General features: G+C 34.8%; 68 protein-coding genes, 2 pseudogenes and 1 riboswitch (1 of these 71 running past the window's edge). Of the genes and pseudogenes, 21 read left to right on the plus strand and 49 right to left on the minus strand.

The window, feature by feature from the left end:
• Positions 1-406: 406 nt before the first annotated feature.
• Entirely contained in the window at positions 407-1642 is a 1236-nt protein-coding gene (locus BAQ48_RS02500; RefSeq protein WP_000814798.1) for a dicarboxylate/amino acid:cation symporter, read from the plus strand.
• Positions 1643-1664: 22 nt separating this feature from the next.
• Here the strand turns inward: BAQ48_RS02500 and BAQ48_RS02505 are convergent, their stop codons facing one another.
• Entirely contained in the window at positions 1665-1820 is a 156-nt protein-coding gene (locus BAQ48_RS02505) for a hypothetical protein (protein ID WP_000184928.1), read from the minus strand.
• Positions 1821-1960: 140 nt separating this feature from the next.
• Complete coding sequence (locus tag BAQ48_RS02510; protein WP_071709864.1) at positions 1961-2380, minus strand: MarR family winged helix-turn-helix transcriptional regulator; 420 nt, start codon at positions 2378-2380, stop codon at positions 1961-1963.
• A gap of 162 nt (positions 2381-2542) precedes the next feature.
• On the opposite strand from BAQ48_RS02510, the gene BAQ48_RS02515 reads away from it, so the two are divergent.
• Together BAQ48_RS02515 and BAQ48_RS02520 are read left to right on the plus strand one after the other, a co-directional pair.
• On the plus strand, positions 2543-2974 hold the full coding sequence (locus tag BAQ48_RS02515) for a YrvL family regulatory protein (protein ID WP_071709865.1): 432 nt from the start codon (positions 2543-2545) through the stop codon (positions 2972-2974).
• Positions 2975-3007: 33 nt separating this feature from the next.
• A complete protein-coding gene (locus BAQ48_RS02520) occupies positions 3008-3595 on the plus strand; it encodes a thioredoxin family protein (protein WP_002017912.1) in 588 nt (195 codons plus the stop codon).
• Between the two features lie 29 nt (positions 3596-3624).
• Here BAQ48_RS02520 and uppP read toward each other — a convergent pair whose 3' ends face one another.
• Entirely contained in the window at positions 3625-4416 is a 792-nt protein-coding gene (uppP, locus tag BAQ48_RS02525; protein ID WP_071709866.1) for a bacitracin resistance undecaprenyl-diphosphatase, read from the minus strand.
• A gap of 182 nt (positions 4417-4598) precedes the next feature.
• Here uppP and BAQ48_RS02530 point away from each other — a divergent pair, with 182 nt between their 5' ends.
• The 4 genes and pseudogenes from BAQ48_RS02530 to BAQ48_RS02545 all read left to right on the plus strand — a co-directional run.
• On the plus strand, positions 4599-5957 hold the full coding sequence (locus BAQ48_RS02530; protein WP_071709867.1) for an MATE family efflux transporter: 1359 nt from the start codon (positions 4599-4601) through the stop codon (positions 5955-5957).
• 76 nt (positions 5958-6033) lie between these two features.
• Complete coding sequence (locus BAQ48_RS02535; protein ID WP_000343545.1) at positions 6034-6207, plus strand: hypothetical protein; 174 nt, start codon at positions 6034-6036, stop codon at positions 6205-6207.
• A gap of 21 nt (positions 6208-6228) precedes the next feature.
• A complete protein-coding gene (locus BAQ48_RS27795; protein WP_071709868.1) occupies positions 6229-6378 on the plus strand; it encodes a hypothetical protein in 150 nt (49 codons plus the stop codon).
• 41 nt (positions 6379-6419) lie between these two features.
• Positions 6420-6656, plus strand: a pseudogene (locus BAQ48_RS02545) (aminoglycoside phosphotransferase family protein); the annotation flags it as partial.
• On the opposite strand, the gene BAQ48_RS27800 reads toward BAQ48_RS02545, so the two are convergent.
• The 5 genes from BAQ48_RS27800 to BAQ48_RS02570 form a co-directional block, all read right to left on the minus strand.
• On the minus strand, positions 6653-6814 hold the full coding sequence (locus tag BAQ48_RS27800) for a hypothetical protein (RefSeq protein ID WP_071709869.1): 162 nt from the start codon (positions 6812-6814) through the stop codon (positions 6653-6655). The pseudogene BAQ48_RS02545 and the gene BAQ48_RS27800 sit on opposite strands and share 4 nt — an antisense overlap.
• 98 nt (positions 6815-6912) lie before the next feature.
• Entirely contained in the window at positions 6913-7686 is a 774-nt protein-coding gene (locus BAQ48_RS02555) for a hypothetical protein (protein WP_000544548.1), read from the minus strand.
• Between the two features lie 24 nt (positions 7687-7710).
• Complete coding sequence (locus BAQ48_RS02560; RefSeq protein ID WP_000041143.1) at positions 7711-8157, minus strand: flavodoxin; 447 nt, start codon at positions 8155-8157, stop codon at positions 7711-7713.
• Positions 8150-8326: a hypothetical protein gene (locus BAQ48_RS27805; protein WP_071709870.1), complete on the minus strand. Its 177-nt coding sequence runs from the start codon at positions 8324-8326 to the stop codon at positions 8150-8152. The genes BAQ48_RS02560 and BAQ48_RS27805 overlap by 8 nt, the downstream gene beginning before the upstream one ends.
• 226 nt (positions 8327-8552) lie before the next feature.
• Positions 8553-9722 (minus strand): amidohydrolase, encoded by a 1170-nt coding sequence (locus BAQ48_RS02570; RefSeq protein WP_071709871.1) that lies wholly within the window; start codon positions 9720-9722, stop codon positions 8553-8555.
• A gap of 336 nt (positions 9723-10058) precedes the next feature.
• Between BAQ48_RS02570 and BAQ48_RS02575 the strand changes: the two genes are divergently transcribed.
• The 5 genes from BAQ48_RS02575 (at position 10059) to dltD (ending at position 14375) form a co-directional block, all read left to right on the plus strand.
• On the plus strand, positions 10059-10205 hold the full coding sequence (locus BAQ48_RS02575; protein WP_000440293.1) for a teichoic acid D-Ala incorporation-associated protein DltX: 147 nt from the start codon (positions 10059-10061) through the stop codon (positions 10203-10205).
• Positions 10206-10217: 12 nt separating this feature from the next.
• On the plus strand, positions 10218-11732 hold the full coding sequence (gene dltA / locus BAQ48_RS02580; RefSeq protein ID WP_071709872.1) for a D-alanine--poly(phosphoribitol) ligase subunit DltA: 1515 nt from the start codon (positions 10218-10220) through the stop codon (positions 11730-11732).
• Entirely contained in the window at positions 11729-12895 is a 1167-nt protein-coding gene (gene dltB / locus BAQ48_RS02585; RefSeq protein ID WP_071709873.1) for a D-alanyl-lipoteichoic acid biosynthesis protein DltB, read from the plus strand. Before dltA ends, dltB begins: the two co-directional genes overlap by 4 nt.
• 68 nt (positions 12896-12963) lie before the next feature.
• Positions 12964-13203 (plus strand): D-alanine--poly(phosphoribitol) ligase subunit DltC, encoded by a 240-nt coding sequence (gene dltC, locus BAQ48_RS02590; protein WP_000807310.1) that lies wholly within the window; start codon positions 12964-12966, stop codon positions 13201-13203.
• The gene (gene dltD / locus BAQ48_RS02595; RefSeq protein WP_001030256.1) at positions 13200-14375 is read left to right on the plus strand and encodes a D-alanyl-lipoteichoic acid biosynthesis protein DltD; all 1176 of its coding nucleotides are present in this window, start codon (positions 13200-13202) and stop codon (positions 14373-14375) included. The genes dltC and dltD overlap by 4 nt, the downstream gene beginning before the upstream one ends.
• A gap of 17 nt (positions 14376-14392) precedes the next feature.
• Here dltD and BAQ48_RS02600 read toward each other — a convergent pair whose 3' ends face one another.
• Positions 14393-15487 carry an NAD(P)H-dependent flavin oxidoreductase gene (locus BAQ48_RS02600; protein ID WP_071709874.1) on the minus strand — a complete coding sequence of 365 codons (1095 nt, stop codon included), beginning with the start codon at positions 15485-15487 and terminating at the stop codon, positions 14393-14395.
• Positions 15488-15602: 115 nt separating this feature from the next.
• On the opposite strand from BAQ48_RS02600, the gene BAQ48_RS02605 reads away from it, so the two are divergent.
• Positions 15603-16523 carry a S66 peptidase family protein gene (locus BAQ48_RS02605; RefSeq protein ID WP_071709875.1) on the plus strand — a complete coding sequence of 307 codons (921 nt, stop codon included), beginning with the start codon at positions 15603-15605 and terminating at the stop codon, positions 16521-16523.
• 27 nt (positions 16524-16550) lie between these two features.
• Here BAQ48_RS02605 and BAQ48_RS02610 read toward each other — a convergent pair whose 3' ends face one another.
• From BAQ48_RS02610 to BAQ48_RS02620, 3 genes are all read right to left on the minus strand, one after another.
• Positions 16551-16949, minus strand: coding sequence for an SseB family protein (locus tag BAQ48_RS02610; protein ID WP_000809713.1), 399 nt, complete (start codon positions 16947-16949; stop codon positions 16551-16553).
• A gap of 87 nt (positions 16950-17036) precedes the next feature.
• Complete coding sequence (locus tag BAQ48_RS02615; RefSeq protein WP_071709876.1) at positions 17037-17591, minus strand: cysteine hydrolase family protein; 555 nt, start codon at positions 17589-17591, stop codon at positions 17037-17039.
• A gap of 10 nt (positions 17592-17601) precedes the next feature.
• Entirely contained in the window at positions 17602-18015 is a 414-nt protein-coding gene (locus BAQ48_RS02620) for a carboxymuconolactone decarboxylase family protein (RefSeq protein ID WP_116758454.1), read from the minus strand.
• 123 nt (positions 18016-18138) lie between these two features.
• On the opposite strand from BAQ48_RS02620, the gene BAQ48_RS02625 reads away from it, so the two are divergent.
• Both BAQ48_RS02625 and BAQ48_RS02630 read left to right on the plus strand, forming a co-directional pair.
• Complete coding sequence (locus BAQ48_RS02625; protein ID WP_001175488.1) at positions 18139-18591, plus strand: Lrp/AsnC family transcriptional regulator; 453 nt, start codon at positions 18139-18141, stop codon at positions 18589-18591.
• A gap of 100 nt (positions 18592-18691) precedes the next feature.
• Positions 18692-18874, plus strand: coding sequence for a DUF3913 family protein (locus BAQ48_RS02630; RefSeq protein ID WP_000707110.1), 183 nt, complete (start codon positions 18692-18694; stop codon positions 18872-18874).
• A 39-nt stretch (positions 18875-18913) separates the two neighbouring features.
• Here the strand turns inward: BAQ48_RS02630 and BAQ48_RS02635 are convergent, their stop codons facing one another.
• The 12 genes and pseudogenes from BAQ48_RS02635 to BAQ48_RS02695 all read right to left on the minus strand — a co-directional run bounded on the left by BAQ48_RS02635 (position 18914) and on the right by BAQ48_RS02695 (position 28830).
• A complete protein-coding gene (locus BAQ48_RS02635) occupies positions 18914-19927 on the minus strand; it encodes a CPBP family intramembrane glutamic endopeptidase (RefSeq protein ID WP_071709878.1) in 1014 nt (337 codons plus the stop codon).
• Between the two features lie 256 nt (positions 19928-20183).
• Positions 20184-20960 carry an ABC transporter permease gene (locus BAQ48_RS02640; protein WP_071709879.1) on the minus strand — a complete coding sequence of 259 codons (777 nt, stop codon included), beginning with the start codon at positions 20958-20960 and terminating at the stop codon, positions 20184-20186.
• Complete coding sequence (locus BAQ48_RS02645) at positions 20960-21862, minus strand: ABC transporter ATP-binding protein (RefSeq protein WP_071709880.1); 903 nt, start codon at positions 21860-21862, stop codon at positions 20960-20962. Before BAQ48_RS02645 ends, BAQ48_RS02640 begins: the two co-directional genes overlap by 1 nt.
• A 14-nt stretch (positions 21863-21876) precedes the next feature.
• Positions 21877-22659, minus strand: a complete 783-nt coding sequence (locus BAQ48_RS02650; protein WP_071709881.1) for an ABC transporter permease — start codon at positions 22657-22659, stop codon at positions 21877-21879.
• The gene (locus tag BAQ48_RS02655; RefSeq protein ID WP_071709882.1) at positions 22656-23354 is read right to left on the minus strand and encodes an ABC transporter ATP-binding protein; all 699 of its coding nucleotides are present in this window, start codon (positions 23352-23354) and stop codon (positions 22656-22658) included. The genes BAQ48_RS02650 and BAQ48_RS02655 overlap by 4 nt, the downstream gene beginning before the upstream one ends.
• Complete coding sequence (locus BAQ48_RS02660; protein ID WP_000687510.1) at positions 23351-23731, minus strand: GntR family transcriptional regulator; 381 nt, start codon at positions 23729-23731, stop codon at positions 23351-23353. The genes BAQ48_RS02655 and BAQ48_RS02660 overlap by 4 nt, the downstream gene beginning before the upstream one ends.
• 216 nt (positions 23732-23947) lie before the next feature.
• Complete coding sequence (gene nrdF / locus BAQ48_RS02665; protein WP_071709883.1) at positions 23948-24916, minus strand: class 1b ribonucleoside-diphosphate reductase subunit beta; 969 nt, start codon at positions 24914-24916, stop codon at positions 23948-23950.
• Between the two features lie 93 nt (positions 24917-25009).
• Positions 25010-25960, minus strand: coding sequence for a ribonucleotide reductase large subunit (locus BAQ48_RS02670; RefSeq protein ID WP_306462715.1), 951 nt, complete (start codon positions 25958-25960; stop codon positions 25010-25012).
• 382 nt (positions 25961-26342) lie between these two features.
• A pseudogene (locus tag BAQ48_RS02675) lies at positions 26343-27470 on the minus strand (ribonucleotide reductase N-terminal alpha domain-containing protein); the annotation flags it as partial.
• Positions 27457-27816 carry a class Ib ribonucleoside-diphosphate reductase assembly flavoprotein NrdI gene (nrdI, locus tag BAQ48_RS02680; protein WP_000959449.1) on the minus strand — a complete coding sequence of 120 codons (360 nt, stop codon included), beginning with the start codon at positions 27814-27816 and terminating at the stop codon, positions 27457-27459. The pseudogene BAQ48_RS02675 and the gene nrdI, both read right to left, overlap by 14 nt.
• A 476-nt stretch (positions 27817-28292) precedes the next feature.
• Positions 28293-28610, minus strand: a complete 318-nt coding sequence (locus BAQ48_RS02690) for a hypothetical protein (protein ID WP_000502195.1) — start codon at positions 28608-28610, stop codon at positions 28293-28295.
• Positions 28611-28635: 25 nt separating this feature from the next.
• Entirely contained in the window at positions 28636-28830 is a 195-nt protein-coding gene (locus tag BAQ48_RS02695; protein ID WP_000344282.1) for a hypothetical protein, read from the minus strand.
• 244 nt (positions 28831-29074) lie between these two features.
• Here BAQ48_RS02695 and BAQ48_RS02700 point away from each other — a divergent pair, with 244 nt between their 5' ends.
• Positions 29075-29653 carry a GNAT family N-acetyltransferase gene (locus tag BAQ48_RS02700; RefSeq protein ID WP_071709884.1) on the plus strand — a complete coding sequence of 193 codons (579 nt, stop codon included), beginning with the start codon at positions 29075-29077 and terminating at the stop codon, positions 29651-29653.
• 35 nt (positions 29654-29688) lie between these two features.
• On the opposite strand, the gene BAQ48_RS02705 is transcribed toward BAQ48_RS02700, so the two are convergent.
• A complete protein-coding gene (locus BAQ48_RS02705; protein WP_071709885.1) occupies positions 29689-30291 on the minus strand; it encodes a histidine phosphatase family protein in 603 nt (200 codons plus the stop codon).
• 81 nt (positions 30292-30372) lie between these two features.
• Positions 30373-30528, minus strand: coding sequence for a hypothetical protein (locus tag BAQ48_RS27810; protein WP_071709966.1), 156 nt, complete (start codon positions 30526-30528; stop codon positions 30373-30375).
• Positions 30529-30786: 258 nt separating this feature from the next.
• On the opposite strand from BAQ48_RS27810, the gene BAQ48_RS02715 reads away from it, so the two are divergent.
• Entirely contained in the window at positions 30787-30972 is a 186-nt protein-coding gene (locus BAQ48_RS02715; RefSeq protein WP_001165081.1) for a YkvS family protein, read from the plus strand.
• 48 nt (positions 30973-31020) lie between these two features.
• Here the strand turns inward: BAQ48_RS02715 and queF are convergent, their stop codons facing one another.
• The 4 genes from queF to queC are packed head-to-tail and all read right to left on the minus strand — an operon-like array spanning position 31021 to position 33399.
• On the minus strand, positions 31021-31518 hold the full coding sequence (gene queF / locus BAQ48_RS02720; protein WP_000918895.1) for a preQ(1) synthase: 498 nt from the start codon (positions 31516-31518) through the stop codon (positions 31021-31023).
• Between the two features lie 18 nt (positions 31519-31536).
• Positions 31537-32253: a 7-carboxy-7-deazaguanine synthase QueE gene (gene queE / locus BAQ48_RS02725; RefSeq protein ID WP_000036274.1), complete on the minus strand. Its 717-nt coding sequence runs from the start codon at positions 32251-32253 to the stop codon at positions 31537-31539.
• Positions 32246-32737, minus strand: a complete 492-nt coding sequence (gene queD / locus BAQ48_RS02730) for a 6-carboxytetrahydropterin synthase QueD (RefSeq protein WP_000368412.1) — start codon at positions 32735-32737, stop codon at positions 32246-32248. The genes queE and queD overlap by 8 nt, the downstream gene beginning before the upstream one ends.
• Entirely contained in the window at positions 32737-33399 is a 663-nt protein-coding gene (gene queC / locus BAQ48_RS02735; RefSeq protein ID WP_000711596.1) for a 7-cyano-7-deazaguanine synthase QueC, read from the minus strand. The genes queD and queC overlap by 1 nt, the downstream gene beginning before the upstream one ends.
• A gap of 93 nt (positions 33400-33492) precedes the next feature.
• Positions 33493-33536: riboswitch (PreQ1 riboswitch) on the minus strand.
• Positions 33537-33742: 206 nt separating this feature from the next.
• Here queC and BAQ48_RS02740 point away from each other — a divergent pair.
• Positions 33743-34951, plus strand: coding sequence for an ATP-binding protein (locus tag BAQ48_RS02740; RefSeq protein ID WP_071709886.1), 1209 nt, complete (start codon positions 33743-33745; stop codon positions 34949-34951).
• A 9-nt stretch (positions 34952-34960) separates the two neighbouring features.
• Here the strand turns inward: BAQ48_RS02740 and BAQ48_RS28160 are convergent, their stop codons facing one another.
• The 4 genes from BAQ48_RS28160 to BAQ48_RS02760 form a co-directional block, all read right to left on the minus strand.
• Positions 34961-35077 carry a DUF6254 family protein gene (locus BAQ48_RS28160; RefSeq protein WP_001085166.1) on the minus strand — a complete coding sequence of 39 codons (117 nt, stop codon included), beginning with the start codon at positions 35075-35077 and terminating at the stop codon, positions 34961-34963.
• 177 nt (positions 35078-35254) lie between these two features.
• Positions 35255-35788: a DinB family protein gene (locus tag BAQ48_RS02750; protein ID WP_000903271.1), complete on the minus strand. Its 534-nt coding sequence runs from the start codon at positions 35786-35788 to the stop codon at positions 35255-35257.
• A gap of 140 nt (positions 35789-35928) precedes the next feature.
• Positions 35929-37623 (minus strand): M3 family oligoendopeptidase, encoded by a 1695-nt coding sequence (locus BAQ48_RS02755; RefSeq protein ID WP_071709887.1) that lies wholly within the window; start codon positions 37621-37623, stop codon positions 35929-35931.
• 160 nt (positions 37624-37783) lie between these two features.
• Positions 37784-38230, minus strand: a complete 447-nt coding sequence (locus BAQ48_RS02760) for a MarR family winged helix-turn-helix transcriptional regulator (RefSeq protein ID WP_071709888.1) — start codon at positions 38228-38230, stop codon at positions 37784-37786.
• A gap of 198 nt (positions 38231-38428) precedes the next feature.
• Between BAQ48_RS02760 and BAQ48_RS02765 the strand changes: the two genes are divergently transcribed.
• Positions 38429-39925: a DUF3149 domain-containing protein gene (locus tag BAQ48_RS02765; RefSeq protein WP_071709889.1), complete on the plus strand. Its 1497-nt coding sequence runs from the start codon at positions 38429-38431 to the stop codon at positions 39923-39925.
• Between the two features lie 29 nt (positions 39926-39954).
• Here BAQ48_RS02765 and BAQ48_RS02770 read toward each other — a convergent pair whose 3' ends face one another.
• Positions 39955-40236: an aspartyl-phosphate phosphatase Spo0E family protein gene (locus BAQ48_RS02770; protein ID WP_000495528.1), complete on the minus strand. Its 282-nt coding sequence runs from the start codon at positions 40234-40236 to the stop codon at positions 39955-39957.
• Between the two features lie 481 nt (positions 40237-40717).
• Between BAQ48_RS02770 and BAQ48_RS02775 the strand changes: the two genes are divergently transcribed.
• Entirely contained in the window at positions 40718-41488 is a 771-nt protein-coding gene (locus BAQ48_RS02775) for a divergent polysaccharide deacetylase family protein (RefSeq protein ID WP_001234130.1), read from the plus strand.
• Positions 41489-41551: 63 nt separating this feature from the next.
• Here BAQ48_RS02775 and cbpA read toward each other — a convergent pair whose 3' ends face one another.
• The 11 genes from cbpA to BAQ48_RS27815 form a co-directional block, all read right to left on the minus strand.
• On the minus strand, positions 41552-42175 hold the full coding sequence (gene cbpA, locus BAQ48_RS02780) for a cyclic di-AMP binding protein CbpA (protein WP_071709890.1): 624 nt from the start codon (positions 42173-42175) through the stop codon (positions 41552-41554).
• A 126-nt stretch (positions 42176-42301) separates the two neighbouring features.
• Positions 42302-42931, minus strand: coding sequence for a class II aldolase/adducin family protein (locus BAQ48_RS02785; RefSeq protein WP_000895999.1), 630 nt, complete (start codon positions 42929-42931; stop codon positions 42302-42304).
• A gap of 237 nt (positions 42932-43168) precedes the next feature.
• Positions 43169-45442, minus strand: a complete 2274-nt coding sequence (locus BAQ48_RS02790) for an NEAT domain-containing leucine-rich repeat protein (protein WP_084064370.1) — start codon at positions 45440-45442, stop codon at positions 43169-43171.
• 409 nt (positions 45443-45851) lie between these two features.
• Entirely contained in the window at positions 45852-46634 is a 783-nt protein-coding gene (locus BAQ48_RS02800; RefSeq protein ID WP_000117664.1) for a DeoR/GlpR family DNA-binding transcription regulator, read from the minus strand.
• A gap of 40 nt (positions 46635-46674) precedes the next feature.
• On the minus strand, positions 46675-47859 hold the full coding sequence (locus BAQ48_RS02805; protein WP_071709892.1) for a saccharopine dehydrogenase family protein: 1185 nt from the start codon (positions 47857-47859) through the stop codon (positions 46675-46677).
• On the minus strand, positions 47856-48953 hold the full coding sequence (gene phnW / locus BAQ48_RS02810) for a 2-aminoethylphosphonate--pyruvate transaminase (RefSeq protein WP_071709893.1): 1098 nt from the start codon (positions 48951-48953) through the stop codon (positions 47856-47858). The genes BAQ48_RS02805 and phnW overlap by 4 nt, the downstream gene beginning before the upstream one ends.
• A 15-nt stretch (positions 48954-48968) precedes the next feature.
• Positions 48969-49763 (minus strand): phosphonoacetaldehyde hydrolase, encoded by a 795-nt coding sequence (gene phnX / locus BAQ48_RS02815; protein ID WP_071709894.1) that lies wholly within the window; start codon positions 49761-49763, stop codon positions 48969-48971.
• Positions 49764-49784: 21 nt separating this feature from the next.
• Entirely contained in the window at positions 49785-51542 is a 1758-nt protein-coding gene (locus BAQ48_RS02820; RefSeq protein WP_071709895.1) for a putative 2-aminoethylphosphonate ABC transporter permease subunit, read from the minus strand.
• On the minus strand, positions 51543-52544 hold the full coding sequence (locus tag BAQ48_RS02825) for a putative 2-aminoethylphosphonate ABC transporter ATP-binding protein (RefSeq protein WP_071709896.1): 1002 nt from the start codon (positions 52542-52544) through the stop codon (positions 51543-51545). It lies immediately after the preceding gene.
• Positions 52545-52564: 20 nt separating this feature from the next.
• Positions 52565-53641 carry a putative 2-aminoethylphosphonate ABC transporter substrate-binding protein gene (locus BAQ48_RS02830; protein ID WP_071709897.1) on the minus strand — a complete coding sequence of 359 codons (1077 nt, stop codon included), beginning with the start codon at positions 53639-53641 and terminating at the stop codon, positions 52565-52567.
• Positions 53642-53869: 228 nt separating this feature from the next.
• A complete protein-coding gene (locus BAQ48_RS27815; RefSeq protein WP_000240799.1) occupies positions 53870-54022 on the minus strand; it encodes a hypothetical protein in 153 nt (50 codons plus the stop codon).
• A 146-nt stretch (positions 54023-54168) separates the two neighbouring features.
• Here BAQ48_RS27815 and BAQ48_RS02845 point away from each other — a divergent pair, with 146 nt between their 5' ends.
• A complete protein-coding gene (locus BAQ48_RS02845) occupies positions 54169-54504 on the plus strand; it encodes a DUF3905 domain-containing protein (protein WP_002017878.1) in 336 nt (111 codons plus the stop codon).
• 40 nt (positions 54505-54544) lie between these two features.
• On the opposite strand, the gene BAQ48_RS02850 is transcribed toward BAQ48_RS02845, so the two are convergent.
• The 3 genes from BAQ48_RS02850 to phaC form a co-directional block, all read right to left on the minus strand.
• The gene (locus BAQ48_RS02850; RefSeq protein WP_001204702.1) at positions 54545-55894 is read right to left on the minus strand and encodes a TrkH family potassium uptake protein; all 1350 of its coding nucleotides are present in this window, start codon (positions 55892-55894) and stop codon (positions 54545-54547) included.
• A 23-nt stretch (positions 55895-55917) separates the two neighbouring features.
• Positions 55918-57111, minus strand: coding sequence for an NAD(P)/FAD-dependent oxidoreductase (locus tag BAQ48_RS02855; RefSeq protein ID WP_071709898.1), 1194 nt, complete (start codon positions 57109-57111; stop codon positions 55918-55920).
• Between the two features lie 95 nt (positions 57112-57206).
• Positions 57207-57671: the 3' end of a class III poly(R)-hydroxyalkanoic acid synthase subunit PhaC gene (gene phaC, locus BAQ48_RS02860; protein ID WP_000206837.1), read on the minus strand. It continues 621 nt past the right edge of the window; 465 of the gene's 1086 nt are visible here — the last part of the coding sequence; the start codon falls outside the window, past its right edge; the stop codon is at positions 57207-57209.

Below are 57671 nucleotides of genomic sequence, written 5' to 3' on the forward strand. Positions count from 1 at the left end.
CCCTTAGGCCATCATGTGATGGTCTTATTTTTTTGTTCGCTCTACCTCTTTATTTCAAACTCCCTCTCTCTTTCACTCTATGTTCACACGAGGGTCACATCTATCTTTTATAGTATATGTATCGAAGCTGTTCCTCCCTAATTTTTAAGACATTCCCCAGTGTCTTTGAATAGCTTCCATCCCTAATTAAATTGACATAAATTGTCCCCTTCCCTAGACCATCCTATGCGATGGTCTATTTTGTTTTCTAAATAAATTATTTAACTTTTTCTGCCTACTTTAGCAAAAGCAATTTATATTTAAATAGATATTTTTCATATTAAATATTCAGAAAATACTGTCAAAATAAGTCTTTTTTCGGTACAATTAATTTAGAAAGTAATTTTACAAAAATAAGGGGGATTTTATGAAGCAAACAAAAGCAATCTTAATTGCATTATTTCTCGGTCTAGTTGTCGGACTCACTTTAAATTTAGCCGCTCCATCCATTTTTGATCCATTAAATCAATATGTGTTCAATCCACTTGGTCAACTATTTATTCGCCTTATTAAAATGCTAGTTGTTCCTGTTGTATTCATTTCTATCGTACTTGGGGCTGCTGGGCTTGGAGATCCGAAGCAACTAGGAAGAATCGGTTTAAAATCAATTTCATTCTTCCTCGTAACAACAGCTGTTGCCATCTCTATCGCGGTTACCTTTGCGCTTATTATAAAGCCAGGGGCTGGCGGTAACTTTAACACGGAAGGTCTTAAGTATGAGGGAGCAAAAACAGAAACATCTTTCGTCGACACATTGCTAAATATCGTACCAGATAACCCAGCAAAAGCGATGGCAGATGGAAACATGTTACAAATCATTGCCTTTGCCGCATTGATCGGACTCGGTTTAGCTGTTTTAGGAAAACGGGTTCAAGGTATCCATTCATTACTTGAACAGGGCAACGAATTAATGATGTATCTTGTTAATCTCGTTATGAAATTAGCTCCAATTGGGACATTCGGATTGCTCGCTTCATCCGTTGGTAAAATGGGTCTTGCAGGCGTCGCTGCGATGTTCAAGTATATGATTGTCGTTATGTTGGTACTCATCATTCACGGTGTCTTCGTATACGGCGGCTTATTAAAAGTATTAGCAAAAGAAAGTATTATTCGTTTCTTTAAACATTTCGGGCCGGTAATGGCAATTGGATTTAGTACATCTAGCTCTAATGCATCTCTTCCATTTGCAATGAAAACCGCACAAGAGAAGCTTGGGGTTCCAAAAGCAATCAGCTCTTTTGTACAACCACTAGGTGCAACGATTAATATGGATGGAACTGCCATTATGCAAGGGGTAGCAACAGTATTTATCGCTCAAGTATACGGAGTTGATCTCACTTTATCTCAATTAGCTATGGTCGTATTAACTGCTGTACTAGCGAGTATCGGTACTGCTGGCGTACCAGGTGTTGGACTTGTAATGCTTACAATGGTGTTAAATCAAGTAAATCTACCAGTAGAAGGTATCGCTTTAATTATCGGTATTGATCGCATTTTAGATATGTCTAGAACAGCTGTCAATATTTCCGGTGATGCAATTTGTGCAATGATTGTTGCAAAATCAGAAGAAAAATATAATACGGATCAATCTGCAGCATCTTAAATCAAAAAAGGAGTGAATCATTTCACTCCTTTTTTGATTTACTTCCTTTTTTTGAACGATATTCTTTCCCTTTATTATCGTTACCAGTTTCAAATTCAGTACTAAATTCTTGATTAAACTGGCCTGATTTTGGTGACCCTTGATTACCGCTCCCTTTACTACCATTACGATTTGTCATATTTCTGCCTCCTTCCTTTACTAGTAGTATGATACATATTTTATTTTTTATAATCTTTCATACAAGAAAGAAGACGTTCCACATATGTGGAACGTCTTCTTTGTTATTACGTAAGCGTTTTCTTGTTTATAATTACTTACTTATATAAGTTTTTTGGAAATAGAAATCATTATATTCATTTCATCTTCTGAGAGCGTAGAAAATCTTTCTTGTAAGTATTGTTTTTTCGCACCTTCCATTTTCGCAACTAAATCTTTTCCTTGTTCTGTAATCTCCAAATATACAACTCGGCGATCTGACGTAGAACGTGAACGAGTTACAAAACCTTTATTAATTAATTTTTCTGTAACAGCTGTAATATGACTATTCGACACATTTAACTCATTCGCTACACGTGATACCATTTCTTTATTCGCGCGATTTAATATTCTAAGGACAATGAACTCATTCCACGGTATGTAACCACCAAATATTTTTCCGATATCATTACGCAACGTGCGAAACATAGCAAAAACATTTGTCGATAGTTCTTCCATTAATTGCTCTCGATTTTGAGACAACTTTGACAGCCCCTTTTATTTCATTTAGTTAAATAAAAACCTTATTAATAATTTTACATGAAATCTTACTTTTTGTCACCTTATTTTCCAATAATTCGTAGTTTTTTAATATAGATTTCATGATACAATAAAATTAAATTTCCAAAAAAAGGAGTTGAAGTAGTGAGTGAAGAAGACAAATTTTCTAATCTTAATCTAAAAGATAAGACTTTGATTATTGGTTTTGTTATTCTGTTTCTCATTATATTTTTTGCATTTATATTTTTTGTATATGTAGGAATCTTTCAAATGACAGGTATAGAATATTCATCAAAAACAGCTCTACTACTCTTTTTTTTACTTATTCTTTTATTAGATGGCATTACATATTTTATATTCGGTTTCTTTAAAGTACTCCTACTTCCCATGATGACAAGTATGCCCAATTACCTCTCAATCGCCCTGCTCTCCATCATTGAAATTACGCTAGATTGGTTTGTCATACATACCGCCGACGACTGGATAGAGAGCGTACAACTGTCCAACATAGCTGAATTATGTGTCGTACTATTCTTTTTCCTATTAAATAAATTACTAAGTGACAAGAAAGAGTAAGAATACAAGCTTTTCTATATAAAAATTGGTACAATGAAAACAAATCATACTAAAGAGGTGTTACTTATGAACTTACAACAATGGGCTGATAAAGGTATGTCCTTTGATACATATGTGAATGAAATGAAAGTAAATCAATACGAGCTACTGCACATTTACAATAACTTTTTAATTCCAAATGAATTACTTCCTGTATTAGAAGAACGCCAAAACGATGGCTGGCGTGTTATCGTATTAACAGCTGATTGGTGTGGTGACGCTCTTTTATGCGTACCTGTTATGAAACGAATTTCTGAAGTTGCAAATATTGATATGTCATTATTAATTCGCGATGAAAACTTAGAATTAATGGATCAATATTTAACAAATGGAACAGCACGCGCGATTCCAATCTTTATTTTCATTGATAAAGATGGAAACGAACAAGCCGTTTGGGGACCACGTGCTCCAAAAGTACAAGAGTTAGTAACTTCAATGCGCGCTACATTGCCTGAAAAAGAAGATCCAACATTCGAAGAGAAACAAAAAGAAATGTACGCTAATTTCCGTGCTACATTAGCTGATGATACTTCTCTTTGGGAGCATGTAATGGAAAACATGATGGAAAAAGTAGTAAAATAAAAAAACTGCCGAACTCGGCAGTTTTTTTATTACATAATGAAGAAATAGAATACCGCAGCTAAAATGAAACGGTAGTAAGCGAACGGTGTTAGTTTTACACGACCTAATAATTTTAAGAATGAAACAATTGCAAGCATCGCAACAACGAATGCTGTAATAAATCCAGTTGCAAATAATGGTATATCAGCTGTGCTTAATATATCCCAGCTTTTAATTAAATCTAAACCACTTGCAGCTACCATCATCGGTACTGCTAAAATGAACGTATATTCAGCTGCCGCTGTATGTGACACGCGAGCTAATAAACCACCACTTATTGTAGAACCAGAACGAGAAAATCCTGGCCAAAGCGCTAAACATTGGAACATTCCGATTGTAAATGCTTGCTTATATGTGATTTCATCTAATGTTCTTGCTGTACTTGGTTTCGAAAACTTCTCAGCAACAATCATTAAAATACCACCAGCCACTAAACTAATGACAACTGGGCCTGGCCCAAATAAAACTTCTTTAATTGCACTATGGAACAATACGCCAAGTATGCCGGCAGGAATCATCCCGATAATAATATGTAATAAATTTAACGATGGTCCATCAGTTACTTTCCCTATTCCAACTAATGACCATAGACGCTTCCAAAATATAACAACAACTGCTAAAATCGATCCCAATTGAATAACAACTTCGAAAACTTTCGCTCTCTCATCGTCAAATCCAATTAAATGACCTGTTAAAATCATATGTCCTGTTGATGAAACTGGTAAAAATTCTGTTAAACCTTCAACAGCACCCATGATTATTCCAATTAACCAATCAGCCACAAGTAGTGCCTCCTTAATAACGAATATGTAATTTTTTCACACCTTATCATAATACCTTATCCCTTTTCAAAGTGCATCCTTTTTTTATCGATTCTATATGTTGCACGCGCGTATTTCTTTTCTATTTTTTGATTAAATTGTATGATAGTAAGAGTTTGTTTTTTACGCTGAAAGGGGATTTTATGAAAGAAACTACTTCATTCTCACAAAAGTTAAAGCAATTTGTATTACTCTTTTTCCCGATTTTTGTAACGCAAATGTCATTATTTGCGATGAGCTTTTTTGATACGACAATGTCAGGGCATGCAAGTCCTACTGATTTAGCAGGTGTCGCTATCGGAACAAGTATATGGATTCCAGTTAGCACGGGATTAACAGGAATTTTAATGGCTACTACGCCAATTGTTGCACAACTCATTGGATCAAAGAAAAAAGAAGACGTTCCCCACGTTGTCATACAGGCAGTATATTTAGCAATTTGTGCTAGCTTCGTTGTCATTCTTATCGGTTTTTTCGCTGTTTCACCTATTTTAAACGGCATGCGCTTAGAAGAACCAGTGGAACGTATTGCAGCACAATTTTTAATTATTATCGCGATTGGAATTATTCCCTTATTCACTTACACTGTCTTACGTGGATTTATTGATGCATTAGGAAAAACTCGAACAACGATGATTATTACCTTATTATCATTGCCAATTAATGTAGTATTAAATTATGTATTAATTTTTGGTCATTTCGGGTTTCCAAAACTCGGTGGTGTTGGTGCCGCAATCGCTTCAGCAGCAACATATTGGTGCATATTAATTATTACCGTCATTATTATTCGTACGAAAGAACCTTTTGCATCTTTTAATATCTTTAAACAGTTATACCGCCCTTCTCTCACGAGTTGGAAAGCCTTCTTACAACTTGGGGTCCCAATCGGATTTGCTATCTTTTTTGAAACGAGTATTTTCGCTGCTGTAACACTTATGATGAGCAATTTTAGCACAACAACTATTGCAGCGCATCAAGCAGCTATGAATTTCGCTTCCTTGTTATATATGACTCCGCTCAGTTTAGCAATGGCAATGACTATCGCAGTTGGATTTGAAGTTGGAGCAAAACGATACGATAATGCAAAACAATATGGATTTATCGGCATTGGCTTAGCCCTTGCATTCGCCCTTTTATATTCAATTCTTCTCTATTTCTTTGATGATGAAATTGCTTCTATTTATACGACAGATGTACAAGTTCATCATTTAGCAAAAGAATTTCTTATATTTGCGATTTTATTTCAAATTTCTGATGCGATTGCAACTCCCGTACAAGGAGCTCTTCGTGGTTATAAAGATGTAAATGTCGCTCTAATTATGACATTAATTGCTTATTGGATAATAGGTTTACCTCTTGGTTACATATTAGCAACTTATACTGATTGGGCAGCGAAAGGTTATTGGATTGGTCTTATTATCGGCCTAGCATTTGGCGCTAGCTTCCTACTTATCCGTCTCTTTCAAGTACAAAGAAAATATACAACAGAAAGCAGCCGCTAACGATAAAGCGGCTGTTTTCTTTATGCATATTTTTTCTTGTAACGTATAACATAATGAAAAAGAAAGGTGGATACATATGGACGAAAAAGACAAAAAGCAATCATTTGACGAAGAATTCGCCCCTGAAATTTCACCTGGATATCGGCAAGATGTACATAAGCCACCTAAATATAAAAACACTTCGTTTTTAATGGGCATTACCATTTTCGCTGCTGTATTACTCGTACTTATCATTTTCGTTTATTTTTGATAGAAGAAGGTGGTCTATTATATGAAGAAACAAGATTCCAATCGTTCAAAAAGAACTGTTAAAACAGAAAAAAGATATGCAGGTGATTCTGTTCTTACTCAGAAACAAGTCGAGCAAGGAAATTTATACATTGCTCAAAAAGAACTTGGGCAACAAAATGAAAACCTTTAAAGTCCCTCTACTCTTCGAGGGGCTTTTTTATTGTACATACTGCTTTTGATTTTGCAGGACTATATTATGATTTCGGACATGAATTTATTACAGCTGTATATGAGCAATACCGTACACTTATTTCTCATCATGACCCATTACTCATTTACCGCATCACGACCTTTTATCAATACAGCCCTTTACTACATACTATTATTTATAACTTTGAAACAAAGAATGAGCTTGAATTCATAGCTGGTACAAAACAGCTGAAATTGGTATTACAGGGACAAGACTAAATTCTTTCCCTGTACTCTTTCTCCTCATACATCATTAACTTTTTATCCATTTCAACAATCACTTTATACAGTTGAAACGCCTGTAAAATTTGCAGTTGAATTCCAAAAGGAGCATTCTGTTCTTTTAACCATTGAAATACTTTCATTTCGTCTTTCATTGATTATTCCTCCTCTTATTAAAACCTGCTACAAATACACCGTAAATGATGAAAAGCTTTTCATGTCAATAACAAAAAAGGATGCAAATTTGCATCCTTTAGTGCACGATATTTTTCTTCTGCTTCGCTTCTTCCTTTACTTCTTCCCCTTGGCATTCACTACGAAAAGCACAACTTATACACTCAGAACGAAAATGACGCTCTGTATAGTGCTCAGGTTGTTGCAACATTTCTTTCATTCTAGATAAATCAGCCATTCCAGTTATAATATCTTCCTGTTTCGGAATGTACTCATACTTAGTTCCTTCTATTAAATTAATAACTTCAATTTTTCCTGGAAGAATACCGAAAGCTTTATAACTGAATACTGTCATTAACTTTTGACAAAGAGCAAGCATTTCCTCATCCGCATCAACAACATACTTTTTAATTACAAACGACTCAGTACGCCATTCACCAACTTCTAATGTCAATGACATGTGGACACCTAATTCTTCCATATATGTTTGAAATTTTTCATATAAAAATAACGGCGGCGTCTCGCTATCATCTCTTTCAACAAACTGTAATAAGTGATCCGTTAGCTTTGCTAACACAATATAGTACTCCGTCTTCGAAGCGAACATATTAATCCTTACTTTTTTCCAATACTTTTCTATTAATATTAAAAGTATAATTTTCGTTTGTTGGCCCGCAGGTAGTGTGTAATACTCGTTAATAATTCGATTCACAATCATTTGTGCTATTTGTTGCCATTCAAAAGAAGAAGGTTCTCTCCTTTTTATATGACGAAAATAAAATTTATGCGGACAACGCATAAAATCATACAAATGGTAATCTGTCATCGTTTTGATTGCGATTTTTTCATGCACTTGCTCTTCATCTCCCTTCTGCCATTAAGAAAGGTGTTTTACAAATTCAGCTCCAAACTGTAAACATTTTTCTACATCTTCATCTTCTGGCGTTAATTCTACTTTTAGTCCTTCTAACACAACTGCTGCCCCGCGTTCTTGTAGCTTTTCTATTAAAATGTCAACCGCCACGCCGTATTTCGGATAGGCCGAATCACATGAACCGAATACTGCCGCTTTTTTTCCAGCTAAATCAATAGCATCCATTGCGTCATAAAAATCTAAGAAATCATCCGGAAGGTCTCCGTCTCCCCAAGTGTAAGCGCCTAAAATAATCCCGTCATATTGTTCTAATATAGAAGCTTCTGGTGAATCCATAATATCAATAACTTCAATTTCATTTTCTGTTTCACGAATTGCCCCTGCAATATGATCAGCCATTTCCTCTGTATTTCCACTCATACTTGCAAAAATCATTACTAACTTACTCAACTTTATCTCTCCCTTTACTTTGTATCTCTTTTTCTGTTTGGGTTGTACTCTTCTCTTCTACATATTCCGAACGAATTACATTTCGTTGCCATTCCATATGCTGATCAACATCTTTGTTTTTATCTTTTAATCCCCTCCGCAGAAGGTGATATTTTTTTCTCATTAACATGTCGCATCCATCCTATTGATAATAATTATCAATTTCAACTACCCTTAGATTAATTGACATTGATTATCAATGTCAACAACTATTTTTAAAAAAATAGTTAAAATGTACAAGCTTGTCCGTTAGCTATTCATATACTATAAATGAGCATAGTTCTTTCTCAGCCCTCTCTGACGGAAAGAAATAAAAGCAACTGCAATAGAGTGCAGTTGCCTTTTTTTATGCTTTTCTATAATTTCAGTAATCTCATCGTTGTTTCTAAAAACAATTCCACTCCATAAATGAGTGCTGATTCATCTACATCAAATTTTGGATGATGATGCGGATAACAAGTATCTATTTTTTCATTCCCCGTCCCCAATTTAATGAAGCAACCCGGTGCTTTTCTTAAATATGCTGAGAAATCTTCTCCTCCCATAGAAGGTTCCAGCCTCACAATACGCTCATTCCCGAACAAATATATCGCACTTTCTTCTACTACTTTCGTAATAGATTCATCATTAATAACTGGATCATATCCATATCGATACGTATATGTATAATCCCCTCCATGTGCTTCTGTAATTCCTTTCACGACTTTCTCAATTCTCTCTTCTGCTTCTTTTCTTAATGTTTGATTAAAAGAGCGAACTGTTCCCATTAAAGTTGCCGCATTAGGAATAATATTATCTGCCATTCCCCCATGAAACTGCGTAACCGAAACTACCCTTTGCATAAAAGCACTTGTATTTCTGGATACAATATGTTGTAAGTTTGTAATAATTTGTGCTCCGATAGCAATAGGGTCTACCGTTTCTTCTGGCCGCGCCGCATGCCCCCCCTTGCCATAAATTTCAACTGTAAATACGTCTGGTGCTGCCATCATCGCTCCATACACAATCCCAATCTTTCCGCTTTCCAATCCAGACATAACATGTAAACCTATTACATAATCAACACCATCCATAACACCTGCCTCAACTATTTCTTGTCCGCCGCCAGGATATACTTCTTCTGCATGCTGAAAGATTAACCGAATTTCACCTGTAAACCCTTCCTTTATATTTGCTATCGTCTCTGCAACACTTAACAAAATAGCAGCATGCGCATCATGTCCACATGCATGCATCATTCCTTTATTCATAGACGTATAAGATTTCCTTGTTTCCTCTTGAATTGGTAAAGCATCTATATCAGCTCGAATTGCAACTACTTTTCCTTGTTCCGTTCCTCTTTTAATTGCTAGTACACTATACTTCGTTGGCCTCATTACTTCCAAAGTAGAAAATGAGCATAATGTATCATATATAAATTGCGAAGTTTCTTCTTCATGAAATGATAATTCCGGATATTTATGAAAATGCCGTCTCCATTTCATAATATTTTCTTCTGAAATAATATCCTTCCACACGCTCTTCATCAGAAATTCCTCCTTTTAAGAAACTTTAGCAATTCAGAAATTAACTATGAAAGATTCAAAGATACAAGCAAATATTGCATTTCTAAACATTCTTCCAGTCCACTTTCATACATTCACACAATCCACTTTCCATTTACATGTCAAAGCCATTACAAATTCATGCTGAATGTAATATAATTGCTAAGTTAGGGATTTTCTTTTTTAGTATTTAGTGCTAATATCAGAAAAGAGCCTTTTGACTTATTTTTACCTAAAATGTGGGATTTTGTTTTTTTCACAATAATGTAGGACATGATACCTACAAAGAGCTATTATTTCATTAAGAGAGGGAAAGACATGGAAAGATTAAAAGAGATATGGTCTCGACCACTCACACAATGGGTTGCAAAGACGGTTTATTACCTTGCAATTTTATTTGCATTACTTTGGTTGTATGGATTCCATGATACAAACACAAGTACATTTATTTACAACGAATTTTAGGGTGGGAACGTTATGAAGTTATTAGAACAAATTGAAAAGTGGGCTGCAGAAACGCCTGATCAAACCGCTTTTGTTTGGCGAGATGCGAAAATTACGTACAAACAATTAAAGGAAGATTCTGATGCGTTAGCACATTGGATTTCTTCTGAGTATCCAGATGATCGTTCACCAATTATGGTGTATGGCCATATGCAACCTGAAATGATTATTAACTTTTTAGGTTGTGTAAAAGCTGGACATGCTTATATTCCTGTAGATTTATCTATCCCAGCTGATCGTGTACAACGTATAGCTGAAAATTCTGGTGCGAAATTACTTTTATCGGCAGCTGAAGTAACTGTAACTGATTTACCAGTTCGCATTGTAAGTGAAAACAACTTAAAAGATATTTTCTTTACTCATAAAGGGAACACTCCAAATCCTGAACATGCGGTAAAAGGTGATGAGAATTTCTACATTATTTACACATCAGGAAGCACAGGTAATCCGAAAGGGGTTCAGATTACTTATAACTGTCTTGTTAGCTTTACAAAATGGGCTGTGGAAGATTTCAACTTACAAACAGGGCAAGTATTCTTAAACCAAGCACCTTTCTCATTCGATTTATCTGTAATGGATATTTACCCATCATTAGTAACAGGTGGTACACTTTGGGCAATCGATAAAGATATGATTGCACGTCCAAAAGACTTGTTTGCTTCTTTAGAGCAATCGGATATACAAGTATGGACTTCAACACCATCTTTCGCTGAAATGTGTTTAATGGAAGCATCTTTCTCTGAGAGTATGCTACCAAACATGAAAACATTCTTATTCTGCGGTGAAGTGTTACCAAATGAAGTAGCTAGAAAATTAATTGAGCGTTTCCCTAAAGCAACAATTATGAATACGTACGGTCCAACAGAAGCTACAGTTGCTGTAACAGGTATTCACGTTACAACAGAAGTGCTAGATCAATATAAATCACTTCCAGTTGGCTACTGTAAATCAGACTGTCGCCTTCTTATTATGAAAGCAGATGGTACAATTGCACCTGATGGTGAAAAAGGTGAAATCGTAATTGTTGGTCCTAGCGTAAGCGTTGGGTATTTAGGAAGCCCTGAATTAACAGAAAAAGCATTTACTATAATTGACGGCGAGCGTGCCTATAAAACAGGCGATGCTGGCTATGTAGAAAATGGTCTTCTATTCTATAATGGTCGTCTTGATTTCCAAATTAAGCTTCATGGTTATCGAATGGAATTAGAAGAAATCGAACATCATCTTCGTGCGTGTTCTTACGTAGAAGGGGCAGTTATTGTTCCTATTAAAAAAGGTGAAAAATACGATTATTTATTAGCGGTTGTTGTTCCTGGAGAGCATTCGTTTGAAAAAGAATTCAAATTAACATCTGCAATCAAAAAAGAACTCAATGAGCGTTTACCAAACTACATGATTCCACGTAAATTCATGTATCAATCTTCTATTCCAATGACACCAAATGGAAAGGTAGATCGCAAAAAATTATTGAGTGAGGTTACAGCATGACCGCATATGGATCATTTTATTTTTTCGCTATAGTGGGCATTTTATTAATACCTACTATCATAGCTGGATTAAAAGGTAAAATGTTGCGTAAATATAATGCCGTTTTAACATTAGTCATGCTTGCTATTATCTTCTCTGATAAACCGAAGCAAGCAATTATGTTAGCCGCATTTATTATTTGGCAATATGCCCTTATTAAAGGCTATTTAATTTTAAGAAAACAAAATAATAGTACATTCACATTTTGTATAGCTGTTATTTTATCAATTTTGCCACTTATTTTGGCAAAAATCGCACCATTTGCACCTGAACTAAAGTTTATTGTATTTCTAGGAATGTCTTATGTAACATTTAGAGCAGTGCAAATGGTATTTGAAGTTCGTGATGGCTTAATTAAAGAACTTTCCTTCTTCAATTTTTGGGAATTTGTTTTATTCTTCCCAGCTATCTCAACCGGACCTATCGATCGTTACCGCAGATTCCAAAAAGATATTCAAAAGCCACCTAGCGCAGAAGAATATCAAAATTTACTATATACAGGATTAAACCGTATTTTCCAAGGTTTCTTGTATAAATTTATTATCGCTTACTTAATAAAGCAATATTTTATGGATCCAGCATTTGCACAGCAAGATACAATCCTATCCAATATGATTTACATGTATAGCTATAGCTTATATTTATTCTTCGACTTTGCTGGTTATAGCTCATTTGTAATCGGTGTAAGTTATATGATGGGTATTAAAACGCCAGAAAACTTTAATAAACCGTTCATTAGTCGTAATATTAAAGACTTCTGGAACCGCTGGCACATGAGTTTATCATTCTGGTTCCGTGATTTTATCTACATGCGTTTCGTCTTTTTTGCAACGAAGAAAAAGTTAATTAAAAACCGTTACACAATTTCGTATATCGGTGCATTTTTAAACTTCTTCATCATGGGAATATGGCATATTACTGGTGAGCATGTGTATCAATACATTATTTATGGTCTTTATCACGCTGCATTGTTCATCCTGTTCGATATTTTCGAACGAAAAAACAAGAAGCTTAAGTTTTGGCCAAATAATAAATTTACGTACGTCCTTGCGATTGTAATTACGTTCCACGTTGTATGTTTCGGTTTCCTAATTTTCTCTGGACACCTTAACAGATACTTTTAATGCACCCTTCTTATTTCATTAAGAAGTTGCACATATAATATATTTCGGATATAAAGGAGATTTTAAAAATGGCAGAATTCAAAGAGCAAGTATTAGATATTTTAGAAGAAGTATGTGAAAACGATATTGTAAAAGAAAACTTAGATGTTCAATTATTTGAAGAAGGTATTCTTGATTCTTTCGCTGTAGTATCTTTATTAGTTGAATTCCAAGAGCGTTTAGATATTGAAGTTTCTATTTCTGATTTTGACCGTGACGAGTGGGCTACACCAAACATGGTTATTAAGAAGTTGGAAGAAATCCGATGAACAAAGCAAAATTTGGTCCGATGCTTTTAGCATTGGCCCTTTTTGCTGTATTCTTACTTATTCCAACGCGCTTCCTACTCCCACTTTTAAGTGATGAAAAAGTAGAACAAGCTGCGACTTCTTTAAAAGAAGAAAAGATTCAAAGTATGATTTTACAGCAAAAGATGTTGGCAGACCCGAAATATCTTCCGATGTATGGATCATCGGAATTCGCACGTATGGATGCTTTCCATCCATCGAATTATTTCAAAGTAAAGCCTGAAGGATTCACACCATTCCTACTTGGACGCGGCGGAACACAAGACCTTGTACATGTGTTAAACTTCGCATCTACAATGGATCAATTGAAAGATAAGAAAATGGTATTCGTTCTTTCTCCACAATGGTTTGTACCACAAGGTATTGATGAAACACACTTTGCACCTAACTTTTCAAAACAACAGGGTTATCATTTCATTTTCAACGATGATTTAAAACCTGAAATGAAAAAACAAATTGCAAAACGTTTATTAAACTTTGAGATTGTAAAAAAAGAAACTTTATTAAAAATTTCACTTGAAGGTATCGCTTATGATGATACGAAGCATAAAGTAAAAGCACTTGCTGCTAAACCTTTCGCTTATATTTATCGTAACATTTTAGATCGTAAAGACTTGTTTACAGCAATGTTCAATATTAAACCGCATAAAGAAAAGCTTGACCCTTCATTAAAACAAATGAACTGGGATGAAGCTCGTAAACATGCAGATCAAACTGGTGCAGTAGAATCAGGATCTAACGAATATGGTATCGAAGATGACTACTTCAATAGCAAAATCAAGAAGAAATTAAAGCAACGTGAAGGCTACTTAAAAAATGATGCTTATGATCAATCGCCAGAATATGAAGATTTACAAATGGTACTTGATTTATTAAAACAATCTGGTGCAAAACCACTCTTCATTTCTGTTCCCGTGAAAGGTCCTTGGTACGATTACGCCGGCTTCCCGAAAGAACGCCGTGAATTATACTACAAGAAAGTTCATGAGCAAATTGAGAAAGCTGGTTATCCAATTGCCGACTTCTCAAATCATGAGTATGATAAATACTTCTTAAAAGATCATATGCACTTAGGTTGGAAAGGCTGGGTTTACATTGACGAAGCCATCCAACAATTTTATAAAGCAAACTAATGAAAAGACCACTTGAATTATTCAAGTGGTCTTTTTCTATATACATTTTGTAATTGTTCCATTACGTTATCTGCTTCTTCCATGACGCGCTCCACTACGTGCTGAGCTGATTCTATTCGTGCCAATGATGATGCTTGTCCCGCCCAAAGTGACATGTATTCACCTTTATTTTGTTTTGCTGCTTCTTGGCGTATTTTAGAAGTTAATACGTTTTGCACCGGATACATCGGAAGCACATCTTCTTTTCTTTCATGTCTTTCTATGAATTCATTACGAATGCCCCGTGCATATTTCCCGGAAAACGCACGGGTTACTGTTGTACTCGTATCTGTGCTTTGTAAGACGGCCTCTTTATATACATCATGTGTAATGCTTTCTTTACTCGTTAAAAAGGCTGATCCCATTTGAACAGCCTCTGCCCCTAACGTAAATGTAGCAACAAGCCCTTGCCCGTTCATTACACCACCTGCTGCGACAATCGGGATATGCGGGACTGCAGCTACTAATTGCGGGATTAACGCAAACGTGCCAATCATAGCATCTTGTTCTTTCCCAATAAACGTTCCTCTATGCCCTCCAGCTTCGCTACCTTGCCCAGCGATAATATCTACTCCTAGCTCGGCAAGTGCTTTCGCTTCTGCTACATGAGTAGCTGTTCCGATGACTTTTATTCCTCTTCTTTTTAAATCATCTATTTCTTCTTGTTCTAATGTTTGGAATGCAAAGCTAACGACTGGTACCTTTTCTTCTAATAACACTTGTAATTGTTCTTTATAGCTTTTTGGAAGCTTTAAAGTCTTTTCTTCCTCTATACCTAATTCTCTATTCACTCCACTAAGTAATACTTTTGCCTCGTTTACCTTCTTTTCTTCTATCTGTATCTCTTTCGTTAACAGTAAATTAACACCGAAAGGCTCATCTGTTAGTTCTCTTATTTTATAAATCGCTTCACGCATTTGTTCAGGGCTCATATACCCAGCTCCAAGCGTACCTAATCCTCCGCTATTACTTACAGCTGCAACAAGTTCAGGCGTCGTAATCGCACCTGCCATACCTGCTTGAATGATGGGATACTTAATTTTTAATATATCTATTACTCGACTGGTAAACATCATTTTCCCTCCTATCCCCCTTATATCTTCTTTATTTGACAAGCTTTCCCCTTCTTTTACAAGGGTTGAACTTCCTCTCAAGCGAATATATTGAAAGAGAAGGAGGCTGAGAATAATGATTTATCCAAATGCATTAAAACAAGGTGATACAGTAATGATTATTGCCCCGTCTGGCCCACCAACACTTGAGAATGTATTAAAAGGGGTACATGTATTACAAGAGATGGGGTTATCCGTAATAATTGGGAAGAGTGTTTATGAGAAGTATGGATATTTAGCCGGAAGTGACCAAATTCGTCTTGATGATATACATGAAGCCTTTACAAACAATGAAGTAAAGGCAATTTTCTGTGCACGAGGTGGTTATGGAAGTGCCCGTCTCCTCCCTCACATTCAATATGAAATCATTAGGCAAAATCCAAAAATTTTTTGGGGATATAGTGATATTACAGCTTTACATACAGCTTTTTCACGTTATGCAAAGCTCGTTACTTTTCATGGTCCAATGGTTGAAGAATTAGGAAAAGGTATAGATTCTCTCTCTTTATCTTCTTTCAATCAACTATTTCATCCTTATTCGTCTATCTTATCTGCATCAGAATGTATCGTACCTACCTCTCCCTGTACAGTTACAGGCACATTAGTGGGAGGAAATTTAACTGTGTTAACGAGTATAATTGGTTCTCCCTATGAAACAAATACAGCCAATAAACTTTTATTGCTTGAAGATATTGGAGAGGAACCGTATCGCATTGACCGTATGTTAAATCAACTACTTTTATCTGGACAGTTTAATGAGTGCAGCGGTGTTATTTTTACAAGTTGTCATGACTGTACTCCTTCTAAACCATCTCAGTCATTGCAAACAATATTATATGAATACTTCGAGCCATATCATATACCTGTACTATTCGGTTTACCGATTGGGCATATAAGTCCCAACATCGGTATTCCTCTTGGGGCTACAGCGACAATAGATACAAATAATAAAACACTCTCCATTTCTTCCGGCGTAGCCACTCCATGTTCAAATTAAAAAGGAAAAGCTTAATAGCTTTTCCTTTTAGTTATAGTAATTAAAAATTCGTCCAGATGCGATGTCCGCAATTTCTTCTGGAATAAATGTTTTACTTATATCCGTACCAACATTTAATACAGCTGTTGCATCTTTCTCGATGCTACCAAATAATTCTTTTCCACGTATCGTAACAAGGGGCGTACCTTCTGGCAACACGTCTTTTACAAATTCCAATTGTGTAAAGAACGGCACGATCCATCTACCCTCTCCTTGGAAATGACGCAAACGAAGTGTTCCTTCTGTTGCCCCGTCCTCTGCTTCTAGTGAACCGGCAACATAAAACTCCGTTGATAGGAGCAATTCATAAAATTCTTTTTGCTTTTGTTTATTTTCCCCCGCTACAACAAGTACTTCTTCTATTTTCTTTACTGGAATTTGCTTCATATGATGCCACCCCTATTTTCAAAATGATTATACTTAGATTATACGAAATATTCTTATTTTTTTCTACATAATTCCGCAATTATTTTCTTAAAATAATTTTAATATTTCTTTTGTCGTCATAATCGCAGCAAACTCTTCATGTAAATTTACAAGAGTCATATTGTGAATGTCTTCTGCACCATGCTCTTTACCACCTGGACCTTTACGGTTAAAAGTAGCCGTCGCATCACTCACTAAATATGTTGTAAATCCTAAATTTCCTGCCATTCGTGTCGTAGTCTCCACACAATGATTTGTCGTTAATCCTACAATTACTACTACATTGCATTTTTTCTCTCTTAATTGTTCTTCTAAATTTGTCCCAATGAACGCGCTATTAACGGATTTCCTGATAATTATTTCATTTGGCAATGGTTGTACCTCTTCTTTAAAGTTTACCGTTTCCGCTCCTTCATAAAACATCGACTGAACATTTTCTTTATTTACATGTTGAATATGAAAAACTGGTTGCTTCCTCTTTCTCCATTCTTCTAATAAACTTTTCATATTTTCTTCGGCAAAAAGATTATTTCTCTCGCCCCAGTATGGTAATTGAAACGCCTTTTGTACATCAATTATGATCAGTGCTGTTTGATTTGTCATCATTCTCTCCTTAATTAGGCTGTAATTGAAACAGAAAACCAAGTTGCTGCGAGGCAGTAATAAAGCAAATATAAGCACAAAGCTCTACAATTTCTTTTTCCGTCCAATATTGTTTTAATGTACAAAACATATTATCATCTATCGCCTTTTTATCATGGACAAATGTATGCGCAAAAGTAACAGCTACACTCATTTCTTCTACCTTTTGCATATCATCTGGTCTTCCCTTTGCCATGCAGTACGGACATTCATTCCCGTATGCTAATGTTCTTCTTACTTGTTCTTTCAACTCTGCCGAAAGAGTTCCTTTATTATACAGTGTATTTTCTAACGTACTCCACGAATGTAATATATCCCGATTATGCCCTAATAATTTTTGAAACTTTGTATCTCCTACATTCGATAATGAAATTCTCTCCATCATTTCCCCTCCTATTTTCTTCTATTTTATTGTAAAATAAATAAAGTTCTCTTTACATTTCATATGAATCTTAATTTATATTTTTCCTTTACAAAAATTATCATTTTACTGGAGGTATATTTACAAATGCAATTAGATCGTGTTGATCGTAAAATTTTAAATGAATTATATAATGATAGTCGCCTTTCGATGCGCGAATTGGCCAAACGAGTAAATTTATCCGCTCCATCTACTGCAGAACGTGTTCGTAAACTCGAAAATGAAGGAGTTATTCAAAAATACACAATCGACATTGATTATAAAAAAGCAGGACTTGTCTTAGATTGTATTTTAGAAATCACCTTAAAAAATGGTGACACAACACGTATGCAACAATTTATTCAGTCTTATCCATCTGCAAGTTTTTGTTACCGAGTAACAGGAAGCTTATGCTACATCGTAAAAATTTCTGTCCCTTCACTCGTTGAACTTGAAGAATTTATCAATGATGTTTCTTCATATGCAACGACAGTTTCTCATATCGTATTATCAGAAGTATCTCTTACTCCGGACATTGAACATATATTCCCAGAAAATTAATTAATTTTTATTCAAAAAAAGATAAAAAACCCCTTACAATAAGAATAAAAATAATATATTATGTATTAAAATACATAAAGTTCGAGAAAGGGGCTTTACATTGAAAATCTGGTTTTATGAAAAAACGGCACAATTAGACGACTTGCTTGGTATTTGGGACAATGTTCCGACCATCCCTCGAATTGGTGAAAAAGTGGAGCTTTTAAAAACAGTCCGCACTGTTACAGATATTAAATATGTAAAGAACGGTAATAATTTTCGTGTAGAAATTATTACGAATTAAAAAACATCTCTCCTTTTATAGAGGAGAGATGTTTTTTAATTATCGATTATGCGCTTTCTTTATAACAATTGTATCTTCTTCTACAGATATTGTTACATAATCCTTTTCTTCTAAACGAAGCTTATTTACAGCCTCATCTGGTAGCTCTACAGCCATCAATCTATCTGTTACAATGACTTGACTATACACTTCATTCTCTTGTGATACATTCACTACTTTTTCTTCATTTATAAAGCGCATCGGTGGCACACCAACTTCTTTTACTGTACGCCATTGTTTCCATATGTAAGGAATTAACCACAGTAATCCGACAATGGTAAGACCGATGCCGATCCATAAATTACTTTGTGCCTGCAATTCAGGAATTGAAATTGCATCACTTCCCTCTCCACCTACAAATTGCATACTTGTTGCAATCAAATTATTTAAAGCATGCACCGCAATATTCGTCCATATATTTTTCGTCTTTATGTATAAAAGGCACATAATAACACCAAACATGAAAGCACCAATCACATCAAAATGCCCGAAACCAAAAATAAGCGAAGATACAATAACAGCTCGTTTAATACCCCATTTATAAGCCATTCGCTGTAAAAAGAAGCCTCTAAAAATAACTTCTTCCATAATAGGTGCTAATACACATGCTGAAATGAAAGTAAATATCGTCATATATATGTTACTCGTATTGATGACATTTCCGCCTTCTAACATAGTAACTAAGAAATTAGGTAACGTATGCGCTAATATGTAAAATTGAATATGAGATATACCGACTGAAAAAATCATTCCCATTATCATTGCTAATACAATGAGTCCCCACGGTAAACGTCCTGGCTTATCAAAAAAACTGTTAAATACAACATTATTTTTATTTGTTTTTACATACAACCAAAATAATGGAAATACAAAAAACAGAGTTATTTGTGAAATAACCTCAAACGTATTCTCAGAAACATTTGATAGCTCTAATGGAATTATCGTAAGGAACAAACCTATAATCATCCATCCAAAAAAACTACGTAGCCTTATACGTGAAAATGCATATTGCAATGTTGAACACCTCCAAAGATAGTAAAAGTAAAACTTCACTCATCGTTTTATAGGAAACTCCTCGCCTAAAAATGACAGGATAACTTAATTATAATATGAATATAGTTGAAATTCTTCCTATTTTTCTCAAATACTTTCTAACAACATAACTAGCAATCTTTTTATTTAAAATACCATATCACTTTTCTTTCATCTGAAATCTACTAGAAAGTTATGTAATAAAAATCCCCGTTTTTACAAGCGGGGATTTCTTTTATTATAATACGTCACGTTTTTGGAATAATGCACTTGATGCTACAAGTAATACAATAAAATGTGCAGCTACAAGTAATAATGAAGTTGTAAATGTGAAGTCTGTGAATGTGGGTTCCATTCCGCCACTTACTAATTTATTACTGTCGTACGCTCTTAAATCCAAATGGAAGAATACTACAAACTTCGCTACACCTTTTGCAAACATTATTAATACCATATTAATTGCTCCTTGTAAGAAGAAGAGGAACATCGTAATAATTAATGGTAATACAGATTTTCTAAATACGTTTGCTAAGAAAAATGCAAGCGTTGCAAAGAAGAATGGTGAAAGTAATTGATATAAAGCAGATTTCACTACGATTGCTAACGTTAATTCTGTTTTACTACCATCCATTACAATTCCGCCAATAATCATTGCAATTAGCATACCAGCTAATACGATAAATAACATTGCTAATAACACAGTAATATATTTAGAAAATAAGACTGTAATTCGTTTTCTCGGACGAATTAATAGTTGTTTAATCGTTCCTTTTTGAAATTCATCAGTCAGAGTACGAGAAGCAAGTGTAATCCCAAAAATCGTTGTAAATAAAACAATTAGACCAAGCTCTGAGTTTGCATAATCTAAATAAGATCCCTGAAATTCATCTCCTTTTCCCCACTTCAACATTGCTAAATTCCCTAAAATTTCGAGTGTAGCAATGACACCGATTAAAATATACATACCTTTTTTCGCATGCAATTTTAAAAATTCATTTTGAATTAATTTAAACATTACGCTTTCACTCCCCCTGTAATCGCTAAGAACTCATCCTCTAACGTTTTATTTTGAACAGTAACTCCGTATACTAGCACATCGTCATTCACAAGCCTTTTTACAAGCTGCGGAATTTCTTCTTTCATTGCAGATACTACAATGATATTTCCTTGCGCCTTGCCTTTAATAATTTCATTTGCTTTCTGTACTTGATCTACTTCAAACGCTACAACTACTGTCTCATCATGTTTCACTTGTTCGTGTAAGTTGTACTCTTGTACAAACTCACCTTGCTTAATAATAACGACACGATCACACATGAGTTCAATTTCACTTAATAAGTGACTTGATACGATTACGGCAATATTCTCTTCTTTCGCTAAACGTTGTAAATAATCACGAATTTGGCGTATACCAGCTGGATCTAATCCATTTGTTGGCTCATCTAAAATTAAGATTTTCGGCTGATGAAGCAATGCCTGCGCGATTCCTAAACGTTGTTTCATACCAAGTGAATATGTTTTCACTTTTTTATGAATCGCATGCTCTAATTCAACAAGCTTTACAATTTCAGCAATGCGCTCTTTACTAATTGGCGTAACAGCCATGTTCGCAAAATGCTTTAAGTTTTGCATTCCTGTCATATAATCATATAGTTCCGGATTTTCTACAATCGCTCCAATTTGCTCTAGCGCTTTTTCACGCTCTGTGCGAATGCTATGACCGCAAATTGTAATATCGCCCTCTGTCATCGAAATAAGACCTGTCATCATACGGATTGTCGTCGTCTTACCACTACCGTTCGGTCCAAGGAAACCGTACACTTCTCCCTCACGAACCTCAAATGATAAACCACGAATAATTTCTGTTCTACCAATCTTTTTCCGAACATTTTCTAATTTTACTACTACGTTTCCCAATGGTAATTCCTCCTTTAAACTTCTATTTTTTTATCGATAATATAAGCAATTACATATACTATTAGAGCACTAACAATTACCATAAAACTTATATTAAAAATGTTTAATCCATTTTCTTGAAACATATCAATAAACAGCCCTTTGCCTTCACTACGATATTCTACTCTTCGTAATCCTTGGAAAGCTGGAGCTAATTTTCCTAGCAATGTTGTCACTAAAGTAATTGCTATACTTACGATTAAAGAAATAATGACAATCAATATTTTTTGTATCTTTTTCTTCTTAGTAAGCAATTTAACGAGAGTAACTACTAAGAAAATTTGTAACATCGCAAATAAAAACTCAAACAAATCACTCATTGTATATATTAAATTCTTTACTATACCTGCTTGCATAATCTCTTGTGCATCTATATATACATACGTCGTAGGAAATGCTAATACATAACCTACATAGAAAAGAATTCCACATATGCCATACCATATAGCCATTACAATAAAAAAGTAGATAAGGATAGAAAAAACATACTGTTTCCCAGATATCGCTGTAACCCGTAACAATGGATTTGTTAGTAAACGTGAACACGACTTCATCGTTTGTAAAAACATATACAACATATAAAACATGAAAATAATAATAATAAATCCGAATATCGCTTCTTGTTTCACAACAGCTGTCTCACTCTTTTTTACAATCATTTGTGAAAATAAAATCGCTTCAACTAACACAAAAATTAAAAAAGTAACAATATATTTTTTCCTATTCACATTCCATAAATAAGAAAGTAACGAGTTCACTTACTAAACACCTCCTTAAACAATTCATGAACTGCTTTTCCTCTCTGAAAACGGAGGTCTTCTACATTCTCATATAGTACAATTTCTCCATCTTTTAAAAAGATCACTTCATCAAAAATATTTTCAATTTCATTTATTAGATGGGTTGAAATTAACATGGTACAATCTTCTCTATAAAACTGTAATATTAACTTTAATACATGTTCTCTAGAAACGAGATCAATCCCGCCAAGCGGCTCATCTAGTACGTATAACTTCGCTTTTCGAGAAAAAGTTAAAATGATTTGAAGCTTTTCAACCATACCTTTTGATAATGCTGTAATTCTCTCTTCTAGTGGTATTTTAAATTCCACTATCGTATCCACCGCTCTTTGAATATCAAAGTCCTTATAAAAATCACGATAGAAAAATAAAGAATCTTTTACAGTCATCCATTCATCAAATACTGGCTTATCAGACATAAACGAAACGATTTCTTTCGTCTTTAATCCTACCTTTTCACCAGCTACTGTAATACTGCCTTCCGATGGATGCTGCAGACCGGCAATCATTTTCAATAACGTCGTTTTCCCGCTCCCGTTATCTCCAACAAGCCCTACGATTTTTCCTTCTGTAATTTCTATATCTAATTCACGTATCACTGCTTTTAACCCGTATCTCTTCCATAAGTTTTCTATTTTTAATAGCTCTGTCATTCGCTCTCCTCCTTCTTCTCATGTAATGAAGAACGAAGTATTGAAAGGATTTCGTCTTCTGAAAAGCCTAAATTGTCCATTCCATCTATAAAAGAATGAAGTAATTCTTTCGCCATATCTTTTCGCAGCTCCATAATTTTCTCCCCTTCATTCGTTACATATCGTCCCATTCCTCTACGCGTTACAACAACTCCATCCCGTTCTAGCTCTTGAAATGTGCGCTGTATCGTATTTGGATTTACTTGTAATTCGCTCGCTAATTCACGTACAGAGGGAATTTTATCGCCAGGTAATAAATGACCCGTTACGATTTCTTTTTTTATGTATTCCATTACCTGAATGTAAATTGGTGTATTTGGAGAAAACTCTATTTTCATTTCTTCCCTCCTTTCGTATCAGTGTACTAGTTAAATAATACACTGATACAAAATGTTTGTAAATACCCATTTAATTACAAAAAAGTTCTATCCGTTACTGAGATAGAACTCTTTAAATAGAAATCACTATATAAAAATAATAGTGTTATGTAAACAAATTCATAAAGAAAAGCTGTCTTATTCATTGATAAGACAGCTTTTCTTTATGATCGTATATTAAAAATTAAACATGAAGTCATCGTCAGATAACTTTTCAACGTTCGTTGCTTTTACGTAACCATTTCCTTTTACAGAGAAGAAATCATGGTTTTTCGTATCTGTACGTAAACCATTTAAAACGATTGGGTTAATTTCTTCTTCTTCAAACTTCGGCTCAAGCCCTAAGTTCATAAGTCCTTTATTCGCATTGTAACGAACGAAACGATTTACATCCTCTACAAGACCGATAGAAGTGTAAATTTCTTCTGTATATGCCATTTCAATTTCATATAGTTCCATTAATAATTCTTGCGTTTCTTTTTGCACTTCTTGTTGATCTTCTGCAGATAGTTCTGCGAAGATTTGTTGTGCTAAAATACCGACGAATACGCCGTGAATTGACTCATCACGAATTATTAAGTTAATAATCTCACCACTTGCCGTCAATTTACCTTGGCCAGCTAAGTAAAGTGGATAGAAGAATCCACTATAGAATAAGTAACTTTCTAAGAATACACTTGCTACCATCGCCATGTATAACTCTTTTTTCGTTACTTCAGGCTTTAATAAACGACGATAATAACTAGTAACAATACCAGCCTTTTTCTCAAGTAATGGATGGTTGTCTACCCATTCAAAAATATCATCAATTTCTTCTTCTGTAGCTAATGTTGTGAAGATATGACTGTAACTCTTCGCATGTACTTCTTCCATAGCTCCCATGAAAGCTAATACACTTTTCGCTTGTAAATTTTCAAGATGAACAAGTACAAGTGGCATCCCTTCGCCACCTTGTTTCGTATCTAAAAGTGTTAAACCACCTAATACGCGCTTATAAGCAACCTGCTCTTCTTTTGATAATTGTGCCCAAGTATTTTTGTCAGACGAAACCGCAATTTCTTCTTCTGTCCAAAACTGAGCGATGTTTTGCTTCCAAAACATTAAACTAAAATCATCTTCTTTTTTGTTCCAGTTTACCGCACGCATTCAATCGCCCCTTCTCTAAATAAACATGAAAAATTGATAACTAAGCATGAGCAGGGTTCAGAAAACCCTGCTCATCATGTCTCACTTTTTATATTAAACGGTACAAGCCACGCACTCTTCCACGCTTAATTTACGTGTTCTCGTATAATACAGACTCTTTAAGCCTTTTTTATGTGCATAGATGTAGTAACGTGCTAATTCACGTGTTGAAATATCACTATTAACGTAAAGAATTGTACTAATTCCTTGGTCAATATGCTCTTGAATTTCTGCGATTAAATCAATTAGTTTAAACTGATTCATATCGTAAGAAGATTTATAGTACCAGAACGTATCTTTTGATAAATACGGCATTGGATAATATGTTGTCGCATTCGCATACGTTCTTGATTCGATTTGACTTACGATTGGCATTACGCTTGAAGTTGCATTTTGAACGTAACTGATTGATTGTGTAGGAGCAATGGCAAGACGGTATGAGTTGTATAAACCATTCTTCTGCACTTGCTCTTTTAAACTTGTCCAATCTTCTTTTGTCGGAATATGAATTCCTTCAAATAATTGCTGAACTTTTTCAGTTACTGGGCTATAATCTGTCGTTTCATACTTTTCAAAGTATGTGCCTTTCGCATAATCAGACTTATCGAAGTCTTTAAATGTCTCGCCTTTTTCTTTAGCAATTTCCATACTTTTCTCAATAGAGTAGTAATTTAGCATCATAAAGAATGTACGAGCGAACTCTTTCGCTTCTGCACTTTCATAAGCGATTTTGTTTTTTGATAAATATCCGTGTAAGTTCATTGCGCCAAGTCCAACTGAATGAAGCTCATCATTTGCTTTTTTCACAGTTGGTGCATTCGGAATGATCGTCATATCAGAAACAGCTGTTAAAGCTTCCATTCCTGCATGAACTGCTTCACGAATTTCTTTATTTTCCATTACATTTACGATATTTAACGATCCTAAGTTACAGTTAATATCACGACGGATAATGTCCTCTGTACCGTAATCATTTATTTCAGAAGTTTCTTGTAGCTGGAAGATTTCTGTCTCGAATGTTCAACCGAGTTCGCTATTCCTCAGTCCGTTGCTCATGCAACTGCTGTATGTCACCATACAGGACAGACTATATCATCACCTACAGCATTACCTGATTAGGTGCTCCGCTTTTCGAACGCCAATCGCTTGCGCTCTACTCCCATAAGGGATAGTCGTTAGGCTTTTACTTATCTTAAGCTTTCAGAAAGTCTCTTATTACTTTATGTTGTCCGATAACTCTGCTATACAAAATAATAAGATACATTCTGAACTTTTATATTTTCATTCTAAGATAAGATTTAGCACGGTAGGTTACCTCAAATTTGAGGCTTTCCCCGTTTAACGGAGTTTTCGACTAGCATTTCTACTAGAAGGTGCTACATATTTAACACAAGTTCGACATCTTCACAGTTCCAATATCCTTCAGTGGATGTTGGTTATTTGCATTTGATTTAAACATTAAGTATGGGTAACCAGACTCAAGCTGAATCATAGCAATTTTAATAAGCATATCACGTGCACTAATATCTAGTGGCTTCTTCTTCACTTTCGGATTGCTCATTAATTCATCGTACATTTCATCGATATCAATATCATCTAAATGCTTTCCGTATTCTTTATACACCGTATAAGGCGCGAAAACATGGAAAGGTTCGTTTTTCTCAGCAAGCTCGAAGAACTTACTTGGAACGATAATTCCGATTGATAGAGACTGAATACGGCTCTTCTCATCGGCATTTATTTTTTTGGTATCAAGGAATTCAATAATATCCCAATGGAAAATGTTTAAGTATACTGCGCCGGCACCTTTTCGTTGGCCAAGCTGATTCGCATATGAAAACGAATCTTCAAGTAATTTCATAACAGGTACTACACCACTTGCAGCGTTGTCGATACCTTTAATTTGCTCACCACGTGCGCGTAGCTTAGATAAGTTTAAAGCTACTCCCCCGCCGATTTTCGATAATTGCATTGCAGTATTAATGTTAAAGCCGATTGAATTTAAGCTATCATCCATCTCTAACAAGAAACAAGACACCATTTCTCCTCTTCTGCTTCTTCCCGCATTTAAAAAGGTTGGTGTCGCTGGTTGGTAGTTTTGTTTTACAATCATGCTTGCGAATTGTTTTGCTTTCGCAACATCACCGCGTCCTAAGTATAATGAAACAATTGCTACACGATCTTCATAGCTTTCTAAGTATTGTTTTTGATCATTTGTTTTTAGCGCATAATCTTTGTAGAACTTAGATGCTGCCATATAAGATTGGAACTCGAAGTTTTCACCATAAGCGATGTTATATACCTCTTCTACTTCCTCCAAGCTATACTCGTCCAGAACGTTGTAATAGTAATCATGTTCTTTCATATACTCCATTCGCTCTGCCACGCTATTAAAAGGAACGGTATTCTCTCTAGCTTCTTCCATAAAGACTTCTAATGCCTCTTTATCTTTATGAAGCTGATAAAAACCGTCCTGCATTTGCGTGATTTCATTATTCAGTTCAATGTGTCGCAATCTCCCGCACCCTTTCCTTAAAATATTCTACATCGTTATTTGTTCCTGATAATTCAAATTTTGATACAATAGGCACTTCATATTTAGCAGAAATTTTGTCAGCACTTGCACCGAACATGTCTCCCCAGTTACGATTGCCGCTTGCAGATACGCCTTTTAATTTGTCATTATTGCGCTCTAAAAATTCTAAAACACGTTCTGGTACATTGCCAAAACCTGTTGTATACGTAATTAAAATAAAGTCTTCATCTATTACTAGATCTTCACCAATTTGAACGGCCGGCATATTTAATTTGTGAATGAAACGCTTCACGTTTCCTGTCATAGAATCATATGCAACTAACATTTCCGACCCTCCCTCTCCAATCTATACTCTCTGTATGTTGTTTCTTGATTTCTCTATATATTGTATTACGTTTCAAAATAAGACACAAGATATATGTATAAATTCTTTCTTTTTTTAACTTTTACTTTTCGACACGACAGTCGATTTTTTTCAATACAATGACTATGAAACAACATTCTAAAACTCATGTCAATAAAGTGCTTTTCAAAAAAGTTGTCAACGAATTTAACCTTATTTTAAAAAAAGTTACCAATATATTTTGTCATAAAACGGCAAATGCTGGAGGAATATATTTCTCCAGCATCACGCAAAAAAGAACAGACATTAAACGATAATCTGTTCTAAAAAACGATTACATTTATCAATTTTACTTTATTAAATATTATACATATACTTTCAATTCTCGTTACATACTAAAAGATAACTATTATAGAAAAAGATTATTATTATGGCATTTCAATTTATTTATAAAAAGATTATTCAGAGTGCTCAATACGCAAAATATCTTTTACAAATATATGATACGGATTCTCATCTTTATCAATCATTGTACATACAGGAGCTTCTTCATCAAAGTATACAATCATTCCTTCTACGTACTCATATGTATGTTGAACTTGTACTGTTACTTTAATTTCTATCGCTTCTTCATATGCTCTTTTTATTTTTTGAAGCATTTTCGCTGAACATTTTCTTTTCTCTGGATACATAACCATTCCCATAAACCTATTTCCAGCTCTATCTTTCCACATATAATCCCAATGCGGTAATATCCCTTGTTTAAAATCGCCCATAAGTCTCCTCCCCTATATCTTCTAGTTACGAACGTGGCGTTTCTGAATATGTATAAATGACCTGTCCGCCGCGCTGTGCATTCCCAATAATATGTTTAAAATCTTCACGACTAACTACAACTTTCCTGAACGTATAAAATACATCTTTCGTTGCAACATACTCCTTTATTTCACCATTTTTCAGCTGATCCAAAATTGCATTTGCTAATTGTTCATCCATGTATTTCACCTCTATGCAATATTTTATTCTATCGTATATTCTATAGGTCAACAACTGTAAATTTATCCCGTTGCTATGTCATAATTTTATTTTCATTTTTTCGCAAATGATATTGCTTACTATATGTCCACTAAATATCATATACTAACATAGCTACTTCCCTATATCAAACATTTCGACATTCCATTATGCAAAGTTCCATACCACTATGCTACAATATATAAATAGAACTAGGAGGGATACTATGATTCGGAAAGCAAAAAAGACAGATGCAAAGGCGATAGCTCCTTTATTGTATAACGCTCTGCACGAAATTGCTGAAAAAATCACAGGGAGCACAGTTGAAACAGAAGTATTACTAGGACTAGAAACATGGTTCTCAAAAGAGAGAAATCGACTGAGCTACGAAAACTGTTTTGTATATGAACAAGACGGGACTGCAGTGGGAATTATTGTCGCTTATCACGGTAGTGACGCAACAATACTTGACGCACCAATTGTACATCACTTAAGAGAATTACATAAAGATACATCCATTACATTAGAAAAAGAAGCTGAGCTTGATGAGTATTACATTGATACATTATCAGTTTCAAGTGCATATGGCGGAAAAGGCATAGGTTCTCAATTAATTGAAGCTGCTGAAATTCATGCAACTGAAAAAGCACATGAAAAAATCGCCTTACTTGTTAATTTAGAAAATACACGTGCTTTTTCCTTATACGAAAAGCTAGGTTACAAAAAAGATCAAATCGTTATGCTTGTGGGTGAACCTTACGCCCATCTAGTAAAACCATTAAATACAAAGGTTTCTATATCTTAAAAAGAAAGCACACGATTTATATAAATCGTGTGCTTTTATGTTAAATTCGTATTTAATACAGTCCCATCCATCGCCTCGTGAAATGTATATGTTGTACAACCCCATGGCTTCCTATGGAAAATAGGTGAACCAGACCACCCCATTGCCCTCAGTTCAGTCCCAATCATCGTATTAAAATAACTATGACCTACAAGAGCAATACTTCCATGTACGAGAGCGTAACGGTGCAATAGATGAGCCGCTTGCTTTGCCCTCTCTCTTACTTCCTTATAAGACTCTACATCTTTATGGTAGCCAAGTACCCATAAGGTTCGTCCGATAAACATCCATACGTTAGGTTTACATTTCAACCATTTTGGAGAAAAAAATCGTGAAGGAACCTCTACTTCTCTAAAAAGAGAATTTTGCATAAAAGATAAAGAATCCAACAATTCAGCTGCTGACTGTACAGCACGCCTTTGATCACTCGTTACGACTAATTTTGCTGATTCCATTGCTTCAATTGTTTCCATTGGTATAGAAGCTTTTGTTGTTATAGTATGTGAGTCATATCGTTTCATCCATTCATGAAATGAAATAACTGTCATTGGCTCCATAGTACCATCTAAGCGACCATGACGAATAAAAGAAATCCTCATTCTTTCCACTCTCCATTCATCACTTACGAACTCTATTATGTACTATTTCTTACTGCCATCATATCATGCATAAAAAGAAAGTTATACATTACCACCACTATCATGTGTTATCGATGCATGCACACCATCCAATCCGTCAAAATATGTAGTTCTTTCATGATGCCGGATTTTCTTCAACTGTATATAAGAGAATAAAAATAATAAAATCGCTATAAAGCTCCCCACAATTTCAAACATCATTTTACCGCCCCTAGTTCCTCCCACTTTAGTAGGTCATTGTATATCCTCATTATACTCTCATATAAAGATACTTGCATTTTTATCATTCATCTCCTATCAGCATGTTTTTTCATATATTTTCTTACAAAAAGTGAATATTTTTCGAATTTTTACTTTGAAAACATTTACAAAACAGGAAACATAGTTCAAAATAAAGGAAAATAAAAAATCCCAAATTATTCTTTTTTGGAAAAACTGTAACAAGGAGAGTTGCTTATGCAGATCGCAGAAACTGGAGATATCATCGAATTTAAAGGTGGCATGCAAGGCCGTGTTCAAAAAGTAAATCAAAACTCTGTTATTGTTGATATAACAATTATGGAGAATTTTAGAGAACTAGATATGGAACCTCTTACAGTTGTAAGTCATAAAAACTATACTGTCATTAACCAAAATGCATAATATAATAGAAAGAAAGGGCCTGTATAGTATACAGGCCCTTTCTTTCTATTAACGATTATCAATTGTTTCTGGATATAGATCGTGGTTCATCATGCGGTAGTCTGCCATTTGTTCATACTTCGTTCCTGGGCGACCATAGTTACAGTAAGGATCAATTGAAATGCCACCACGTGGTGTAAATTTCCCCCATACTTCAATGTAACGTGGATCCATTAATTTAATTAAATCGTTCATAATTACGTTCATGCAATCTTCGTGGAAATCACCATGATTACGGAAACTAAATAAATATAACTTTAAAGATTTACTTTCTACCATTCTTTGCTCTGGAATGTAGCTAATATAAATTGTTGCAAAGTCTGGTTGTCCCGTTTTCGGACATAAGCTTGTAAATTCAGGACAGTTGAATTTTACAAAATAATCACGGTTTGGATGATTATTATCAAATACCTCTAAAATTTCTGGGCTATATTCAAATAAATATTTTGTATTTTGATTTCCTAGTAATGTTACATCTTTTAAATCTTCATCTAATCTTCCTGCCATATTAAACATCCCTTCTCGTTATACGCCGCGTTTATTTCCCCATACTAACGCATGAAGCTGAGGCAATACTTTTGCATCATTCATTGCTTTACAATTTATTGCTTTATCAATCAACCACTCATACTTATCTAATAATTTTTTAATAAGCATTGCATCATCCACTGTTTTCGTATCATCGTTCCCTACTTGCAAGAAGAATGGTACATCTGGATAACGTTCGTGCATCTTAACTGCATATTCAAAGTCAGAATCATCAAATACGACTACTTTTAGGCTAATATCTTTTCCTGCTAGTTTTTGAATAACAGCATCTAACTTTTGAAAATCTGTATGCATCGTTGAACTTGGTGGTTTGGGAGAAATCGTTACCTCATCAATTTGAAGTAACCAGTCTTGCCATTTACTCCCTTGCGTTTCAATTGCCGTTCGCATTCCATTCTCTTTTAATATAGAAAGAAGAAACTCAATATTTTTCAGCAATGCTGGATTTCCGCCTGAAATCGTAACATGAGAAAAATTTTCTCCTCCAATTGCAACAAGCTCATTCCAAATATCTTCCGCTGTCATCTGTCTAATTTGATCTTTAGCCGATCCATCCCATGTAAAGGCAGAATCGCACCAAGCGCAGCTATAATCACAGCCAGCTGTACGGATAAACATTGTCTTTTGTCCTACAACCATTCCTTCACCTTGAATAGTTGGACCAAATATTTCTAAGACAGGGATTTTACTCATCGAGCATCCACTCCCGTCTTACTTCCGCATAACTAGTCGGCGTCTCAAATAGACGAACAAATTCAACACGAGCTCCTTTATATTCGTTCGCACGATTATCTTTTGTTAATGCTTCTGCCATCTTTTCATAAATCCAAACAACCATATTTTCAGCAGTTGTATTCATTGCTGGTAACGTTTCGTTTAAATAACGATGATCTAAATAAATTTCAATTTCATTTTTCCAAATTTCTTTTATATCTCCAAAGTCAATTGCAAGGCCTATTTCATTTACATAACCACTAATCCCAAATACAACTTTATATGTGTGACCATGTAAGTTTTTACATTTTCCTTCATAACAGTGTAAATGGTGTGCTGCATCAAATGTAAATTCCTTGCTGACCATTACTCTTTTATTATGATATTTAAGTTGTTTACGCTGAATATCCTTGTCCATTTTTTGCAAATTTTCTACGATGCGAAATCCAAAGAAATTATCCATTAGTTGCTCGCTCCTTCGCGTTCTTGTAAGTACGTATCTAATCCTGCTTTACGAAGTTGACATGCTGGACATTCACCGCAACCATCACCAATGATTCCGTTATAACATGTTAATGTTTTTTCTCTAACAAACTCAAATGCACCAAGTTCATCAGATAATTTCCATGTCTCCGCTTTATCAATCCACATAAGTGGTGTATGAATGACAAACGGATAATCCATAGATAAATTTAATGTAACGTTTAATGATTTTACAAATACGTCACGGCAATCTGGATACCCACTAAAATCAGTTTCACATACGCCTGTCACAATATGACGCGCTCCAACTTGTTTCGCTAATACAGCAGCGAATGACAAGAATAGTAAATTTCTTCCATCTACAAATGTTGATGGTAATTCACCTTCTTCATGTGTAATCTCCATGTCCGTTCTCGTTAATGCATTTGGAGCAAGTTGATTTAGTAGACTCATATCTAATACTGTATGTTTAATTCCTAGCTCTTTCGCAATTTCCGCTGCACAATCAATTTCTAACTTATGACGTTGATTGTAATTAAACGTTACAGCTTCTACTTCTGCAAACTGCTCTATCGCCCAAAATAAACATGTTGTACTATCTTGTCCACCACTAAAAACAACAACCGCTTTTTCTTTTTTCATTTCACTCATTCTCCTTCTCTACTACGAATAAGAAGAAAGAACGTTCTTGAACTGTCACAATAAAAAAACAAAACAATACCTAGGGATATTGTTGTTTCCATAGTTTTTTATAGAGGGAGTTCGCGAACCTCTCCCATGCAGTGCACGGAATTTCTTCTTTCATTGACAAAGCTTATTGTAACATATTGTATACTACCATAAAAAATTTCTGATTTTTCCGCTATTTTCATTTCATTTCTATCATTTTATAGTATGATTAATCTAATATTAGAAGGGAGGAGGCATCCCACTGAAACTCTTTATTATTTACCTCTTTTTAAATATATTATCCATTCTCGTTACGATGCTTATCTATCACTTATTTTGGAATCAAAAAGGCAAACGATCTCCTAAATTAAATTCAGCTATATTTATTGTATTGTGTTGCCTCGCTACCATACTATGTATCACATTTGCTGCGAAAACAGATTATGGATTTCAATTTGATATGCGTCATATCGTATTAATTGTCGGCACATTAACAGGGGGACCTATTGCTGGTGCTTCCATTTTAACTGTATTAAACATATACCGCTTTTTATTAGGAGGAGTAGGTGTTTTCCCATCCCTTATCGCTTCAGTGCTCCTATTTATTGTTTTACTCTTAACATACAAACTGTTTAACCGAAGTTCTAACCGTATAAAAATAGCACTCGCTATCTTTTACAGTCTCATATTCGGATTTGGCTGGATACCATTTTTCCTTGCAGAAGTTACAAATAAGGCTGATTATATACCGCATATTATCGTGTACGAAATATGTACAATGATTGGAACAATCCTTATTTTATATTTACTTCACATATTACAAACGCAAATTCGTCTTCAAAATGAACTTATGAATGCTGAAAAATTTCATTTAATCGGTGAAATGGCAGCTTCTATCTCTCATGAAATTCGTAATCCTTTAACTTCAACGAAAGGATTTTTGCAACTTTTACAGTCAGATACATGTTCTGAAAAGGAACGGAAATTATATATCGACATAGCCATTAATGGTATCGAACAAGCAAATCATGTTCTTACAGACTACTTAACTTTTGCAAAACCGAGTATTGAAAAAGAACAACAATTACAAGTAGAGGAAGAATTACTTCATGCGTTATCTTTAATTACACCTCTCGCGAATTTAACAAATGTTCGTATACACTACATAAAACAAAGTACATCGTTTTTTATAGCTGGTGAAAAGCAAAAACTGAACCAATGCTTATTAAATATTTTAAAAAACTGTATTGAGGCAATGCCTAACGGCGGTGACCTTATTCTTACATTAGTTCCAGACCATAAACATCTACAATTGTTTATAAAAGACACAGGAGTTGGTATGGATCAAGAACAAGTAAAACGACTCGGGTCACCTTTCTATTCAACGAAAGAAAAGGGGACTGGACTCGGAATGATGGTCGTCTTTAGTGTCATCCAAGCAATGAATGGGAAAATTGATATTATAAGCGAAAAAGGGACAGGTACAACCTTTTTGTTAACTTTCCCGCTCATAAAAAAAACGTGATGAAATTCATCACGTTTTTTCTGTTCCTTCCACTAATTCAGCAAAAGCTTTCACTTTTCCATGTGGTTTTTGATTCTCTTTACGAGCTTTCCAAGCACGTTCTTCTTCTCGCTTCTTTTTCGCCATACTTTGTTCACTCCTTCTAACTCTTTCACGAAGTATTATTCCAAAGTGGGATAGGAAACTATGCATCGTTTTTTCTGTCTCACTTTGGAATCTTTATCATGCAGCCCTCCGCTTTTGAAGTGAGGTTTAATACTACGCACAAAAAAAGAAACGGGCAGATCACCCGTCTCTCTCGTCTTATCGTTGTAGTATTGAATGTTTCGCCTCTTTTAACTGCGTAAGATGTCGTTGTTCGTGCAAATCAAGAAATTGAACCCACTGATACAAATTTAAATCATTAAAAATAGGATGCTTTAATCCATTTTCAAATAATTCATTTTCATCTATAACACTATGAAGCGCATGTAATAGTTCTTGTCGTGAATGTTCTAGTAATTGAATTCCTTGTTGTTTTTTCATTAAAGTTTCTGTTGGTTTCATTTGCTGAGGAGCTTCTCGTTTATGTGTGCGATCAAGCGTAAGTTGGAGGTCTTTAAATGGAGCCAGTTTTCTTTCTTTTTTTTGTAAAGCATATACAAGGGCAGATGTGACAGATTGTTCAACCAAATGCAAGTGATGTAAAATCTGAATGATACTCCATTTATCACGGCGTGGCTTTACATTCACTTCTGTATCATTTAACATTTCAATTTCTGATAATAGCGTGCTTCGGGTAGAGTGTAATGAGTTCACCAAACTTTCTAAACTCACATCCATATTAGAGTGGAGCATACTTCTTTCCCCCTTTTTGTTGGTAAAAAGAGGTGCCCTATATTCGAAACACCTCTTTTGATAATTCTGAATTTTCTTTTATTATCTCATTATTTTCCCATTATGTCGATGTTAAACATGTGAAAAAAAGCGCATGTTTTTTACAATTTTGTGTCGTCAATCGCGTGTAACCATGCTTCAATTTCGGTAATTACACTTTTCACACAGCCTTCAGCAAATGGCGATGTTAAATTTGCAACTTCTACTAATTCTAAGAATGATTTACTTCCACCTTGTTGGCACAGATTCACATAATCTTCCCACGCATCTTGTCTATTATCTCTTGCACGTTTCCAAAATTGCAGTGCACAAATTTGCGCTAACGTGTAATCGATATAGTAGAACGGCGAGCTATAAATATGTCCTTGACGTTGCCAGAAACCACCGCGCTCTAAATAATCATTATCTTCGTAGTCACGATGTGGCAAATACTTCTTCTCTATGTTACGCCATGCTGTCTTACGCTCCTCAGGTGATGCTTCTGGATTTTCATACACATAATGCTGGTATTCATCAACAGATACGCCATATGGTAAAAACAGAAGCGCTGAACTTAAGTGAGAGAAGTAATATTTATCTGCATCTTCTTCAAAGAATAGCTTCATCCATGGCCATGTAAAGAATTCCATGCTCATAGAATGGATTTCACACGCTTCATACGTTGGCCAATTATATTCTGGAATTTCAAATTTACGGCTTTCATATACTTGGAAAGCATGACCAGCCTCATGTGTTAATACGTCAATGTCACCAGATGTTCCATTAAAGTTCGAGAAAATAAATGGTGCTTTATAATTTTCAATATATGTACAATATCCACCGCCAGCTTTTCCTTTTTTCGCAACTAAATCTAATAAATCATTATCTAACATGAAATTGAAAAACTCATCTGTTTCAGCCGATAACTCTTTATACATCGTTTTCCCATGATTAATAATCCAATCTGCATCTCCTTTTGGAGTCGGATTACCTGTAGCAAACTCAAAGTTTTCATCGTAATACGCTAACTTCTCTACATCGATACGCGCTTTTTGTCTCTTTCTTAATTCCGTTGTAACTGGAACAATATAATCAAGTACTTGCTGACGATAATTCGCCACCATCTCCGCATTATAATCTGTACGGTACATTCTTGCATATCCAAGTTCAACAAAGTTTTTAAAACCTAAAGTTTTTGCGATTTTCGTTCTCACTTTAACAAGCTCATCATAAATACGATCTAGTTCTTCCTCATTCTCCGCTAAAAATCCGTAGTATGCTTCACTTGCTGCTTTCCGTTCGCTTCTTTCTTTTCCTTGCATAAACGGAATCAGTTGCGATAACGTTCGCTCTTCTCCAGCAAAGTCAATTTTTGCAGATGCTAATAACTGCGTATATTGTGAAGACAATTTGTTCTCTAATTGTAAATCCTTCACGACTTCATCTGAATATGTTTTCAAATCACATTCTGCTAAGGCAAATAATTGCTTTCCATAATACGCCTCTAATTCTTCACGAAATGGAGAATTAATTAACGCCTTATAATATTTTGTTCCATACCCTTGTACAACTGGAGAATATTCATCAAAGAAATCTTGCTCTTCCTTATAAAAAGCATCTGTCGTATCAACAGAATGACGAATGTAACAAAGGTTCCCCATTGTACCAAAATCATTACGAATTTCATTAATTGAATTGATTACTTGTTTTTGTTCTTCAACCGTTTTTGTATTATCAAACTTTTCTAAAGCAACAGTAAACTTCTCTTTTAATTCCTCAATATTTGGCCGTTTATATTCATAGTCTTTAAATGACATGAACGAGCCCCCTCTCCGTTATATGCATCATTACTATAATTCAATGCTCACTTGCATATTTCCTTTTATTCTTTAGCAAAAAGCAGCAGTTGCTGTCATAATGACATGTAAACAAAAAAGCCTTGGATTTATTTATCCAAAGCTCATTTGGAACATATTATTATTTTTCATACTTTCCAATTTTTTTTAGTAGGCCAAGTAATTCATCCTTTTCATCCTTCGTTAACATTTCAAAAGACTGATGTATAACTTGCTCATGCCCTGGAAAAATAGAAGCAATAAAGCTCTCTCCAGACTCAGTTAATTGTGCATAAATAACACGTCTATCATTCGGGCATGGGATTCTCTTTACTAGCCCCTTTTTTTCTAGCTTATCTACAACATATGTAATGCTGCCGCTAGCTATTAAAATACGCTCACCAATTTGCTGCAGTGGTTGACCACCTTTATGATATAGCAGTTCTAACACAGCAAATTCAGTTGGATTTAACCCGTTACTTTGTATGGACTTATTTGTAGTATCCATAACAGAACGATGTACACGAGATAATGCGATAAATACTTTTAAAGATTGAGAAATATCTTCTCGTTCATTATTTGATGTCATACAACTTTCAACCCTTCACTTAAATTCTCAGCAATAAAAAGAAAAAATAGCTTAATACTTCATGTAATTTCCGAATGAGTATTCATTCACTCACTCATTTCCTCTCCCCTAACGTACTCCGAATGATTCTTGAATAAAAACATGACAATTTTAACATAGTTTATATATAATGATAATAAAAAAGAAGGAGTACCAAATTTGAAATTCAAATTCCAAAGCATAGTTTTATATATATTGCTTGTTATCCTACCAACAATAGGGATTGGTGCTACATTTTATTCGTATCATACGTATAAAATGAACCAGGAAAACAAACTATCTGCTCACACTGTTCTCTTTTTATATAGAGACTATTTAGACCATCATCTTGGTGAAGCAATCTCAGCCTTAGAGATGCTCGCAAAGATCGTAGGGACTGAAACCGGAAACATGAATGGGATTAAACAGATTGTACATGATACGGATGGCAATGACGAACGTTTTTCTGGTCTATATTATGCTACGACAGACGGGATGATTACAATCGCATCCGAAGGCGAATCAATGCCTGTTGACGTCTCAGACCGCCAGTATATTCAAGACGCCTTACGAACTAAGAAAACAACTGTATCATCAGTCATTACAGATCGCGTTCTTGGACATCAAGCTATTATGATTGCCTCTCCAATATTTAATAAACAAAAAGAGCTCTCAGGCTTATTATTAGCTAGTTTACGCTTTGACTACATTTCATCTTCTTTAAATGCTATTAAACCACAATACCATTTTGAAGTAACTGATACGCATGGTGTAGTTTTTCTAACTGATGATAATAATGGCACAAATGATAAGCATTCTAATATGCTTACTACCCCGCTACAAAAATTAAATTGGACGGTCTCTGTTTCTCCGTTACCTATTCACAAGAAAATTTTATATCAGCTAGTTTCAATAGAGTGTGTAGCTACTTTATTTTTAATGTCTATTTTATTTTTGCTTGCTCAATATATATTATTAAAACGTCAAACAAAACTGGAAAGACAACAAAATGAACTGCAAAAAATTGAATTGGTTGGAACTTTTGCAGCGAGTACAGCACATGAAATACGAAATCCTCTTACTGGAATTAAAGGACTCGTCGCTCTATTAAAGGAGAAATATAAAGATGAACAGGATCAGTTCTACTTTTCCATAATCGAACAAGAAATAGAACGAATTAATGAAATTGTAAGCGAATTTCTTATTCTTGGAAAGCCAACTGCCATCATCGAACAAACATATGATGTAAGAACAATTCTAAATGAGGTAGCATTGATTATTCAATCTGAGGCGAATCTACATAACATTGTATTCCATTTACATTTGCCAGACCATCCTGTTTATATCCGGTGCTCAAAAGACCATATGAAACAAGTGGTTTTAAACATTACAAAAAATGCAATTGAAGCCATGAGCTCTAGTGATACATTAACAATTATCGTCACAAACAATAAGACACACGCACAATTGCAAATTATAGATACTGGAAAAGGGATTCCAAAACATATTCAAAAACACCTCTTTCATCCGTTCTTTACTAATAAAGATACTGGAACAGGTCTTGGACTTGTCATATGTAAACGAATTGTAGAGATGTACAATGGGCATATTTTTATAGACAGTATAGAAAACGAAGGAACGACAGTTCATATCGAAATTCCGTTACACATAGTATAATTATCCTTACCTCGAAAGGATAATTATACTTATTTCATAAAACCAGCCACAAGCATTCGCCAAAAATTACTTGATTTTCCCTCATACCCGATTTGAAAAATAGGTACCTTTATAATTGAAAACCATTTCGGTGTTTGCTTTTCTTTATAACACTGGTACTGTAAAATAAGCTTGTCCAACTCTTGACTCACTTGAATTGTCTCCATACTATTTAACCCACTTGTTAATCCTAATTGAATCATTTCTTCACGTTTCATATGAATATCACGTGAAAGCTTTTCTAATGTGTACTTCCTTTTTACAGTAAACATCCATATCCCCCTTAGTATACTTCCTTGCTCTTCACTTCTCCATTGACCTTTTTACCGTTTTATCATATGTAAATTTGAAGAATCAGAAAATTTAACATTTTCTCCCTGTAATTTACAAATCTTTACCCTCACTTTGAGAATTATTACAAATTATTCTATCTTTGTAAATACATTCGCAATAATAGACATTTTTTTCATCTTCTTTTTTTATAAATATCAATTAAATAGCGGATTCTCTATTTTTCACACTCTTTTCTTCGACATTTTTTGTTTAATTTATATAAAAAAGCAAAACATAATGATGATTGATAAAGTGAAACTTTAATCAGTCGGCGGGATGGTTCACCACACCGATTATTAACCCACACCAATCGGACGTTTACGGACAGTTTTCCTATCTAACTTCTTTGCTCCAGCCGAATTTGAGGTGTGAATCTTACTTCCCGCAAATAGCGGGATAAAATAGAAAGGAAATATTTATATGCGCAAATATACGATTGCAATGCTCATTTTTACTATGTTCTTACCGTTTTTCTTGTTTCCGATTCAAGCAAATGCTCATACGAATAAAGTAGCCATTGTCATTGATGACTTCGGCAATAATATGAAGGGGACTGATAAAATGTTATCACTTCCCATCCCACTGACTGTTGCTGTTATGCCTTTTCTTCCTTCCACAAAAGAAGATGCAATAGCAGCCCATAAAAAAGGACACGAAGTTATTATACATATGCCTATGGAACCTATTAAAGGTAAAAAAGAATGGCTTGGACCAAAAGCAATTACAACTGATTTAAGTGATGAAGAAATAAACAATCGACTCGAACAAGCGATTCAAGAAGTACCGCATGCAATTGGAATGAATAATCATATGGGGTCAAAAGTAACAGCGGACGAAAGAATTGTACGACTTATACTTGCAGCTTGTAAAAAGCACGGTTTATTTTATTTAGATAGCAAAACAAACCCTAATAGTGTCGTCCCAAAAATCGGAAAAGAATTAGGAGTGCCGATTATTGAAAACCAACTATTTTTTGATGATGTGTATACAGCAGGACATATTTCAAAACAAGCCCAATTACTCATCAAAAAAATTCAAGAAAAACCTATAATGGTAGCTATCGGACATGTTGGGCCTCCAGGTGAAATTACGTCAAACGTTATTGAAACCTCTATTCCTAAAATTCGCGAACATGCAGACTTTATTTTTTTGTCTGATTTAGCATTATCTCCACCTCCTGTTTCAAAATAATATTCATTCCTCATACTAAAAAAGGTACCAATCCATATGTAGCAGATCGGTACCTTTTTTAACTTAAATATAATCTACATGACTCACCCTAAAACCTTTTTTCTCTATTTTTTCGATTAATTGCTTTAATCTTTTTTCATTTAACTCATCTGTTATATTTACAATCACACGGCGAATATATTGATCGCCGTTATCTAGCGTAAACAGTCCACCGATATTATATGCTTTTAACAACGTCCCGAGTTCTTTAATCGTTCCTTTACAATCTTGGGTTGCAATTGTTAATATATAACCACCCGTCTGCATACCGAATGAATCTTCAATAACATCAAATACATTGGAATGTGTTAAAATACCGACAAACTCATTATAATCATTTAAAACGGATAAAAACGGTAAACGACGAATAACATAAAATGCTCTGAAGAATGAATCCTTCTCAAAAATAAATGCAGAGGAGTCTTCCAGCATATCTCCTGTACTTAATTTCTCTAAGCCGTTATTACATTTCTTTTCTAATAGATCTACTTTATAAATAATCCCCATGAATTTCTTCTCATCTTCTGCTAATACAGGGATTGCTCGAAATCCCGTTTCATTCATAATTTGCAAAGCCTCTTCACCGGAATCGTTTATTTTGCAAAAGGTTACTTGCTGTTTTGGCAGAAAATGATATTTAACTCGCAAAATATGTTCCTCCTTACATGTCAACATGTAATCTATATATAATAAGGAGACCTATATTTTATGAGTAAAATTATTTTTAAAACGCTTTCATTTATTTGTTGACTTGTAACAACATCACAAACATTTTTATATAACAGAACTTTTCGCACCCTTAATCATTAACAACTTCACATGATAATTCATTAAATATTCTATACCCTCTAACCATTTTTTCGCTTCTTCTGGCGTTTTTCCCCACACGATCATGCCATAATTATGAACAAGAACAACTCCTCCACCTTCAATAAAATTCGGAACATTACTTTCTAATAAATCAGCAAATTTCTTTTCATCTTCTACAATTGGAATTGTCATTTCTGTTATGCCTTCTTTTCCAAAAACACGTTCCACACTACGTTTATCGAATGTTACTTCTCCTTCTTTTCCATACAACTCTGATATTAAATGACTATCTACAGTCTGCACTTGTAAAATGCATTCTGCACTACTTTTTTTATAAATATCCGCATGCATAAATGATTCTGCAGCTGGTTTCTCTTCATTTTCAAAGACTGGCTCACACATGCAATTTACGACAATAAAATCCTCTTCTGAAAATAGCCCTTTATCTCTTCCCTCGACATTCACTAAAAATGTTAATGGCTCTTTTGACGTACATAATGATAAACTAATTTTTGTACCATAAAACCAATCACGAAGTGCCAATTCAGACTTCACATCTTTTAATTCATTCCATTTCTTCAGAAAAAATAACATTTCGTCACCCCCGGCATAATATTCATATAAGGTTCGAATCCTTTTTATGTAAAAGGAATATTTTTTGATTATTCTAAAAATTTAATTGAATTATCACATGAGAATGCTTTTTTGTCAATATGGTTTCACAGCTCTTCTACAAAATGGGCCCTTCATATACTTAGTAGCCTCTTCATTTCATACATAAAAAAATACGTTATTCTTCTTATTTAAAGAATAACGTATTTTTCTTATTTTTTATTTCGTTATTGCGTTATATAAAAACTGTGCATACTCTTCGCGTTTTACGAAGTCATCACCTAAAAAGTTTCCTTTCCCATCACCTTTTGATATGTTATTGTCCGCTAAAGCTTTCACATATCCTTCTGCCCAATGACCCTTTGGTACATCTTTAAAGCTCCCTACAGTATTTCCATTTTCCTTCAACTGGAATACTTTTTGTAGTACTACTGACATTTCATATCGAGTTAATACGCCATCTGGACGGAACTTACCATTGCCATCGCCCGTCATAATTCCGGCTTGTGCAACTGCTTCAATAGCCCCTTCATACATATTTCCTTTCGTATCTGTGAACTTCGTTTTCTGTTCTACATTTTGCTCCAACTTCAAGTACTTTTGTATTAAAACTGCTACTTGACCACGAGTAACGTTATCACCAAATCCAAATTGTCCATTTCCATAACCTGCAAATATCTTTTCTTTCGCTAAATGATTAATTGCTTTCTCTGACCAATGGCCCTTTGGTACATCTTTAAATTCTATTACTTCTTCAGATACTTTTTGATTTACAACATTTTGAATTACAGAACCGGTGAAGAAAATGCCTGTATCCGCAAATGGGTCTTTCACACCAAATTCATATACTTTCTCACCTGGTGTACTCCACTTCACTGCATCGTTACTATACGTACCACCTTCGCTCTTCAAACGAATTTTTGTAGAGATTTTACCATCCTTTTCGTATACAGGTACTTTCACTTCTTTATTTACTTCTGTTTCCTCTAAAAATACTTTTTGATTTTGAACATTAATGTAAGCTGTTTTACTTAATTCTACAACTGGTCGAACATCACGGATTTCATTTGCAACAAAACTTAAGAATACTAACTTTTTCAAATTACTAGCCGGTGTTAAGTCTGCAATATAATTCGCTTCTAAATCAAGTTTTTGTAAGTTTACTAGACTTGATAATGGAGTAATATCCTTTAACTCATTGTTAGGTAAGTGTAATTGTTTTAACTGTGTCATCTTACTTAGAGGAGTAACATCTTTTATTTCATTTTTCCCGATCCACAATTCTTCTAATTGCTTCATTTGCTCAATGCCGGATAAATCTTTAACTTTATTACGTGTTAATACTAAGTCTGTTAAAGGTAATGAATATAACGGTTTAATATCTTCAATTTGATTACCAGCTAAAGTTAAGTATGTTACATTTTTTAACGCGCTTAATGGAGCAACATTCGTAATTTTATTATTTGCTAAATTCAAGTAATCTAGTTGTTCCATTTTCGCTAATGCTGTTACATCTTCTATTTGGTTACCTGATAGATATAAACTTTTTACATTTTTCATTTCAATTAGTGGTGCAACGTTTGTAATTTTATTATTACTCAAATCAAGGGATTCTAAATTATCCATCTTAACAAGTGGTGTTACATCTGAAAATTCATTACCACGCAAAGCTAAATGATTTAATTGCTTTAAGTTCGCAAAGAACGACGGATCTTTTATCTTCGCATTCGCAACTGTTAAAGATTTTAAATTCGGCATATATTTTAATGCACTATAATCAAGAATCTCATTCGTATTTAAAAACAAGTCCTTTACTTGTAATAACTCTTCTTTCGTAATTGGTGTATTTAAATCTTTTCTATTAAATACTTTTTTATTAACAAGTTCTCTTAATTTGTTATCTGTTATCATATTTTGAGTATCAACCGGATTATCTATTTCCGTATTGCCTGAATTAGAGTTATCATCTGGTTTCTCTGTTTCTTTGTCACCTACAGTTGGATCTTTAATTTCAAATTGAACTTGATATTTGTGATCATATCCAATAGCCGGAATAAGTATATGCATTTGCATATTATGCTTCTTCTCAAACTCGCCAATTTCAAATTGAACTACTTTCGTTCCATTCTTCCTCTTATCTTCTGACAAAACCTCCACATCATGAAATACGCCAGGTTGATTTTTATCTTCTATTCTAAGATATTGAAAATAATCGCTATCTTGTAAGGTTACAGTAACAATATTTTTCCCGTTTTCAATTGCTACTTTAGGATTTTTTATGTATTGAGAAACCATAGATGGCTCGTCTTTTTGGTCCTTATATATTTTAATCTCAGTATCGTATGTACGTTCATTAGCTGCTACCGATTGGTTTGCTTCAATCTTTATTGCTGCTAATGCTGGAGTAGAATAAGCAGCAAATGGAATTGCTAATGTTGTCGCTACTAATAGCGCCTTCATATAATTTTTTTTCAAAATAATATCCCCTATCATATATAATTTTTATAATTGATAACTTTTATCAATTACCTACAAATAAATGATAATGAATCTCATTATCATTGTCAATGGTAATATTACATTAAGTTTATATTTCCATGTATAAAAAATAAAAACCCTTTATTCAAAGGGCTTTTTTACCTATTGTATGAAGAATTTCACTTTTTTCCTTCTCATTGATGACACCAATTTTTTGCAGAATATTCGCGTACAATACAAGTTTATTATATATTCGTTCTGACATGTTTCCCCTTCTTTCCTTCGACCAACTTTTTTTGTATTGGTAAATTATATGAAAGAAATGAGAAAATGTGTCCACTTTTTGCATGAATACAAATCTTTTATCCCGCTATTTGCGAGCAGTAAAACTCCCACCTAAAAATCAGGTGGGAGTTCAATTTATTTAGCAAACTGTCCATTGAATATTATGCTTTTTAGCTTCTTCTTCAAAACTATATGGCATTTTTTTATCACAAATAACATGCTGAATACGAGAAAAGGCTGCTATTCGATAATTCCCTTTTACGCCTACCTTTGTATGATCACATAGAATATATGTTTTTTCCGCTAATTTCATCATCGCTTCTGACAGTTTCGCTTTTTCTAATTCAAAGCTGGAAACTCCAAAACTAGGCAATAACCCGTCCATCGAAATAAACGCTTTATGAAAATGAAATTGATGAATGACTTGCTGAGAAATAGATCCTGATACGCGTGAATGCTTTGGAGATACTTTCCCGCCAATAAATAAAACTTCGCCGTGAAACATCTTTTTATTAATGGAAGAGATTAATTGTGTTGCAACTGGAAAAGAGCTCGTAACTATCGTTAAATTTTTACGATGAACAAGATATGGTACCATTTGAAGTGGTGTACTCCCATCATCAATCGCAATAACATCTCCATCTTCCACAAACGTTGCTGCTTTATAACCAATTCTTTTCTTCTCTTCTATATGCAGCATTTCTCTTTCTAGCATCGGTGCCTCTACCCCGGCTCCAGGAAGTTGAACAGCTCCACCATACACTTTCTTCAGCTTCTTTTCACGATCTAATTCTTCTAAATATCGACGAATTGTTTCTGTTGATACAGCAAATTCTCTTGCTAATTCTGAAACTTTCACTTTCCCTTTAAACTCTACCTTTTCAAGAATGGTTCGCTTTCTTTCTTCTCCTACTACAGACATAGCTTCACCCCATTTATATCTACCTCATAAACTTCCTTGCTTATACAAAGTTATAATTTTCTTTGTAAGTAGAAACCTCTTCATGAATATGAATACCACGCTTTTCTAACTCATCAAAAATCATTTGCGGATTCTCAAAAGCGAATTCGGGTGTAACAATACCAACTCTATTTACATTTCCATTTGCAATTAGCTCTGTAGCAATCCCAAATGGAATACCAACGTTTCTCGTATAAGCTCTTAATTTTTCCCATCCTGCAATAGATCCATCAGATAACGGATGTGTATGATATAATACATGCCTTTGCTTCTCATTATTTTTCATACCTACTACTTCTACATGAAGTGCATAACCATAAAGCTCTGTTTCTTGTCCTTCTTTTGATTTTAGTAAATACTTTGAAATGCAATCCATAATCCCAATCTCTTTACCATCTATTTCAATCTGATCATTACGCAATATGCCGTAATCATATAAGGCGCGTACGAGCTGCATGTTTTGCTTTGGCCAAGTTCCTCTCGTCTCGATCAATTTGACACCTTTATTTTCTAACGCCTTTGCTAACGTAAACGTTTCAGAATGCGGTATGATATACTGCGTTGTCTTACCATAAGGCGCCGGCAATTCAATTTCTCTCGGGCGCGCAAACGGGGGTACCTGCTTAAACTCACCATCTTCATACACTGTACGCGATGGTAAATGTGGATCATACTCATATGTCGTTGTCTCTGTAATAGATGCAGAAAAAGCAATCGGACGATATGAACCATGACTTACACGAACTGACTCTACCGTATCTAGCTGATTTGCTGCATGCATGGCCATCATTTGCGTTACACCTGGCGTCATACCAAATCCAGGTAAACATGTTTTTCCGTTTTGAACAAATATAGAATGCGAATCATTTTCTTCACCAAATCCGTTCAAGTTCACACCATGACAACCTGCTTCTGCGATACATCGAGTAGACAATCCATTTAACTTAATTGTCGTACCATCCATTACAATGTCATAGCCCTTCATTTTTGCAACTGTATCCTCATGATTTGTTACATCTACTTTCACAAAATCAACACGAGGATCGTTGAGCCATTCTACTACTTTAAGGCCCTCTTCCTCATTAAAATCGGCTACCGTAATTGTCTCAAATGATGAATATTGAACTAAATCCAAAATTGCTTCACGACAAATTTTACCTGCTCCACCTAAGCAAAATACTTTCAACCTATCACAACTCCTTTCGCGATACTATCAACTAAGCGATTAATATCTTCTTCATGTACATCACCGATATTTCCAATGCGGAACGTATCTACTTTCGAAATTTTTCCTGGGTAAATAACAAATCCATAACGTTTTAGCTCGCTATATAACTGTTGAAACTCAAAGTTCTCTTTTGGATAAATGAAAGATGTAATAATAGGAGATTGATATTCTTCATCTACTAATGCTCGAAAACCAATTTCCCCCATCCTATTCACTAATAGCTTTTGATTGTTGTAATATCGGTTGTAACGTGCGCTTATTCCGCCCTCTTCTTCTAATTCAAGCAGTGCTTTATAAAAAGCATGTACAACATGTGTAGGTGAAGTAAAACGCCATTTCCCATTTTGATTTTCCATCGTTTCCCACTGATCGTATAAATCTAAAGATAATGAACGTGCCTGCCCTTTACATTTCAACAATTCATCGCGTTTTGCAATAACAAAGCCGAATCCTGGAACTCCTTGAATACATTTATTCGCACTACTAATTAAAAAATCAATTTGCAAATCAGCAATGTCTATTTCAATCCCGCCGAAACTACTCATTGCATCAACTAGTGTTACTTTTCCGTATTGCTTCCCTAATTTACATACATCTACAATTGGATTGATAATGCCTGTTGTTGTTTCACAATGAACAACTGCAATATGTGTAATCTCTTTATCTTGTTGTAATATCTTTTCTACTTCTACAATATTAGTAGGCTCCCACTCTTCTGTTTGACTGACCACCACATCTATATGTAACATCTCTGCCATTTGTACAATTCGCTTACCGTATGCACCATTTGTACAAACGAGAAGCTTTCCGTTTTTGGGAATAACAGAACCAATTACTGCTTCAACTGAAAACGTACCGCTTCCTTGCATTAATACTGTTGTATATTTCTCTTCTTTCTTCGTTGCTAACGATACAAGTTTAGCCCTTACTTCTTGTACCATCGTGTTATATTCAACATCCCACGTACACCAATCGTATAGCATAACTTCTTTTACTGTTTTTGTTGTCGTTAATGGTCCTGGCGTTAATAATAAGTAGTGATTTTCAGTCATGATCCCGTGCCCCTTTTATGAAATAATAAGTTCTTGTTTCTCGATATGTTCCATTACATTTTCGAGTTCCTGCATCGTTTCTATCGTAAAGTGCGCCCCATTTTCAACGAAACGATTACGAACTACTTCTATTTTTTCACGAAGTTCTGCTGGATCCATATGCTCCACTTCCTCTTCAGTTAAGCCGAGTTCGCTACTGCCAAGAATTACACCAACTGTCCACATACCAGCATTTCTTCCCTCTTTCATATCTGATACCGTGTCTCCAATTTTCATCATATGATTCATCGGATATACACCAAGTTCCATCGCATTTTTATAGCACATCCACGGATATGGACGACCCGCCGGAACATCATCTGGCGTTACAAGAAAATCAGGTTTATATCCTTGTAGTGCTGCTTCTTTTGCTACAATGTCCATCATTTCTCTCGTATAACCAGTCGTCGAACCAATTTTAATTCCTCTTTCACGTAAAGAAGCAATCACTTCTTTTACTCCATGAATTGGCGACGCATAGCGCGGTAAAATAGTGAAGAGGATTTCTTCAAATTCTTCATACATCTCATGAATGTCTGCTTCTGTTGGTGATTGTCCGAAAACACGATTCCACTCATTCGCAATACGAGGCATCTCCGTTAGTGCCCTTACATGGTCTATTTTTAATAATCCCATTGGCTTACGTGCTTCTTCTACGGTAATTGCAATACCGCGTTTATGGAAAATCTCCATAAATACTTCCAGTGGTGCAAAACATCCGTAATCAACTGTCGTACCTGCCCAATCAAAAATAACCGCTTCTACTTTCATTCAATCCATCACCCTTCTTATTTATCTTTTTTGCCATTGTGACGTTCGGTTACGAAGTGCTTTCGTTCCCCATTCATATACAACTCTTACTACAATATTTGTAACAACAATAAGTACACTCATTGCAGCTGCTGGCGCTACATTTCCTGCATCATCCATATTTACGATTGATACGGCAGCTAGTTTAAAATCAGCCGCGTATAAGAATACAACTGCAGAAACAGTCACCATTGAGTTTACAAAGTAGTACATAACCATCTCTAAAATTGCCGGTAAGCACATTGGTACTGTTACTCTAAAGAATGTTTTATAAAACGGAATACCCATCGACTGCGAAACAAGCTCAAACTCTCGATCTAATTTCTTTAAAGCAGTCGTTGCGGTAACGAATGTTACCGAATAAAAATGAATGATGTTTACTAGTACTAACACAGCGATTGTTCCGTATAAAGAATGGAACGGGTTCGTTACTGAAAGTCCAAATATTTGAATCGTTGGCTGACTAAAGAAAAAGACGTATCCCAATCCAAGTACTAAACCTGGTATCGCTAAAGGCACAATAGAGAAAAAATAACTTGTTTTTCTGAAGAACTGTAGCTGATCTATTTTCTCAATCGCATATGCGAACATAAATGTTAAAATTGCCCCAATCACTGCTGTAACTGCTGAGACAATTACGCTATTTTTAAATGCTTCGAGTCCATCTCCTGTTAAACTTGAGAAATTAAAATGCTCAAATGTAAAACTCATATTATATGGCCATACTTTCACACTTGCAGCAATACCAACTGCCACAAATAAAAGAATGATCATAAGTGTAATTACACTACAATATATGAATGAAACTACATCTCTTTTCTTATTAGCCGTTATTCTATATGGTACTGCTTTTGAAGATAAGAAATTTGCCTGCTTTCTTTGCGTAATACGATCAACTGCAAACGCAAATATAGCTGGGATTAATAAAATCATTCCGACAGTTGCACCCATCGGCATATTTTGTTGTCCAATTACTTGTTTGTATACATCAGTAGCAAGTACATTATATTGCCCACCAACAATTTTTGGTGCGCCAAAATCAGTGAAACTAAGTGTAAATACAACGAACATCGCACTAATTAATCCGTACTTTACACTAGGTAAAGTAACAGTGAAAAATTGCTTCATCTTACTCGCTCCTAACATATTAGAAGCTTCATATAAACGGTAATCAGATCCTTGGAAAGCAATTAATAATATAAGAAAGGCTTGCGGAAATGTATACATGACTTCAGCTATTACAATTCCTACTGGTCCATATAAAGGGATTTGTATACCTTCAAACAAACCAAACATCCCTTTCGTTACTAACCCTTGATTACCAAATAAATATGTAAGTGCGATACCGTGCATCATCGTTGGTGCAAATAATGGTAGCAACGCGATATATTGAAATACACGCTTCCCAAATACATTCGTACGACCGATCGCATAGGCGTAAGCGAAAGCAAGTGTCACTGCAATAATTGTTGTCACGCCCGAAATCCATATCGTATTTTGTAATGATTGAACTAACGTTGGTGTTGTGAAATATTTACTGAAATTCGCAACACCAATAAAAGCTCCATCTTTATCATAAAAAGCTTGTGTAAACAATTGTAATAGTGGCAATACAAGCATAATCAAAAAGGCAAGAATCATACCAATAATTAATAGTCTTTGTATCCACTCTTCTTTACCGATACGTCTCTTAATCTTTTTTTTCGTACTTTCTACCTTTAAATTTTCTAACATCTCCATCTATACAACAACCTTCTTTCCATATGACAACATATGATTTTCTGAGAAAGAGATTTGAATCGGCTTTCCTTTCCTAATAGCTGTTTTTTCTACTTCTGATGCCAATATATCTACAACGATTTTCTCATTATATAGATGTGTTTCCTCATCTATAACTCGCACTTCTGTCCGGTATACAGATCCGCGAAACTCCATGCTTTCTACAATTGTTTTAATACCATTATTTTGTACGACTGTTACATGTTCCGGACGAATTGCATGCTTTTCGTTATTTTTCGAAAAGAAATTAATAGAACCAATAAAATCTGCCACAAACGGATTAGCTGGTCTTTGATAAATCTCCTCAGGTGTTCCAATCTGCATAATTTCCGCATGATTCATTACAACAATTTTATCAGCCATCGTTAATGCCTCTTCTTGATCATGCGTGACCATAATAGTTGTTACTCCTACTTTTTCTTGCAAATCACGCATTTCTCTACGTAACTTTTCACGTACTTTTGCATCTAAAGCAGATAATGGCTCATCCAGTAACAAAATATCCGGAGACAGAGCGAGCGCACGTGCAAGTGCAACTCGCTGCTGTTGTCCGCCAGACATTTGAGCAGGATATTTATCTTTTACATTCAGTAAATCAACTAGTTCTAACGCCGATAGCGCCTTCTCTTTTACTTCTGCTTTTCCATATTTTTTTGTCTTTAAGCCGTATTCAATGTTTTCAAGTGCTGTTAAATTTGGAAATAGTGCATATGATTGAAACACCATTCCAAAATTCCTCTTTCCAGGAGGTAATGCTGTAATATCTTTTCCATTCACAGCTATACTGCCTGTTGTTGCCTCTTCTAGCCCTGCTAAAATTCGAAGCAATGTTGTTTTCCCACAGCCACTTGGGCCTAATAAACATACAAACTCATTTTTTTTCACAGTAAAAGAAATATCTTTTAACGCTGTAAATGCATCAAACTGTTTTTGAATGTGTTGAATTGATAAATATTCGCTCATTTTTTCTCTCTCCCACTCACTTACTTTTTCGGTTCTGCTTTTTGGCCAAACTCTTTTTCCCATTTTTCTAAAATTTTGTCGCGATTTTCTGCTGCCCACTTAAAGTCATTCTTTTTGTATAACTTTTCTGTCACATCTTTCGGGAATCCATCTGGAAGTTTATAATCATTTTTAATTGTCGCAAATCCATTTTTCTCGAAGTACAACTTCATTACATCATCAGTAATTGCCCAATCTAAAAATGCTTGCGCTAATTTTTCATTTTTTGCATTATCTTTTTTAATAAGTGCGTTCGCTTCTACTTCCCAACCTAATCCCTCTTTCGGCAATACAACTTCAACTGGTGCACCTTTTTGTTTCTCTTTCAAAGCACTATAAACCATCGATACGCCAACTGGATATTCACCTGCACCTGCTAGTTTCGCTGGTTTTGAACCTGAATGTGTATAAGATGCCATATTATCATGAAGTTTCTTCATGTACTCCCAGCCTTTATCTTCACCCATAATTTGTAACCATGCAGAAACTGTTAAGAATCCTGTTCCCGAAGATGCTGGATGTGGCATAACAAGCGTTCCTTTATACTCTGGTTTCGTTAAATCTTCATACGATTCCGGCATTGGTAAATTTTTCTTTTTTAATTCTTCTTTATTTACAGCAATCCCCGTCATAAATGCAGTATTTCCTACCCATTTTTCTGGCTGCTTATCATCTTTAAATTGCGGAAGAACACGATCTGCTCCTTTTGGAGAGTATCCTTTTAACATATCTTTTTTATCTAAAGCCAATAGACTTGATGCAGCAGTTCCCCATACAACATCTGCTTGTGTATTTTTTCCTTCCGCTAGCAATTTCGCTGTAATAACTCCTGTTGAATCACGTACAATGTTCAACTTAACATCGGGATATTTCTTTTTAAAAGAATCAAGATAAATTGGTACAAGTTCTTCTTCAATCGCTGTGTAAACAGTTAATGACCCAGATAATTTATCATCTTTTACTTTTGCCCCAGCACTTTCTTCTTTCTTTGCACCACACCCCATTAATAACGAAAATACCATTCCAGTTGCTACAGCTTTAAAGATTGTTTTTTTCACTGTCTCTCTCTCCTTTTACAAATCTTATGTACAACTCAAATATAAACAACTAGTGTAAAAGCAGTATTAAACCAACATTAATCTTTTGTTTGTTGTTTGTTTTTGTGTAATACGTTGCTACTTCTATGTTTTTTCATATTTTTCTGCTATTAGAAAACACAAAATTTACAAACAATTAAAAAAACCTTTATAATCCCACAAAAAAATGAGGCGTTTGTAAAAAACGCCTCATTTTTGTTTACCTTTTTTTGAATTACGATTTGCATACTTTGCGCTATTTTCTCCTTCGTACTCTAATGCAAATTCTGCATCTGGTAAGCTTTCTTTCGGAGTTTTATTATTGTTGATTGCCGCATTTTGTTTCACTTTTCTTTTTACCACTACATTCACCTGCTCTCAAGAAATCACTTTCTACTCTAGTTTGAAGCAAGCTGAAAGAATTATTACTGGCAAGTGTTAACAAGTACCTAAAAGCCGCTAGATGGAAATACTACATATGAACAAATGATTAAAAAGGAGCGATGATTTTGAAGAAGAAAGAAAAGATTCAGTCGCCAATTTTAGACGAAACGCTCCCGCATCAAATGAATTTTCCATCTTTTAAAGGAACAGGAAAGAAGATGCAACAACCTTTCATAAATCAATATGACGTCGTAATCGGAGACAGTAAATATGATTCCGAGAACAGTCCACTTCACAATTGGAGTGATGAAGTAGATCCTGCCATTATGGCTGGAGAAGAATGGATCCATCCTACAAATGATATTGGGTGGATTTCAGAAGAAAATCAAGAGTTGCTAAAAAAAGAAGTAGACAATAAGAATGAGGCTTTTATGCATCCGCAATTTGGCATTAACGACTAAAAAACCATTCTACCTAACCTAGGTAGAATGGTTTCATATGCTATCCAATAATGATTCGCTCTTTCGGATATTTATAGCGTGGCGGTTGTTCCCTTCCACCGCTAGCTAAAATAAATGTTAAAATACCAACACGTCCAATAAACATGAGTACAATAAGTACCAGTTTACCTACAGTTGTTAAATCTGGCGTAATACCCGTTGATAGTCCAGTCGTTCCGAAGGCCGAACAAACTTCAACGATTAGGCTCATAAGTGGCACATTTTCCGTAATAGATAAAATGAATAACGCCGTGGCACATAATAAAATCCCCATCGTCATAACGACGGATGCTTTTAGTACGTCCTCTTCATGTAGCTGACGTTTGAAGACTCTAACTGTTCTTCCGCCCCTTGCAAACGTGTATAACGATAATATGCTAACAGCAAATGTTGTCGTACGTATTCCGCCCCCAACCGAACTTGGTGATGCCCCGATAAACATTAATATACTCATAAACAAAAGTGTCGGTTGTGACAGTTCACGTATATCCATTGTAGCAAGTCCACCACTTCGCGTCGTCACAGATTGGAATAATGTATAAAATACCGTTTCATGCCATGATTTTCCTACTAAAAAATGATTTCGTTCTAATAGAAAAATCATAATTGTCCCAACAACCACGAGTGCAAAAAATGTTGTCGTCGTCAGTTTTGTGAATAATGAAAAACGAAATAGTTGCTGTCTCCTTTTACTAAGAAATTGCTTTATTTCCATTAGCACTGGGAAGCCGATAGCTCCTAAAATAATAAGTAACATATGAATCATTTGAACAATATAATCTTTTTTATACGGAATTAATGATTGTCCTGTTAAATCAAATCCACCGTTCGTCGTTGCACTAACAGCCGCAAAGAAACCGTGGAAATAAGCTTCTTGCCAAGTTGGAAAGTAAAGTAGAAATCTTGTCCCTAGCAGTATCGCTCCAATAAGTTCTATTGAAATAATTACAATTAAAATAGAACGCATCAATTCTACAAGCCCCGATAAATTCCCTTGATTATGGTCTGCCATAATTAATCTTCTTCTCTGCAAACCAATCTTTTTCCCCGTTATTATCCAAACAAATGTACCAAGCGCCATAATTCCTAAACCGCCCAATTGCAAAATAAGGGCTAAAACAATAATGCCCGCTGTGGTAAATGTATCTGAAATTGTAACAACAGATAATCCCGTAACACTTACCGCACTAACGGATGTAAATAAGGCGTCGATAAACGTCCATTTCACACCATCCTTTGTAACAAACGGTAAACTAAGTAATATCACTGATACGACTACTGCTAATAAATAAAACAAAACAATGAGTTGTACAGGACGTAATTTTTGTAAAAACTTTTTTATATCTCTCATTCCATCACTTCGCTACCTTTTTTCTATCGATTAAATAAAGAAAAATCTTCGTTTTCTTTATTTGTAAATAACTGCTCAAATAATTTGGCAAACACCATTCCATATACAGTTCCATTACCTCCATACGGCAATGCATAAAATAAATTATGTATATGCGAATCTTCTTTTAATATAGGGAGACCATCATGACTTCCCCCAAATGCTGCTGCCCAATAGTACTCTGCTTGTATTTTTTTATACTGCGGGAACATTTCTTTTACAATGTTAATAAGGCTATCGCGTTTATGCAATAACTTCGTATCACCAATTGCTTGAATTTTCATTGCCTCATCTAATCCACCTATAATAATACGTTTTTGATACGTTCGAAAATACAAATAAGGACGTGCTGTTTCCCAAATTAATGATTGCTCATGCCATCCCTCAAAATGATCTACCTCATTTGTCACAACTGCATAAGATGTTTCTACTGTTGTATTTTTTTCTTTCTTTCCAAAAAGCGCTTCATAACCTGTAGCCATAATAATATTCTTTGCTACGATTTGATTTCCTGCTTTCGTATAACATATTAAATCATTTTGAAGTTTTTTTATATGTATAGCCTCTGTATGTTCATGTATAGCGGCTCCCATTTGATTTGCTTTATGCAAGAGACTATGTGCTAATAAATATGGATTCACCTCAGCATCACCATGCGTATATAGCGCTGCTTTTCTTATAAAAGAATAACGTTTTTTAATATCAGATTCTGCAAAATATTCAACTGGAAATCCATACTCATGTAACGTATTATATTCCTCTTGTAAAAATGAAACATCTTCGCTTTTACTTGCATAATACAAACTATTTCGTGGAATAAAATGTGGATTTATATCGAGAGTTGGCACAACTTTCTCCATTGTTCTTAACGCTTCATAACAGAGTCTATATGCCCGTACCCCTTTTTCTTTACCAAATGTATGAATTAGAGAGGTTAACGATTTATCATGAAGAAATTGTAATAAGCCTGTATTAGCAGCTGTGCTACCACATGCGATTGCTCTTTTTTCAATGAGCGTAACACTCATTCCAATTTTCGCTAACGAATACGCTATATGAGCGCCTGCTTCCCCACTTCCAACTACGAGCACATCACATATCATATCACTTTCTAACGGTGGATAACAAGGTACAGAAACGCCTGTATTCCAATACAACTTACCAGTCATAAGTTTCATAATTATACTCCTACAATGTAAATTTCTCCTTTCTATGTTTTGTTATTTTCCATAAAAAAATCCAACTAACGTGCGCTAGTTGGATTTTTTTATTTTTAATTTGAACGCTCTTCAAGCCAATTTCCAATCGTCGGATATGTTTGTTTTACAGCTGTTCCGCCGTAAACGATAGACATATGTCCTGTTGGTAAACATACATATTGTTTATCTGTGCTAGAAATATGATCAAGTAAAGCTTCTACTTGACATGGCAGAGCAATATGATCACGCTTTGCGGAAATATTTAAGACATTAGCCTTAATATTTGCAAGGTCTACCTTTTGTCCGCGAATAACGAGTTCACCCTTAACCAGTTTATTATTTTGATAGAAATCACGAATCCACTGTCTATATGATTCACCTGGGAACGGAATACCATCGCCAACCCACTTTTGAACTAATTTCCAACTTTCGACGAAGCGCTCATTTTCTGAACGATCGACTAAAGCAACGTATGGACCAACAAAGTTTGTAATTGGCTTTAACATCTTGTTTCCGAAATCAATCATTTCTGGTGGAAT

Source organism: Bacillus luti, assembly GCF_001884105.1.
GTDB lineage: Bacteria > Bacillota > Bacilli > Bacillales > Bacillaceae_G > Bacillus_A > Bacillus_A luti.

Bases quoted from the DNA above. Each gene is read 5' to 3' on its own strand.
- BAQ48_RS02500 (WP_000814798.1), top strand. From the start codon at position 407: ATGAAGCAAACAAAAGCAATCTTAATTGCATTATTTCTCGGTCTAGTT.
- BAQ48_RS02505 (WP_000184928.1), bottom strand. From the start codon at position 1,820: ATGACAAATCGTAATGGTAGTAAAGGGAGCGGTAATCAAGGGTCACCA.
- BAQ48_RS02520 (WP_002017912.1), top strand. From the start codon at position 3,008: ATGAAAACAAATCATACTAAAGAGGTGTTACTTATGAACTTACAACAA.
- BAQ48_RS02530 (WP_071709867.1), top strand. From the start codon at position 4,599: ATGAAAGAAACTACTTCATTCTCACAAAAGTTAAAGCAATTTGTATTA.
- BAQ48_RS02535 (WP_000343545.1), top strand. From the start codon at position 6,034: ATGGACGAAAAAGACAAAAAGCAATCATTTGACGAAGAATTCGCCCCT.
- BAQ48_RS27795 (WP_071709868.1), top strand. From the start codon at position 6,229: ATGAAGAAACAAGATTCCAATCGTTCAAAAAGAACTGTTAAAACAGAA.
- BAQ48_RS27800 (WP_071709869.1), bottom strand. From the start codon at position 6,814: ATGAAAGACGAAATGAAAGTATTTCAATGGTTAAAAGAACAGAATGCT.
- BAQ48_RS27805 (WP_071709870.1), bottom strand. From the start codon at position 8,326: ATGTTAATGAGAAAAAAATATCACCTTCTGCGGAGGGGATTAAAAGAT.
- BAQ48_RS02570 (WP_071709871.1), bottom strand. From the start codon at position 9,722: ATGAAGAGCGTGTGGAAGGATATTATTTCAGAAGAAAATATTATGAAA.
- BAQ48_RS02575 (WP_000440293.1), top strand. From the start codon at position 10,059: ATGGAAAGATTAAAAGAGATATGGTCTCGACCACTCACACAATGGGTT.
- dltA (WP_071709872.1), top strand. From the start codon at position 10,218: ATGAAGTTATTAGAACAAATTGAAAAGTGGGCTGCAGAAACGCCTGAT.
- dltB (WP_071709873.1), top strand. From the start codon at position 11,729: ATGACCGCATATGGATCATTTTATTTTTTCGCTATAGTGGGCATTTTA.
- dltC (WP_000807310.1), top strand. From the start codon at position 12,964: ATGGCAGAATTCAAAGAGCAAGTATTAGATATTTTAGAAGAAGTATGT.
- dltD (WP_001030256.1), top strand. From the start codon at position 13,200: ATGAACAAAGCAAAATTTGGTCCGATGCTTTTAGCATTGGCCCTTTTT.
- BAQ48_RS02600 (WP_071709874.1), bottom strand. From the start codon at position 15,487: ATGTTTACCAGTCGAGTAATAGATATATTAAAAATTAAGTATCCCATC.
- BAQ48_RS02605 (WP_071709875.1), top strand. From the start codon at position 15,603: ATGATTTATCCAAATGCATTAAAACAAGGTGATACAGTAATGATTATT.
- BAQ48_RS02610 (WP_000809713.1), bottom strand. From the start codon at position 16,949: ATGAAGCAAATTCCAGTAAAGAAAATAGAAGAAGTACTTGTTGTAGCG.
- BAQ48_RS02615 (WP_071709876.1), bottom strand. From the start codon at position 17,591: ATGACAAATCAAACAGCACTGATCATAATTGATGTACAAAAGGCGTTT.
- BAQ48_RS02620 (WP_116758454.1), bottom strand. From the start codon at position 18,015: ATGATGGAGAGAATTTCATTATCGAATGTAGGAGATACAAAGTTTCAA.
- BAQ48_RS02625 (WP_001175488.1), top strand. From the start codon at position 18,139: ATGCAATTAGATCGTGTTGATCGTAAAATTTTAAATGAATTATATAAT.
- BAQ48_RS02640 (WP_071709879.1), bottom strand. From the start codon at position 20,960: ATGTTTAAATTAATTCAAAATGAATTTTTAAAATTGCATGCGAAAAAA.
- BAQ48_RS02655 (WP_071709882.1), bottom strand. From the start codon at position 23,354: ATGACAGAGCTATTAAAAATAGAAAACTTATGGAAGAGATACGGGTTA.
- BAQ48_RS02660 (WP_000687510.1), bottom strand. From the start codon at position 23,731: ATGAAAATAGAGTTTTCTCCAAATACACCAATTTACATTCAGGTAATG.
- nrdF (WP_071709883.1), bottom strand. From the start codon at position 24,916: ATGCGTGCGGTAAACTGGAACAAAAAAGAAGATGATTTTAGTTTAATG.
- nrdI (WP_000959449.1), bottom strand. From the start codon at position 27,816: ATGTTAGTTGCATATGATTCTATGACAGGAAACGTGAAGCGTTTCATT.
- BAQ48_RS02690 (WP_000502195.1), bottom strand. From the start codon at position 28,610: ATGGGCGATTTTAAACAAGGGATATTACCGCATTGGGATTATATGTGG.
- BAQ48_RS02695 (WP_000344282.1), bottom strand. From the start codon at position 28,830: ATGGATGAACAATTAGCAAATGCAATTTTGGATCAGCTGAAAAATGGT.
- BAQ48_RS02700 (WP_071709884.1), top strand. From the start codon at position 29,075: ATGATTCGGAAAGCAAAAAAGACAGATGCAAAGGCGATAGCTCCTTTA.
- BAQ48_RS02705 (WP_071709885.1), bottom strand. From the start codon at position 30,291: ATGAGGATTTCTTTTATTCGTCATGGTCGCTTAGATGGTACTATGGAG.
- BAQ48_RS27810 (WP_071709966.1), bottom strand. From the start codon at position 30,528: ATGTTTGAAATTGTGGGGAGCTTTATAGCGATTTTATTATTTTTATTC.
- BAQ48_RS02715 (WP_001165081.1), top strand. From the start codon at position 30,787: ATGCAGATCGCAGAAACTGGAGATATCATCGAATTTAAAGGTGGCATG.
- queF (WP_000918895.1), bottom strand. From the start codon at position 31,518: ATGGCAGGAAGATTAGATGAAGATTTAAAAGATGTAACATTACTAGGA.
- queE (WP_000036274.1), bottom strand. From the start codon at position 32,253: ATGAGTAAAATCCCTGTCTTAGAAATATTTGGTCCAACTATTCAAGGT.
- queD (WP_000368412.1), bottom strand. From the start codon at position 32,737: ATGGATAATTTCTTTGGATTTCGCATCGTAGAAAATTTGCAAAAAATG.
- queC (WP_000711596.1), bottom strand. From the start codon at position 33,399: ATGAAAAAAGAAAAAGCGGTTGTTGTTTTTAGTGGTGGACAAGATAGT.
- BAQ48_RS02740 (WP_071709886.1), top strand. From the start codon at position 33,743: ATGCTTATCTATCACTTATTTTGGAATCAAAAAGGCAAACGATCTCCT.
- BAQ48_RS28160 (WP_001085166.1), bottom strand. From the start codon at position 35,077: ATGGCGAAAAAGAAGCGAGAAGAAGAACGTGCTTGGAAAGCTCGTAAA.
- BAQ48_RS02750 (WP_000903271.1), bottom strand. From the start codon at position 35,788: ATGCTCCACTCTAATATGGATGTGAGTTTAGAAAGTTTGGTGAACTCA.
- BAQ48_RS02755 (WP_071709887.1), bottom strand. From the start codon at position 37,623: ATGTCATTTAAAGACTATGAATATAAACGGCCAAATATTGAGGAATTA.
- BAQ48_RS02760 (WP_071709888.1), bottom strand. From the start codon at position 38,230: ATGACATCAAATAATGAACGAGAAGATATTTCTCAATCTTTAAAAGTA.
- BAQ48_RS02770 (WP_000495528.1), bottom strand. From the start codon at position 40,236: ATGTTTACTGTAAAAAGGAAGTACACATTAGAAAAGCTTTCACGTGAT.
- BAQ48_RS02775 (WP_001234130.1), top strand. From the start codon at position 40,718: ATGCGCAAATATACGATTGCAATGCTCATTTTTACTATGTTCTTACCG.
- BAQ48_RS02785 (WP_000895999.1), bottom strand. From the start codon at position 42,931: ATGTTATTTTTTCTGAAGAAATGGAATGAATTAAAAGATGTGAAGTCT.
- BAQ48_RS02790 (WP_084064370.1), bottom strand. From the start codon at position 45,442: ATGATAGGGGATATTATTTTGAAAAAAAATTATATGAAGGCGCTATTA.
- BAQ48_RS02800 (WP_000117664.1), bottom strand. From the start codon at position 46,634: ATGTCTGTAGTAGGAGAAGAAAGAAAGCGAACCATTCTTGAAAAGGTA.
- phnW (WP_071709893.1), bottom strand. From the start codon at position 48,953: ATGACTGAAAATCACTACTTATTATTAACGCCAGGACCATTAACGACA.
- phnX (WP_071709894.1), bottom strand. From the start codon at position 49,763: ATGAAAGTAGAAGCGGTTATTTTTGATTGGGCAGGTACGACAGTTGAT.
- BAQ48_RS02820 (WP_071709895.1), bottom strand. From the start codon at position 51,542: ATGGAGATGTTAGAAAATTTAAAGGTAGAAAGTACGAAAAAAAAGATT.
- BAQ48_RS02825 (WP_071709896.1), bottom strand. From the start codon at position 52,544: ATGAGCGAATATTTATCAATTCAACACATTCAAAAACAGTTTGATGCA.
- BAQ48_RS02850 (WP_001204702.1), bottom strand. From the start codon at position 55,894: ATGAGAGATATAAAAAAGTTTTTACAAAAATTACGTCCTGTACAACTC.
- BAQ48_RS02855 (WP_071709898.1), bottom strand. From the start codon at position 57,111: ATGAAACTTATGACTGGTAAGTTGTATTGGAATACAGGCGTTTCTGTA.